This is a genomic window from Labrenzia sp. R5_0 (genome assembly GCF_017743835.1).
Taxonomy (GTDB): Bacteria; Pseudomonadota; Alphaproteobacteria; order Rhizobiales; family Stappiaceae; genus Roseibium; species Roseibium algicola.
Window position 1 is genome coordinate 1 of the sequence record NZ_JAGHRK010000002.1, and the last position, 57,671, is coordinate 57,671.

Below are 57,671 nucleotides of genomic sequence, written 5' to 3' on the forward strand. Positions count from 1 at the left end.
CTCCCCATCCCTACCACGACCGGATCCAGGGAACCGGCCCGCCCCCCGCAGGCCGGTTCCCGCCTTTTCAGGCCCAGCTCAATCGGGATCGGGTCGAAGGGGTCAAGATCAAAGCGGATCAGAGTTCCCGCAGGCCGGCCTTGAAGCGTCGCCAGTTGCGCACATATCCGTCGGCGGAATTCGCAATCCCGTTCGCTGCTTCCAGCGGCAACGTTTTCACGACCTTTCCTGGCACGCCCACCACAAGAGAATTGTCCGGAATTTCTTTGCCTTCGGCAATAAGGGCATTGGCACCAATGATACAGTTGGAGCCGATGACAGCGCCGTTCAGAATTGTCGCGCCCATTCCGACCAGCGAATTGTCCTTGATCGTACAGCCATGCAGGATTGCCTTGTGGCCGATCGTGCAGTTGGCGCCGATGGTCAGCGGGTAACCCATGTCCGTATGAAAGACGCAACCGTCCTGGACGTTGGAGCGCATGCCGACGGTAATCGGCTCGTTATCACCACGCAGGACCGCGTTGAACCAGACGCTTGCAGCTTCCTGCAGAATGATATCGCCAATCAGCGTCGCATTCGGTGCGATCCAGTATTCTCCGTTTTCCGGAAAAACAGGGGTACGTCCATCAAGAGCAAAGACCGGCATGAGACCTCAGGTGTAACCAATCATGATCAGGGCAACGTTGATCACCATAACACCGGAACACATGCTCCACATGCCGGCAATCGTCGAAGACGCGACCAGCCAACCCAACGGCCGCTTTTCGATCCTGCGTCCACGAATGGCATTGCGCATGATGATGAAGGGTCCAGCGAACACGCAGACAAAAACGCCGGCGATAAACGACAGGATGCCCTCTCCGTCAAAGGCGAACTTCGGCGGCTGCTTCGTGATCAGCTGATAAAGGCTGCCCAGCACACCGGACGCAACAAATCCGGCGCATGCGATATATCCAACGATTAGAAGATTGAACAGCACGCCCGTTAACCCCTTGTTAACTCTTTCGCACGGAAAGTGATTAAGAATTCGTAAAGGGTCAAGAGCAAAGACTGTGCCGGAACGGCAAATGAGCGAAATCCCCTCAATTGAGCCACTTCGAGCAGTGTCAACGCCTTCCCCAAGCGGGACACCTGTGCCGTTTCAGGACAACCTGTCCCATATATGTGCACAGCCAATCAAGGGACTGAAGTCGTGATACCTGTCTCCTTGCCAGGCCCGATCAGAACCGATCCCCGCCACTTCACTTGGCTGGCGTTGGCAATGTGTGTATTGGGCACGGCTCATGTTGGCGGGAAGATCTACTCCTGGTCATCCGGCTGGCCGATGGAGGCAGGCATCAGACAGGACCAGCCCGTCCGCTTTGCGGTTGGCACGACCCGCTTTGAGCTTCCCCTGAACCTGATCGCGACGGCTTCGCAGAAACGACAGGCCCTTGGTTCCGAAGCCGCGTTTGAAACACTTCGCCTGAACCTGCATTGGTCTTCCAGCGCCACGAAAAACAGCGATACGGGATGGGACACCCCTGCGACGATCCAGGTTGACCTTGAGAGCAATCCCGGCCGGGAGAGCCTGCGGGCAAGGCTTGATCCGTTCTACAGGCGTCTTGCACGCGGCGGCGAGATGAAGGGGCCTTCTGGACTGAAAGTGCTGAAATTGTCGGCGCGTGGCGCGCCTGCGACGGATCTCATCGTCTACGATCCAACCGTTCAAAACGGCTTCATCGCACGATGCCGCAAAGACAGCACTTCCGGAAAAGCCGGTTGCCACCGCGCCATCGTGTTCGCCTCGGGTCTGGAGCTGCGCTACAGCTTCGATCAATCGCTTCTGCCGGACTGGCGCCGTCTCGACGGCGACATCGTTGCCAGCATCGAAGGTTACCGTATGCAATGACCTGACTTGAGCGGATGGCGGAGAAATGAAAAAGGCGGCTCACCAGAGGAGCCGCCTTTTCACTTTACGATCGAAAAGTCTGAAACTCAGACTTCGTCCAGATCAATTTCAAGGATTGCCATCTGGAAGTTCCAGCTCAGATCTTCATCCTCATCGTCCCGGAAGATGACACCGATGAATTCATCGCCGATGTAAACTTCAGCAGAGTCGTCCTTGCGCGGGCGAGCCTGCACCTTGATGGTCTTGTTCTCGAACTTCGAACGCAGATAGGCTTCGATCTTTCGGATTTCATCGGGTTTCACGGCGCTCTCCTGTTCTTTGCCTTCAGCATCAATCTGGCGCGGACCCTACAGGAGCCAACGGAAATGCCAAAGCCTTTCCGCAAGCTTTCCCCGTCTTCCTGAAACCGGAATTTCAATTCGTCTGGCCGGCGTCTTCACCGAGCAGCTGATTCATGCTGCGTGCCGGTTCTGCGCACCCTGCCTTGCCAACGATCTTGGCCGGAACCCCGGCAACCGTCGTGTTTGCAGGCACGTCCTGAAGCACCACGGACCCCGAGGCAATGCGCGAGCAATGTCCGATTTCCAGGTTGCCGAGCACCTTGGCTCCCGCCCCCAGCAAGACACCGCGGCGGATCTTCGGATGGCGGTCGCCATCTTCCTTGCCGGTGCCGCCAAGGGTGACGCCCTGCAGGATCGAGACATCGTCCTCGATCACCGCGGTTCCGCCAACAACAATGCCGGTACCGTGGTCGATGAAGATACCGCGCCCGACAGGAACTGCCGGATGGATGTCGATCTGAAAAACTTCCGAGCTGCGGCTTTGCAGATAAAGGGCAAAATCCTTCCGGCCACGACGCCACAGCCAGTTTGCCAGCCGGTGCGTCTGCAGGCCATGGAAGCCCTTGAAGTAAAGGACCGGCTCCAGGAAACGGAAGCATGCCGGATCGCGGTCGAAGACGGCAACGATGTCGACCCGGAAAATCTTTGCCAGCTCCGGCTCGTCTGCCAGGGCTTCAAGATAGGTTTGCCGGATCAATGATGCGGAAACAATGTCCCGGCCCAGCCGGTCGCCAAGGCGATGAACGACGGCCTCTTCCAGGCTGTCATGGTTCAGAACCGTTTCGTATACGAAAGACGACAGGGCCGGCTCTGCCGCGACCATCGCTTGTGCTTCATCCCTCAGTTGATGCCAGACCGGATCATGGGTCGGAACTTCTTTCAAACCGGTCTTGCTGATCGGTGCCGACATGGCCTGTCTCCTTTTCAAGCCGTCACGAGTGGTCCTTAAAATAGGACTGTCGTCTGATATTCCCAAATCAAACTTCCTGATATCAGATATGACCGTTTCGAATGAACCCCGATACCTGAAGATTTTCAGCATCTTGCTAACTGAAATCGCAATTTGAGGTTAAATCATGCCAACACAAACGTCCCAATCAGCCCCTTCCGGCAACCCGATGGTGATCCGCAACGGTCAGATTGCAGAACTTGTGTTGAATGCGCCCGACAGAAAAAACGCGCTGCCTCTTGCCGCATGGCAGGCAATTCCCGGTCTTCTGGCAGAGCTCGCACGGGATCCGGATCTGCGCGTCTGCATCGTGCGCGGTGCCGGTGGCAAGAGCTTTTGCGCGGGCGCTGACATATCGGAATTCGAAGCCATCCGCTCGACGCCGGAAGCCGCCAAGAGATACGACGACATAAATGTTGCCGCCTTCAAGGCGCTTAAGGCGCTGCCCGTCCCGGTCATTGCGGCAATTGAAGGCCCCTGCCTTGGCGGCGGCCTGGGCCTGGCGCTCGCCTGCGATCTGCGCATCGCGGCCCGTTCCGCCTTTTTCGCCATTCCTGCAGCAAGGCTCGGTCTTGCCTATCCGCCCGAAGCGCTCGGGGATCTGCTGGAGGCCGTTTCACCATCCAACGCCAAGAGATTGCTGTTTTCGGCCGAGCGCCTGACGGCCGAAAAGGCGCTGGACATGGGCCTTGTCAATGAAGTGGTGGATGACATGGATCTGAACCAGCACATCAACGCGCTGAGCAAGGCACTCTGCGCCAATGCGCCTTTGTCACTGAAGGCAGCCAAGCAAGCCATCAATCGCCTCGCCCAGCCTGGCAGTCAGGCGGACGCGACGGCTGACCTTGCCAATGCGCAGGTCTGTATCGACAGTGCCGACTACCGCGAAGGCTGCAGGGCCTTTCTGGAAAAGAGATCGCCGGTGTTCACCGGCATCTGACAAGATCTCAAGCCAAACCCCGAAGCTGAATCAACCTCTCAACCACTTCTGCCAGCAAGTTGAAACGACTCCCGTTTTCACTTCACAGCGAACACCCGAAAGCGTCGCAACGACTTGTCGGCAAACCTGCCTCAGGCCATTGCGGCATCGGTTTTGAGTGCGATCAGGAAGTCCTCTACCGCTCCGGCAAAAACGTCATTGCGATCACCGGCAACCATGTGTCCGGCATCACGGATATCGGTGAATTTCGCGTGAGGCACCAGCGCCTGGAACTCGCGAACATGGTCCATGGACACCAATTCGGAGTTCTGCCCCCGGATCAGTAGAACAGGCACGGAAAGATTGCCCGCCGCAGCCAGCATGCGCTCTTGCGACTCCACCGCCCTGTCTTCGTCCTGATGATGCTTTGACTTCAGGAAAGCCGGGTCCCAATGCCAGCGGTAGCGGCCATCTGCATGGAGGCGAAGATTCTTTGAGAGGCCCGACAGGTCCTTGGGCCGCGAGCGGTTGGGCAGATATCGGGCGATCGCATCAGCGGCCTCTTCCACATCGGCAAAACCGTCATCGACCCTGTCTCCCATGAAGCCCAGGATCTTGGCGACACCACCCATGTCGATCCGCGGCGTGATGTCCACCAGAACCAGCGCAGAAAGACCGCCCCTGTTTTCCTGTCCCTCCGCCAGCATACCGGCAAAGCCGCCAAGCGACGCACCAACGACAACCGGGTTCGCCTTGTGCAAGGCCTCAACCTGACTGGTGACAGCCACGAGATCCCTGGCGAAATCGTCGAATGCATAGTTTCCCGAGGCAACCCAGTCGCTTTCGCCATGTCCGCGCTGATCCAGTGAATAGACCGGGTGCCCGAGATCCGCGATCCTGCGTGCAGCACCGTCCCAGGAGTGCCGGGTCTGGCCGCCGCCGTGGAGCATGATCACAGGCAAGTCCCCTACCCCGTAGCGATCCGCCACCAGACCGTTCTTTTCCGCGCCCTGGAATTCAACACGCTTCGGACCCATGCAACCTCCCTCGATACCCGATCAGCACACCACAGCGCGGCTTGCGCCTCCGGTGGCGTCAGGCCTTACGCTTCAATGTTGTTCAGGAACGCCAGAACGCCCTGCTTGTGCACCTTGTCGCCCACCGCAACCATGTGATCTCGGCCAGGGATCTCCAGAACTTCCGCATGCGGAATCAAGGCCGCCAGCTTGTGCGGTGACCCGGCGATATCGTCCTTCGTACCGACAGCAATCAACACCGGGCGTTCGATGCGCGCGACGTCTTCCTCGCTGATTTTCTGCCGCGAGGAGCGCATACAGGCCGCCAGCGCCCGGCGATCGGACCCCGTCTGCTCCGCAAAGGCCCTGAAGGCGCGTCCGGTGCGATCGGAAATGTCCTGGATGCGGTCGGTCTCAAGGGCTGTCGCAATCGGCTCCGGATCTCCGATGCCGGAAATCATGCCGTAGCCCAGACCGCTGAAGATCGCACGACGCACCCTGCCCGGGTGATTGAGGGTCAGGAATGCCGAGATTCTTGCGCCCATCGAGTAGCCCATGACATCGGCACGCTCGATATCAAGATGGTCGAGCAGGCGTTTGGCATCCTCTGCCATAACCGGTGCACCATAAGCTGCCGGGTCGTAGAACTTCTGACTGTCGCCGTGGCCGCGATTGTCGATGGTAATCACGCGCCTGCCATCGCCTACCAGCAAATCGACCCAACCGGGATACTGCCAGTTCACCTGCTTGTTGGACGCGAACCCGTGGATCAGCAGGATCGGGTCCCCCTCACCTTTATCCTCATAGGCGATCCTAACACCATCGAACTCGAACTGAGGCATCTAAGACATTAACCCTTACGTAAACGGAAAACACAATTTCACGGTAGAGTAAGGGGTTTGGGCAGCGAAGGTAAAGCCCATTTCCGGCTCCAGGTGGAGCCTTGCTGCGGTTGTGGATCGCAGATTCCGGGTCTACCCATATATTTTACAAATGGATATGGTCCGGAAAATTTGCTATCGGGGTCCAACCCTTTAGAGACAGAGGAATTTCAACATGGCGGATCATGTCGTCCCGCATTTCCAGAACTCCAGCGGACACGATTCGGTGGCGATCGGCGCACGGGAATTCATGTGCATCGGCGCAAATCCTCCGTTTGATCATCCCCATGTCTTCCTCGACATGGGTAGTGAGAACGAAGTGGTCTGCCCCTATTGCTCGACGCTCTACAAGTTCGACAAGACACTGCAGGCAACCGAATCCTCGCCTTCAGACTGCACCTGGACGCCTGTAGCGGCGTAACTTATTGGTCTGTCCATGAGCACGAATGGTGAGACCGGTCTTCCGATCATTATTGCCGGCGCAGGGATTGGCGGTCTAACGGCCGCCCTTTGCCTGCATGCTCAAGGGCATGAAATTGTCCTCATGGACAGGGCTCGGCAACTTTCGGAAGTTGGCGCCGGCCTTCAGCTTTCTCCCAACGCCTGCTCGGTACTCGATCAGCTTGGCTTGCTGGAAGACCTCACCCCACATGCCTACGCCCCGGATTTTGTGAAAATCTGCTCGGCAAAATCCGGCGAAGAGCTCGCCAGGGTGACGATGGGCACTTTCCTGAAGGAGCGACACGGCTATCCTTTCTGGGAAATCCACCGGGCAGATCTCCAGCGCGTGCTTCTGGAGAAGGTCCAGGCCAGTGACGGTATCTCCCTCCGCCTTTCAAGCGAAGTTATCGATCTGGAATCCTCGCCCTACGAGCACCTGACCTGCGTGTTCCAGGACAATGAGATCTCGGGAAAACTTCATTGCAGGGCTCTCATTGGCGCTGATGGAGTCTGGTCCAGGACCAGGCGGCTCATTCCCGGACATGAAGACGCTCATTACAGCGGCCAGGTTGCCTACAGGGCTACGGTTCCGATAGATGCGGTGCCCGAGCGCTGGCGCCGCGATGCCGGCCTCTGGTTCCACAAGAGCGCCCATCTGGTGCATTACCCGGTTCGTGGTGGGCGGGAACTGAACATCGTCGGGCTGGTCGAAGAGGCCTGGGAGGACGAGACCTGGTCTGCAAAGGCCAACAAGGAAACCCTTCTGAAGATTTTCCGGGATTGGCCAACCGAAGTTCGCAATCTTCTCACGATCCCTGACGCCTGGTTGAAATGGGCCCTGTGCAGCGTGGACGCTGGAGGCCCCTGGACCCATGGCAATATTGCGCTGATCGGTGATGCCGCCCATGCGATGCTGCCGTTCATGGCGCAGGGGGCGGCAATGTCCATCGAGGACGCAGCGATCCTGGCTGAGCATATGCCTCAGGATGTCGAAAACATCCCCGCTGCCTTCAGGGCGTTTGAGTGGCAACGCAAACAACGGGTACAGCACATTCAAGGTATTTCTTTCAGAAATGCCCGTACATTCCACTACGGTGGCGCGATGGCCTTCGCCCGCGACACCGTTTTGCGCCTGTCGAAACCAACCAGTCTGGCTGCCAGGTTTGACGATATTTATGGCTGGACTCCCGGGCAATAGACCCGCTTTCGCTTGAGCCCGGCGTCAAGCTGGGATAAAGCCAATCCCCATCCATGTGTCAGGGAGTGTGAAGATGACCGGTCAGAGGGCAGATGACGTTGTAACCGCTGCGTTTCTGGTCATCGGGGATGAGATCCTGTCCGGCCGCACGAAGGACAAGAACATCGGCTTCCTCGCCGACTACCTGACTGCGCTTGGCATTGACCTCAAGGAAGTGCGCATTGTTCCGGACGAAAAGCCGGAAATCATCGGTGCCGTCAATGCGCTGCGGGCGCGCTACGACTACGTGTTCACGTCCGGCGGCATTGGCCCGACACACGACGACATCACGGCCGAAAGCATCGCCGACGCCTTTGGTGTTGCACTGAACCTTGATCCGCGCGCTGTCGCAATCATGGAACCCCACTACCCGCCGGGCCAATTCACCCCGGCTCGCCAGCGGATGGCACGAATCCCCGAAGGCGCGGACCTCATCGAAAACAAGGTTTCGAAGGCACCGGGCTTCCGGATCGAGAACGTCCACGTGATGGCAGGCGTGCCGTCGATCATGCAGGCGATGATGGACGCGCTTGCGCCCTCGCTGAAGACAGGCAAGAAGATGCTGTCGGAAACCGTTGCCGCAGACATGCCTGAAAGCCGCATCGCCGAGCGCCTCGCTGCCATTCAGGACGCGCATCCGCAAACCTTGATTGGCTCTTATCCGAGAGCGACGGACGGCAAGTTCACCACACAAATCGTGATCCGCTCGCGGGACGAGGCGATACTGATGGCCGCGGTCAGGGATGTCGCGGAAGCTGTCGCCGACCTGTCGGGATAATCTGAAGGACTAGAAATGGAAAACCCAGCCCAAGACAAAGCATTCCCCGTTTCCTGGGACATGTTTCACAGAGATTCCCGCGCACTAGCCTGGCGCCTTTCTAGCGAAGGCGAATGGAAGGCGATCGTCTGCATCACCCGTGGCGGACTGGTACCGGCCGGGATCGTTGCGCGTGAGCTTGGCATCCGCACCATCGAAACCGTCTGCATTGCGTCCTATCACGACTACGACAGCCAGGGCTCGCTCAAGGTCATCAAGCCGATCGACCCGAAGGTCATCGACCTGGAAGACGGTGAAGGCAGCGGTGTTCTGGTGATCGACGATCTGGTCGACACCGGCAAGACCCTGAAAGTGGTTCGTGAAATGCTGCCGAAGGCACACTACGCGACTGTTTACGCAAAACCGGTCGGCGTGCCCATGGTCGATACCTTCATCACCGAAGTATCCCAGGACACCTGGATCTATTTTCCCTGGGACATGGGCTGGCAGTTCCAGCCGCCGCTTTCGAAAGAAACCGCGGGCTGATCCAGACTTCGCAGACTTTTGAAGGTCCTGCCACGTTTCGGCTGGAACCCTGTTTGTAAATCGACAATCGACCGGTCAGACATGGCGTTTGGCCGGTCTTTCTGCGTGTGCCTTCAAGTCATTCCGGCCAGATCTCTCGGCTCGCCGAAACAAAAATTCGGCAAATCAGAACTTTGTCGCCTGTCATGCGTTTCCCTTCCGAAAACATGGTCGTTACACGCTACGAAAGCCTATTTCGGAAAACGGAATGCTCAACAGACGTTTGTTCCTCGCCTCCGCTGCTGCCGCTCTTGTGACCGGTTGCGCATCCAGCCAAAGAACCGGACAACTTGCAGGACCTGGTTACCCAGCCGATGGTCTGGGAAGAGCTGTGCGCATCTCGCCCGAGTACCTTCAGATGTACCGGGCAATGCCGGAAGAGCCCTACCCTATACCGGCAGTGGATCTGTCGAAGATCGATCCGGTCTACTACCGCCAACTGGTCACCTATGCCGCTCCCGAACCTGCGGGCACGATCATCGTCGATACGCCCAACCGATTTCTCTACCTGACCATGGAGGGCGGCCAGGCAATGCGGTATGGCGTCGGCATAGGTCGGGAAGGATTCGCCTGGGGTGGCCGTGCACGCATCGCACGCAAGGCGGCCTGGCCCAAGTGGACGCCGCCGGCTGAAATGATCGACCGTCAGCCAGAACTGGAGAAATACAGGAACGGCATGCCGCCGGGTCTCGACAACCCGCTGGGTGCGCGAGCACTTTATATTTTTGAAGGCAATCGCGACACGCTCTACCGCCTGCACGGCACGTCGGAAACCTTGTCCATTGGCAAGGCCGTGTCGTCCGGCTGCGTGCGCCTGCTCCAGCAGGACATTATCGATCTTTATAACCGTGTGCCAAACGGCACGCCGATTGTCGTGCGGCAGGCGTAACAGCTGCCGCCCAATTTGGCTTGACTTGGCTTGGTTTGGCTTGGCTTGGCTTGGCTTCGCTCAGGCGATGATTTCGACCGGCTTGACTGCATCAATGCCGTCCAGCCGGACATCGCAGCCGATTGCAAAGGCTTCCACTCCGGCTCGTCTGGCCTCGGCAAAGGCGGCTGCATAGGCAGGGTCGATGTCGTCCGCAAGGCTCATCCGGCTGCAATCGGGCCGCTGGACCAGAAACACCATTGCCGCGCGGTGACCCTCGGCCACCATATCGCCAAGTTCCACAAGATGCTTGGCGCCGCGGGCAGTGACACTGTCCGGAAATTCAGCAAGTCCTGCTTTACGCATCAGGTGGACGTTCTTCACTTCCACGTAGGTCTTCGCGCCGTCTGCACCTTCCAGCAGAATGTCGATACGTGAGTTCTTGCCGTATTTCACTTCACGGCGCAGCGTCTGGTAGCCTGTAAGTCCGGCAATACGCCCTGCCTCCAGCGCTTCTTCCACCAGCTTGTTGGGGTGTGCCGTGTTGATGCCGACCAGAGCCCCGTCAGCCTCGATCACTTCCCAGGAATACTTGAGCTTGCGTTTCGGGTTGTCCGACGCCGACAGCCAGACACGAGATCCCGGCTCCTTCAAGCCGAGCATCGAGCCCGGGTTGGCGCAATGGGCCGTGATCGCACCGCCATTGTCGTCCAGAAGAACATCGGCAAGGAAACGCTTGTAGCGCTTGACCAGACGGCCACTGACAAGGGGCGCGGAAAACTTCATGGCAGATCTCTCTCGTGCAGATCAGGGCCGGACGGCCCCGTTCGTTCAGGTGAGCTTAAAGGTCACTTTGACCAGAAATCCGGATCAAGAAGAACCAGGATTGTGAACAGCTCAAGGCGGCCAACCAGCATGGCAAAGGACAACAGCCACTTGGCGCCATCCGGCAGCGGAGCAAAATGCCCTGCCGGGCCGATGACCGGCCCCAGGCCCGGACCGACGTTGCCCACGGATGTTGCCGCGGCGGAGATGGCGGTAACCAGATCCAGATCGAAGAAGGACAAGGCAACGGTGATGATGCCCACCGACCCCATGTAGACAACAAGGAAGGCCAGAACCGAGAAGGACAGTTCAGGCGTCAGTCTTGTTCCGCCGTACTCTTCCGACATGATCCGGTGCGGACGCACCATGCGGCGCAGATGCGCGCGGACGGTACCGAAGAAGACCAGGAAGCGGAAAATCTTGATGCCGCCGGTCGTTGAACCGGTACAACCGCCAACGAACATCAGCAGCAGCGCAATCCCGACAACCGGCGCGCCCCATTGCGAATAGTCGCCCAGCGCATAACCGGTTCCTGTCACGATGGAAACCACGTTGAAGGTGGCCCTCAACAGCGCTTCATCGAAGGGAAAGTGCATGTTGAGGCCGAGATAGACGGTCAGCGTCAAAGCCACGACTGCCAGAAACCCAAGCAACGCCCTCACCTGCGGATCTCGCCAGAGCTGCAGCGGATGACCGCGCAAGGCCTGGACGATCAGCACGAACGGCAAGGCACCGATGATCATGAAAACGATCGCAACCCAACCTGAGGCCGGATTGGTGAAATAGCCGAAGGATTGATCATGGGTGGAAAAACCACCCGTCGCGATCGTGGTCAGGGCGTGATTGAAGGCATCGAACAGCTCAATCCCCGTGACCAGATAGGCGACGATGCACAGGAATGTCAGGAACAGGTAGGCAAGGCCGATCAGCCGGATCAGTTCAACCGACCGGCTGACAATCTTCTCGGACCGATCGGAGTTCTCGCTCTGGAAAAGCTGCATACCCCCGATCCTCAGGAACGGCAGCAGCACGATGGCCATAACGATGATACCGACGCCGCCCATCCACTGCATCAGCGACCGCCAGACCAGAAGGCCCGGCGGCAGACTGTCGATGCCGGTCAGAACGGTGGATCCCGTGGTGGTGAAACCGGATACCGCCTCGAACACCGCATCCGCGTAGCCGATGCCAAGCCACAGGAACGGCAGCGCGCCGAAGGCCGGCAACGTCGTCCACGCAAGCGTCGTGAGAACGAAGGTCTGCCGTGTGTCCAGTCCCTCGCGCAGCGATCCGCCGACGGCAAGAGACAACAGCATGCCGATCATGCCGGTCAGAAGTGCGGAAAAGACAAAGGCCTGCCAATCGGCATTTTTCTGGGCAACGTCCACGATAGCGGGAATGAGCATGGCAGTTGCCAGGCCGACATACAGAAATCCGAGAACATTCAAAACTGGTCTGAGAGAAATCAAGTATCAGTCTTCCCGAAAAACGCTGTGTCGGTCGGCCGATCCGCGAATTGCCGCACCAACCACTCGTCCTAACGCCTTTCTGCCGATTTTCCAATGGCTTTGGCGCGCGTTCCCCGGAAGATGACGGGGATGACCATCCGGGTCTCGGTCAACAAAAGGCATGTCTCACACCGCCAATAGAGCTTGTCCTTACATTTTGGAACCGCCTGGCGAAGTTGATTGGCGTCTGTGCACGGGCACGTTACGCAGGAACAGCGCGGGAAACCGCCAATTTTTTTAGCCCTGTTCAGGATTTCGTAGCGAATAAGAATTACTTTTACGTGCTAATTGCCAATCCAGCTTCCTATACGTGAAATTGACAAGGATTTGGTGCAATAGAACGGCTCGGACTACATTCGCTTGTATTCAGGATCAGCCTCACCCTGGTGGTGATGGTGCTTTGCAGCATCGGGCTGGTCTCAGGGCTTGCCTATCTCGATTTGTCCAGAAGCACTCAGGAAAATGCCACCATCAGGCTGGACCGGGCCGCACGTGCCGCTGCTTCTATGCTGCATTACGGCACGAATGAAAGCTTCAATCCGGTTTTCGCTGATAGTGGTGAGCCGATCATCATTCGCGTTTCCGAAGCTTCTGCCAAACAATCGCTCCAGCCGAGCGAAAAGCTGGACGGCTTGATCGAAACCATAGGCAAGACCAATCAGGGCGCGGCGAATTTGTTCAGCTGGTCGAGCGAGACCAGATCCTTCGACCGCTTCGCCACAACCATCAGCCACCCCAAGGGTGAGCGTCCGCCGGCTTTTTCCATCAGTGAAGGACACCCCGCATTTGCCAGTCTTTCTGCAGGCCAGCCATATGCGGGCAATGTTCCGGTTCAGGGCAGGTTCCGCCTCGCCTATCTGACGCCGATTGTCACCGATGGCGGTAAGCTTGTCGGTGCAATCGCAGTTGATGTCGGCTGGGCAGACGACCTGACATTGGCAGAAAACCGACTGAAGACACGCATGGCCTCTGCAGCCATTGTCATCCTGTTTGCTGTCATCCTTGTGGGTGGATTGTTCCTGCGTTTCGAATTGCGGCCATTGCGCCGCCTGGCAAAGACAGCGGATGAACTGGCCACCGGCACCCAGCCAAAACGCATTCCCTTCACGGACCGGCGGGACGAGATCGGTGATCTGGCGCATGGTCTGGAGAGGGTCACCGACCTGCAGGACAAGCTTCACAAGCTTGCCTATACGGACCCGGTGACCACCGCAGGCAACCGTGCCAGATACTTCTCGGACCTGAGCGAAGCCTTGCAACGGGCAAGGTCCGGCACCTATTCGGCCTCACTGATCCATCTGGATTTCAATGGCTTTGCCAAGGTGAACGACACCTTCGGCCAGCAGGCAGGTAACCGGGTCCTGTTACAGGCCTATGCACGTCTTGCAAATATCTTCGGTCCGAGCGCGCAGATTGCTCGAATTTCGGCAGACGATTTCTGCATTCTCCTGCCCTTTGACAGCAAGGGCGCGATTGCAGAAGACTACGCGGTGCAGGCAATCGACATGCTGTCCGTCCCCTTCCAGCTGGAAGAAGGCGAAATCCGTGTAGAACCAAGCATCGGCATAGCCCTTTTGCCGCAAGATGCAGAGGACGCTGAAACGGCTCACCGTATGGCAGGACTTGCCTTGCGGGCAGCAAAGCGGAACGCAGGCGCACGATACGAATTCTTCTCTCCGCCCCTGAACGACCGCGTCCAGAGTGAAATGCTCACGGAGACGCTGCTGCGGGCCGCACTTCAGACCCGCCAGCTTGTCTTGCATTATCAGCCCCAGGTTTGCCCTGCCGACGGCCGTCTCATTGGCCTGGAAGCCCTGCTCCGTTGGCCACACGAAAAACGTGGCCTCATCCCGCCGGGAGAGTTCATTCCGATTGCGGAAAAGACCGGCCTTATCCTGGACCTTGGCCAATACGTGCTGGAATCGGCGTGCAAACAGGCTGCAGAGTGGCGGCAGGCCGGTTTCGAATTCGGCCAGGTTTCCATCAACGTATCACCGCTTCAATTCCGCCAGTCCAATTTTGCCGACACGGTTCGCCAGACCCTGAACGACTATGGCCTGCCTGCAAGCTACCTGTGTCTTGAAGTGACGGAAAACGTCTTTGTCGACACCAGGGAACAGCTGGTTCTGAACATACTTTCAGAACTTCAGCAGATTGGTGTCCAGCTTTCCCTGGACGATTTCGGCTCGGGTTACTCTTCCCTGAATTATCTGCACCGGCTGCCATTCCAGGAGCTGAAGATCGACCGAGCCTTCATTTCCGGGGCGGATACGCACCCGCAACGCGAACAGCTGTTTGAGGCGATCGTTCGGCTTGGACGCAGCCTGGGCTTGCGTGTGATAGCGGAAGGTGCCGAGACTGCAGGAGAATTCGCGCTGACAGTGACCCATCACTGCGACGGCCTTCAGGGTTATTATTGCTCCCCGGCCGTACCGGCAAACCTCATTCAATCTCAGCTGCAGAGCTTTAGGGCAGCCTTGAAAGCATCCGGCATCACAAGCGGCTCCGACCAGTCCTCCAAGAAACGAGCCTGATCTTGCCCGGGTATCTTACCCCGAGAGCTTTCCCGTCATCAGGATAGGCGCCGCATCCAGCTTGTGCGCGTTCATCATTTCGGCAATCTGCTCGATAGAAGAAACGAGGTGCGTCCTGTCCTCGGCATTCAGATCATCGAACTTTCGCACGAACTCTTCATGCAGAAGGCCAGGCAGGTTTGAGGCAACCTCTTTTCCACTTTTCGTCAGCTTGGCATGGACGATTCGCCGGTCCGAGACGGATCTGTACCGCTCGACAAGACCCTTTTCTTCCAGCTTGTCGAGAATGGTTACCACGGTCGCCGAGCTCAGGTCAGCGTTGTCCGAAAGGGCTTTGGTCGTCACCTCACCCAGATCCCGAATCCCTTGTAAAACAACGATTTGCGGGATCGTGAGCCCGGTCAGTCTGGACACTTCTCTGGAGCGCAAGTCAATGGCCCGGACGATCTTCCGGATAGCCTTGACCACTTGCGATGCCTGCATCGCCTGCATTATTACACCTCTATTAATTTGAACTCTAATGATTAGACCTCTATATAGTGCACGTCCAGTTACAAAACGGAGATTTTTTTCAATATGTGCGGCATTTGCGGCGAAGTAGTTTTCAATGGCAGTCAGGCAAATGTTGTCCGGGTCAGCCGGATGGCGGACGCCATGGCGGCGCGCGGCCCCGACGGTATGGGTGTAACGCAGCGCGGCCGGGTCGCCTTTGGCCACAGGCGCCTGAAGATTATTGACCTGAGCGAACGTGGTACGCAGCCAATGACCGACATGGCGCTTGGCCTGTCCCTGGTCTTCAACGGCTGCATCTACAATTATCAGGAGCTGCGATCCGAGCTGATTGGCCGCGGCTATTCGTTCTTCTCCACCAGCGACACCGAGGTTATCCTCAAGGCCTGGGCCGAGTGGGGCAAGGATTGCTTTTCCAGGTTCCACGGCATGTTCGCCATCGCCATTCACGAGCATGACAGCGGCCGCATTCACCTTGCCCGCGACAGGTTCGGCATCAAGCCGCTTTACCTGAGCGAAGCGAACGGGCGTCTTGCCTTCGCCTCCTCCCTGCCTGCACTTCTGGCAGGCGGTGGCATCGACAAGTCGATCGACCGGGTGGCGCTGCATCACTACATGAGCTGGCACGCTGTCGTTCCCGCGCCGCGCACAATCCTGAACGGCGTGCGCAAGCTGCCCGCGGCCACGGTGCGGACGCTTGAAGCTGATGGCACCTCTTCCGAGTACACCTATTGGGAACCGCGTTTTGAAAAGACGGCGGAAGATCTTGCCCGCAGCGCCGACGACTGGCGCGATGAAGTCCTGGAGAGCCTGCGCACAGCCGTTCGCCGCCGCATGGTGGCCGACGTACCTGTCGGCGTTCTCCTGTCCGGCGGTGTCGATTCCAGCCTGATCGTCGGTCTGCTGGCCGAGGAAGGCCAGAAGGGTCTTGCGACCTTCTCCATCGGCTTTGAAGAGGCCCATGGCGAAAAGGGCGACGAATTCCAGTACTCGGACCTGATCGCCGAACACTACGGAACAAATCACCAGCAGATCTTCATCCCCTCCTCCGAGCTTCAGGAAAACCTGCCCGGAGCGATCAAGGCGATGTCCGAGCCGATGGTCTCCTATGACAATATCGGCTTCTATCTGCTGTCGCGTGAGGTCTCCAAGCACATCACCGTGGTCCAGTCCGGCCAGGGTGCCGACGAAGTCTTTGCCGGTTACCACTGGTATCCGAAGCTCAGCGGCTCCAACAGTCCGGTTTCCGATTATGCCACGGCCTTCTTCGACCGGACTGAAGCACAGATGACAGAGGCTGTTTCCCCCGCCTACCACTGTGCGAGGGATGAAAGCCTTGCCTTCGTCGAAGAGCATTTCGCCCGCTCCGGCGCTGCCGATCCGGTCGACAAGGCCCTGCGGCTCGATACCAACGTCATGTTGGTGGATGACCCGGTCAAGCGTGTCGACAACCACTCCATGGCCTGGGGCCTTGAGGCGCGCGTTCCGTTCCTCGATCACGAACTGGTCGAGCTCGCCGGACGCATTCCTGCCGAGTTCAAGCTCGCACAGGAAGGCAAGGGCGTCCTGAAGGAAGCTGCGCGCAAGGTCATTCCGAGTGCCGTCATCGACCGTCCGAAGGGCTATTTCCCGGTGCCCGCCCTGAAATACATCCAGGGTGACTACCTCGACATGGTGCGCGACACGCTTTCCAGTCAGGCCGCCAGGGAACGAGGCCTCTTCAACGAGGTTTACCTGCAGAAACTGTATGCCGACCCGACCAAATACATAACGCCTTTGCGTGGTTCCGAGCTTTGGCAGGTCGCGCTTCTGGAAATGTGGCTGCAGGCACAGGAGGTCTGAACATGGCCGAGAATGAACCTTCGCGACCGAAAGGTGCGTTTGACCACCGCCTGAAGCGCATGCGCCAGCATGGGCTCAAACCGGAATACCGGCTGGACGAGACGGAAGCCCAGAAGAACCGGTTCATCGATTGCGGCTGGGGACGGCTGGTGTTTGCCAACACCTATGGCGAAACCGAGAAATTGGTCGAGGTCCTGCGCAACGAGCGACCGGACAGACGCGACATCGCGTTCTATGTGCGTGATCCGCATGTGCTTGTTGGCTCGGCCCCGCAGGAGCTGTTCCTTGACCCCTCGCACACGTTCCGCCTGGATCTCGCGACCTACCGGCCGGCGCGCAATCGTCGCAAGGGCTTCACGGTTCGGCGCCTGTCTTCCCGCAGTGATGCGGAGGCGATCAACGAACTTTATCTCACCCGCGGCATGGTGCCGGTGCCGCCGGAGTTCTTCTGGTCGCAACTCGATCCGCGTACCATCACGGTACTCGTGGCGGAAGAAGACGAGACCGGTGTCATCGTCGGCACCGCAATGGGCGTCGATCACAGCCGGGCCACCAATGATGCCGATCTCGGCAGTTCGCTCTGGTGCCTTGCGGTTTCCCCGCAGGCCCGGTTTCCGGGCATAGGGGAAGCCCTGGTCCGGCGCATGGCGGAGGTCTTCAAGGGCAAGGGCGCACCACACATGGACCTGTCGGTGCTTCACGACAACGAACTTGCCATTGGCCTTTACGACAAACTCGGCTTCGAGCGGGTTCCCTATTTCACCATCAAACGCAAGAACACCATCAACGAGGCCCTGTTCGCCGGCCCTGCCGTTGAAGACAAGCTCAACCCTTACGCCACAATTGTCGTGAACGAGGCACGGCGGCGCGGTATCCAGGCGGAGATCATCGACGCGGAAGGCGGCTTCTTCCGCCTGTCCTATGGTGGCCGCTCGGTCGCCTGCCGGGAATCCTTGAGCGAATTCACCAGTGCCGTCGCCATGTCCATCTGCGACGACAAGGCCACCACGCGCCGGATCGTCGAAAGGGCCGGTGTAAACGTGCCTGACCAGATCCTGGCAGGATCCGCTGACGAGATCGCCGCGTTTCTGGACCTGCACGGTTCGGTTGTGGTCAAGCCTGCGCGCGGTGAACAGGGCAAGGGCATCGCCATCGGACTGACAACGACCGAAGACGTCATGGCTGCGGTCGAAGTCGCCCGTACCTACTCCAACGATGTTCTGGTGGAGGAATTCGTGACCGGTCAGGATCTGCGGCTTGTCGTGATCGACTACAAGGTGGTTGCGACCGCCCTGCGCAAACCGGCCGAGGTCACCGGAAACGGCAAGGCCACGATAGGAGAACTGATCGAAATCCAGTCCCGCCGCCGGTCTGCGGCAACAGGCGGGGAATCCAGGATCGAAGTGGACGACGAGGTTCTGCGCTGCCTCACAGCCAACGGCTTTCAGCTGGAAGATATCCTGCCAGAAGGCAAGACCTTGCCGGTCCGCCGTACGGCCAACCTTCATACCGGCGGCACCATTCATGATGTGACTGGCGAAACCCATCACACCCTGATCGAAGCCGCGATCAAGGCAGCGCGCGCAATTGAAATTCCGGTGACAGGCATTGACTTGATGGTCAAAGACCCGCGACAACCGGAGTACCGCTTTATCGAGGCGAACGAGCGGCCGGGGCTCGCCAACCACGAACCTCAGCCAACCGCAGAACGCTTCGTGGACTTCCTGTTTCCCCTGTCGGTGCCTCAACCCGTCAGGACGACCTTGAACCGGGCCGGAACATGACCTTGCTGAATATCGATATTTCCTATTTGAGCGATCGACTGAAGGAACTTCTGAAAATCCCCAGCCCGACGGGCTATACGGACGAAATTGTCCGTCACGTTTCCAAGGAACTGGAGGCGCTGGGGGTATTTTACGAAATTACCCGCCGTGGCGGTGTTCGGGCGAGAGTGTCCGGCAAGTCGCGCCGTCCCGCGCGGGCCTTCGTATCGCATCTCGATACGCTTGGGGCTCAGGTAAAATCGCTGAAAGACAACGGTCGGCTGGAGCTTGTGTCTATCGGCCACTGGTCCGCCCGCTTCGCGGAAGGAGCCCGCACGACGATCTTTTCCGAAAGCGGCGCATACACCGGCACCATCTTGCCGCTGAAGGCGTCGGGGCACACCTACAACACAGGCGTGGATGAACTTCCGGTCGGCTGGCCCTACGTCGAACTTCGCGTAGACGCCTATTCCAAGTCGGTAGACGACCTGCACCGGCTTGGTATCGACGTCGGCGATTTTGTTTCCATAGACCCGGCGCCGGAGTTCCTGGAAAACGGCTTCATCGTTTCCCGCCACCTGGACAACAAGGCAGGTGTTGCGGTGATGCTGGCGGCGATCAAGGCGCTGGTGGAATCCGACATCGAACCGACGGTCGACGTGTTCTGGCTGTTCACGATTGCAGAGGAAACCGGCCATGGCGCCCAGTCCATCTTGACGCCAGACATCGCGTCGCTGGTTGCCATCGACAACGGCACCACTGCCCCAGGGCAGAATTCGGACGAATTCGGCGTCACGATCGCCATGGCGGACCAGACCGGACCGTTCGACTATCATCTCACCCGCAAGATGGTCCAACTCTGCCGGGACAACGACATCAAGTTCCAGAAGGATGTCTTCCGCTTCTATCGCTCGGATGCGGCAACCGCCATCGAAGCGGGTGCGGACGTGCGCACGGCGCTGATCACATTTGGCGTTGATGCCAGCCACGGCTATGAGCGCATCCACATGCACGCGCTGCGCTCGCTCGCCGAACTGGCGACCGGCTATGCCCTCAGCCCGGTGGAAATCCAGCGGGACGCCCGCGAATTTGCGGACCTCAAGGGCTTTACCCGTCAGCCGACCGCCGATGCCGACCAGACACTCAATCCGGAGACGGACGAACCGCTGCCGGAACCGGCGGGCGAATAACGCCCGCCGCCGAGACCGGCTCGTTCAGCGGTTGAGTTCCGCGATCATGTGCCAGTGCCACGAGCCGGGCTTCGAGTGCACCTTGTCTTCCAGGTAACTCAGCTCAAACCGGTCGAAAAGCGACACCAGCTCACTCGCATTGCAATAGAAATGCGGGTGATCCTTGTCGTCGTCCCCTTCACGAACCCACGTGTCCGCGGCAATTTCCGTCCCGATCCCGAAGTTCGCGTTGCGCTTTGACAGCATGGTTCCCTGGTAGATTCCGCCAGGCTTCAACACCCGGGCAATCTCCGAAATGGCTGTACGGACGATCGACGGATCACCGTGATAGATCACGTTGAAGGACAGAACATAGTCGAAACTGTCGTCCTCAAAGGGCAGCGACGTCATCGGCGCCAGATGCGTCGCGATCTGCATGCTTTCCAGTGCCGCGCTCTTTTTCAGCTCGGCCAGCCCGGCTTCGGAGAGATCCATCGCGTGGGTCTCGAACCCGGCGCGGGCAAAGGAAAGCGCATGTCGGCCAACCCCGCAGCCCAGATCCAGGGCCTTCACCGGCCCCTGCTTCTGAAGTCTTTCGATCAGACCGGCAACGTCAGCCTCCGGACGCAGCCAATCCGCTCGGCCTTCTTCTGTCTGCCAGCGCTTGTCCCACGCGAGATGGGCGGTATCGGTTTTTTCCAGAGTGTGCGTGTCGCTCATTGAGACGATCCTTCCAGTATCCGGCTGCGGGCGATTGTGCCAAGCCGCTCAACACAAAGAACCAGCACGAAGATCATCAGGATGATGGTCATCGCGAGCTGGTAGTCGAAAAAGTCCATGGCCACCTTGAGTTCGATGCCGATACCCCCTGCCCCGACAAGACCAAGCACGACTGAGGACCGTGTCGCCTTTTCAAGCGCGAACAGCGAGGTGGTGATAAAGGAGGGCATCGCGGCAGGTACCACTGCACAGAAGATCGTGTCGAAACGCCCTGCACCGGCCGCTGTCAGCGCCTCGGTTGGTCCTTTCTCCACATCCTCCATGGCTTCTGCGAAGAAGCGTCCGCAAAAACCGATGGTGTCGACGGCAATCGCAAGCGTGCCCGCGAATGGGCCAAGTCCGACCGAAATGACAAAGACCAATGCCCAGACCAGATCCGGCACCGTCCTGAAGAGGGCAACCAGCAAGCGGGCACAGGTATAGACAGCCCGGGACAACATCGACGGCCGCGTCAGGCCTTTTGCGGCCAAGATCGCCAACGGCAGGCTGAGGACGATGCCGATAAGTGTGCCCGCGAGCGCCATCTGAAACGTTTCCAGCAACGCCTTTGACAGTTGCGGCAACCTTTCCAGCGAAGGCGGCCAGGCCCTCGACAGGAAGTCGACCAGCGCCGGACCGCCAGAAACCAGCGCGGAAAACGACCAGCCTGCCCCCTGAAACGACCAGACTACGAAGGCCAGCAGCGCGACATAGGCGACAAAATGAAATGCACCCGGGCGTTCAAACCGATCCGGCATGCGGGAGCGTTTCAATGTCAGGAGATCAGCCATAATGCTTCCCCAGATCCGCAACACTCAGGTTGCTGCTCTTCTCGTCCAGAACGACTTCCCCCTGCCGGATTGCAAGGACCCGATCGGAGTAGGCGAGCGCCTGCTGCACGTTGTGCGAGGTGAACAGGAGCGTGATCCCCTCCTCTCGGGTGAGTTGGCGGAAAAGGTCCATCACTTCCTGGCCGGCAACCGGATCAAGGCTGGCAACGGGTTCGTCCGCGACGATCATTCTGGGCTGCTGCATCAAGGCTCTGGCGATCGCAACCCGCTGGGACTGACCGCCCGAGAGCTGGTCCGCCCGTTTCAGTGCATGGTCCGCGAGCCCTACCCTTTCGAGGCAAGACATTGCCCGGTCACGCAATGCCGTTTTGGCCAGGAACTGCGACCAGCCGCGCATGCCACCGGTGCGGCCAAGGTTCCCATGGATTACGTTGGTCAACGCCGAAACACGAGGCACCAGGTTGTGCTTTTGAAAGACAAAACCGACCTCGACGCGAACCCGCCTGAGCTGGCGCTGTCGCGCGGAGGAAATGTCTTCACCGAACAACACAACCGAACCGGCTTCCGGCTCGATCAGGCGCAGCGCACAGCGCAATGCGGTCGATTTTCCGGCGCCGTTTGAACCTATCAAGGCAACCGCTTCCTCACGGCCCACGGAGAAGGAAACTTCGCGCAGCACACTCCGGTCCTTGCCGAAAGTCTTGCAAAGGCCTTCGACCTTCAGGTCACACGGCGTCTCCGTCACGGGCTGTCGGGCTGGGACCGCCGGCGCAATTGCGCCGGCGGACTGGAGCAGAGGCTGCGCCATTATTCGCCGATGAACTTGTCGTATTGCGGGAAACCGGCGGTGGTGTACATGGACCGCACCAGGTCATAGGCACCATCTTCGATCGCCACCAGATCCATTCCCGAATACTTGTCGTTTTCCTCGTGCTGCAGGATCGCGGCGATGATCGACTTCTTGTTGTCGAGGATCGCCTGACGCAGGCTTTGCGCTGTCGCAGGATCGACATGGGCTCCGGCCATGATCATGTCGTTCGGCAGATCGCCGGAACGGGCGATCACCCGGAAAAAGCCGTTCGGGACGCTGTCATCCTTGTTGCGGGTGCCAATCCACGAATTGTGATTGATCCCGATGGCGGCAACATCACCCTTCTTCAAGGCTTCATGCGCAATGTTGCGCGAAGTATGCAGCTTCTCGATGTCCTTGACTGGATCGACGCCATAATCGGCCATCAGCTGCATCGGGCACAGCATGTTAGAAGTGGAACCGATATCACCGAAGGCCACCTTCTTGCCCTTGAGATCGGCCGGCCGCGTGAAACCACTGTCGGCTCGTACGACGACGGCACAGAAGTAATCCGGACGGCCAAGACCTATGAGGGGACGGGCTTCGGTCAGTTTGTTGATCACGATGTACTCGGCGGGACCGGTTACGACAAAGTCGACGCGTTTGGCGCGCAAGGCTTCAGCCGCCGCGGTCCGGCTGGTAACCGGGAAAAACTCGAAGGTGTGGTCTGTTGCATTTTCAAGGGCGTTCTTGAACGGCCCCCATTCAACCTGCAGCCGCTCCAGGCCCTCAACATCGGTAACGGCCAGTTTGAACGTGTCGGCCAGGGAAGAAGACAGGGAAACGGCAAGAACGGCAGCCGCGAGTGCGGCGGATTTCAAAAAGCGCATGACAGGAACTCCTCAGACAGCCGAAACAAAGCCGGCAAGGCAACAGGAGCGTAACGACAAGCGCACCGCGGAACGTGACTGTATTATGTAAATTTTACGAAATTTACATCAGAGAAAGATGGATCTACGAAGCAGAAAATTTCTTTAACTTCGAACTTCCAGACAAATCTTGATCTTATTTGTTTTCCGGCAAATTTTCTCGATGCCTCTGTCGTAAAACTTCATAAAAGTATAATCGTATAGACATCTGTTCTCGGCACATGTCTGCTAGTTCGCTCTCCGTTTTTCGGAGGGCCCGATGCTGGTCATTGAGCAATTATCTAAAGTCTTTGGAGACCTGACCGCGGTGGACAGTGTCTCCCTCGCCATTCCCAAGGGACAGATGGTCGGCGTGATCGGCCGGTCCGGTGCCGGCAAGTCCACGTTCCTGCGCATGATCAACCGGCTGGCCGACCCCAGCCGGGGGACGATCCTCAACGAGGGAAAGAACATCACGGCCCTGAAGGGTCGCGATCTGCGCCTTTGGCGCGCGTCCTGCGCCATGATCTTTCAGCAGTTCAATCTCGTCGAGCGCATGGATGTGCTGACCAATGTCATGGTTGGCCGTATCGCCCACACTGGGTTCCTGCGCTCCATGACACGATCCTTCACTGACGAAGACCGCGCCCGCGCCATTGAAGCCCTGGACCGGCTGGACCTTGTACCCCAGGCGCTGCAACGCGCGGGAACCCTTTCCGGCGGACAGCAGCAGCGCGTCGCCATCGCCAAGGCGCTGGTGCAGAACCCGCGCATCATGCTGGCCGACGAACCGATTGCTTCACTTGATCCGGCCAACGCCAGCCGTGTGATGGACGCCTTGCGCGAAATCAACCGGACGGACGGTCTCACGGTGCTGGTCAATCTGCACACGCTCGACACCGCCCGTGCCTACTGCGACCGGATCATCGCAATGAAGGACGGGCGGGTTCAGTTCGACGGCACGCCGGACACCCTGACCAGTGAAAGGGTTCGGCAAATCTACGGATCCGACGATCTTTCCGGTGACATCAACGAAGCAGTCACCTCCACCTCCCTTTCGACAACCACTTCCCGGCCACCGATGAAGGCTGTCGGGGCCTGACCTTCGCGAAGCGGATCATCCGCTCTCGCTCTTGAAGCGGCCTTTGCCGCGCAAATCGCCGGATCTGCCGGCACCAAAGGAGACTTGAGATGAAGGCCATTTTTGCAGCAGCCGTTTCCGCTGCCGTTCTTGCAGCCTCCCCGGCCCTGGCGGACAGCTGGAAGGACCAGTACAAGACAGTCAAGTTCGGCATTCTTTCCGGTGAAAACGAAAAGGACCGGATTGCCCGTTACACGCCTTTCGAAAAGTACCTGGAGAACGAACTCGGCGTTGATGTCGAAATCTTCACCGCCGGATCCTATGACGGCGTGATCCAGGCCATGGCGGCCGACCAGATCGAATTCGCCTTCTTCGGTTCGTCTTCCTATGCCGCTGCCTACACGGAAACCAACGGCGGTGTCGTTCCGCTTGTCTCCCGCCTGCAGAAGGACGGTTCCACCGGTTATTTCTCGGTCGTCGCCGTGCGTTGCGACAGCGGCTACAAGACCCTTGACGACCTGAAGGGCAAGACACTGGCTTTTGCCGATCCGGACAGCACGTCCGGTTACGCCGTGCCTTACTTCAACCTCAGCAAACAGGGCTACGAGCCGAAAACCTATTTCGGTGCCATTCCCTTCTCCGGAGCCCATGAAACCGGTGTGCTTGGTGTCTACAACAAGCAGTACGACGCTGCCGCTACCTACATCACCAACGAGGAAGACGGCATTCCGCAGCGCATGGTCACCAAGGGCATGATCGAGAAGGACTCGATCTGCACCATCTGGAAATCACCGGAAATCACTTCCGGTCCGCTGGCTGCCCGCAGCAACCTGCCTAAGGGCCTGATCGATGCCATGCGCACCGCGGTCATGGAAATCCCGGAAAAGGATACGCTGGCCTTCATCGAAATGACCGGCGGCGAAGACAGCACCCAGGAAGCGTGGATCGAGGTTGATCACGACCGTTACCAGTGGATCGTCGAAATGCGCGACTGGCTGAAGAAACAGCGCCGCGGCGGCTGACTTTTCAGAGCGAGGGAGGAAACCGGCTGATCCGGGTTTCTCCCGACGACCCGACCATCGTCATCCCGGGCGGCACTTCGCGTCTCCCGGGATGACGCCTGGATAAACTTGTGGCGCAGAAAGCTGCGGCGTCAGCGCCTCCTGCCCAAAATCATCGGAACTAGAGGCATGACAGCGCTCTCCCCTGCCATTGACCGGTTCGAAATCGATTATGCTGCCGCCCGCCGGTCAGCCCTCCGGGTAAACCTCGTCTCGACCACGGTCTTCGCACTCTGCTTCTTCGCAACAGCGTGGTTAGGCGGTTTCTTCGACATGACCGACGTCACCCTGCCCGATGGCGACCGTGTGTCCATGTGGAAGATCTGGGCAGGTTTGCCACGGCTTGGAGAGTATCTCTACAAGACCTTGCCGGAGCTTCACCGCGAGACACTCGGGGCGGATCTTGCCGGTTGGTTCTGGCGCTGGAAGGTCTGGCTCTGGCTGCTCCTGGAAACGATCCTGATTGCCTATATGGCAACATTGCTTGGCATCATCGGTGCGTTTCTCCTCAGTTTCCCGGCGTCACGGAACCTCTCCCCCAACAGACTGGTCCTGAATGTCACCCGCCGGTTCCTGGAAATCATCCGGACGGTTCCGGATCTCGTCTGGGCCCTCATTTTCGTTTTCTGTTTTGGCGTCGGCCCGCTGGCCGGTGTTCTCGCCATCGGTCTTCATGCCACCGGCGCTCTCGGCAAGCTCTATTCCGAAGCCAACGAAAATGCCGACATGCGCCCGCTCGAAGGCATCAAGGCGTCGGGCGGCACCTGGTTCGACCAGATCCGCTACGGCATCGTGCCCCAGGTTGTCCCGAACATCATCAGCTACACGCTGCTGCGGTTCGAGATCAACGTACGGTCCTCCTCCATCATCGGCTTCGTCGGCGCAGGTGGCCTGGGCCAAGAGATCCGCGTGGCAATGTCCCTGCAGGAATACACCGATCTTTCGGCGCTGTTCCTGATCGTCTTCCTCACCGTGATCGTCATCGACATGCTGAGCGAAAAGGTGCGTCACCGCATCATCGGCCTGACCGGAAAAGGCATCTGATCATGACCGTACAACGTCCAGATATCGCCCGCGCCAGAACGCTCGTGCCAGGCGCCTTTTCAAAACCGCTCCGGACGCGTCTGATCCGCCTCGCCGGTTGGTCGGCTTTCCTTCTTTTGACCGGCTGGTGCCTGTGGGACTTCGGCTTTGCGCCTGAAAAACTCCTTCACGGAGCGACCCGCTTTGGCGATGTGCTCGCCTTCATGTTTCCACCCCACATCTGGACAAGCTGGGCGGAATGGCAGGAAGTTCTGAAAGGTCTCGGGGAAACTGTCGCCATGGCGTTCATGGGCACGCTTCTGGGAGCCCTGGTTGCGTTTCCACTGGCATTCCTGGGCGCCAAGAACATCCTGCCACTGTCCTGGCTCCGGCTCGGTGTCAGGCGCGGTTTCGACGCCCTGCGGGCAATCGAACAGCTGATCCTCGCACTCGTCTTCATCCGCGCCTTCGGCCTCGGGCCGCTGGCCGGCATTCTGGCCATTGCGGTTTCGGAAGTCGGCACGTTTTCGAAGCTCTTTTCGGAAGCCATAGAGAACACCAGTCAAAAGCCGGTCGAAGGCGTGCGCGCTTCCGGCGGCGGCAGCCTGCAGACAATCCGCTTTGCGGTTCTGCCGCAGGCCCTGCCGGTGATCCTGTCGATCATCCTCTACAATTTTGAATCCAACACCCGCACCGGCACCATCCTTGGCATTGTCGGCGCCGGAGGCATCGGCTTCCTCCTCGCCGATCGAATCCACGCCTACCGCTGGCCGGAAGCCTGGACGATCATTTTCCTGATCATCTTCATGGTCTACCTGATCGACGGCTTCTCCGGTTTCCTGCGGCGGCGGATCATCGGCCTGGAACCGGGGCGAAAGTAATTTACACCTGGGGGAGAGGCAGCGTTTTTCTCCTCCCGCCGAGTTTCCTTTTTCCGCTGCATGCCTCCCAATCAGCAAGACCTCGGAAAATCCTGATCAACGCCTCATGCTCACCTCGGAAACGGCATGGATGCCATGGTCAAGCCATGGCATCCATGCCGTGACCTCACCACACGATCAGTCCCCAAAAAGGCAACGCACATCAAACAGTCGAATGATCAGAGCACCCGCTGTCCGTTCCGCCAGGCCTGCTTGATGAAGGGATGTCCGTTGAGGACGCCGACATGAAGCAGGTCGGCGCGTTTTCCTTCTGCGATCTCGCCTCTGTCTGACAGTCCGGCAACCTCGGCCGGGGTTTTCGAAACCATCCGGATAGCTGCCGGAAGGTCGGCGTGGAACGCATCGTCCAGCCCCACAAGAAACGCACAGTCGAGCAGCGAGCGCGGGACGTAGTCCGAAGCCAGGATGTCGACGAGATCTTCCGCCAACAGTGCGCTGACCGCGATGTTGCCCGACTGGGACCCGCCGCGAATGACGTTGGGCGCACCACCGACGACGTGCATTGCGTGGCTCTTGGCCTTGCGGGCTGCCTCCAGTGTGCACGGAAACTCCGAAACGCTGATACCCTCGCCGAGGGCTTCGTCGATGTGTTCCAGTTCCGTATCGTCGTGACTGAGCAGCGGCAGCTTGTATGCATGCGCCAGCGCGACCACAGCCGGACGAACCTTCGAGCTGATTTCATCGGAGAAGTTCAACAGTTCCTGCGTCTCACGCTCGGCAACGGCACGTGTTTCGCCCGTGTCGGCCATGCGGCGGTGAATATAGGCCTCGACGTCCTTGCTCTGGCGTCGGCCCGGCAGGTGTTCCATCACCGACACCATGCGCACGATGTCCTTGCCGATGTTTTCTTCCGTCAGACGCGTGGTCTCGCCATCTGTAATCTCGCAGCGCAGGTGCACCAGATGCTCCGACTTGAGCATGCCTCCGGACTGAAGCGTTTCCAGGGCGTCGATCATTGGCGCCAGGATTTCGCGGCGCTCCGGGTTCTTGATCGTCGCCCCCACGCAGAGGCTGTCGAACACGGTGGTGATGCCGCTGCCGATGATCTGAGCATCATGGGCCATCGCCGCTCTGAGCGGATCCCAGCGCACATGTGCACGCGGAAAGACATGCTTTTCGAAGTGGTCGGTGTGAATGTCGACCACCCCCGGCAGCAGGTAATCAGCCTCGAGATCGAACCCGGCTTGCGGCGCGCTGCCCTGGTCCACCGAGACAATCCCGCTTTCGGAAAAGGCAATGTGACCACTGACGACTTCATCGGCGAGCACCAGCCGGGCGTTTTTCAGAACTGTCAGGGCACTGCCGGAGGGCACGCGATTGTCGGCATAAGTCATGGAAACTCCTTCCGGCGAGCAGGTCGAACGAATTCGAGGATGGCCCGGTAGCGGACCGCAATGAGATGTGACACCGCGAGAGCGGGAGTGAACTGGGGCCGGAAGCAAACGCGTTTCCGGTTGATCGACCGATGATCTAGCGCTCTTTCGGGCGCAAATTGTGACAGTCGTTCAACGGATCCATGACAATCCGGAAAAATCTGCAGATTGCAGGCGAAGGGATGGATTAGCAGGGTCGGACACAAAATCTGCGCTCAACCGGCTGGAAAGGCAAGAGCACAGGGAAGAATGACAGGTCAGAAAGGGAACCTCGAACCAAGCCGCCGTTCAAGTGGGCCAAAGGCCGGTAGCGCAACAAACCATGGTGCGGGCGACGGGACTCGAACCCGTACAGCCTAGGGCCGAGGGATTTTAAGTCCTAGTTACAGACTTGCAACTTACTGTTTTATATATGTATTTTGTCAAATATTGTGTGTATGTGTAAGATACTGTGTAAGAGTTTTGACACATAAATCAGAAAGTTGCCGCAAAAAGCAGCACCCAAAGGCTCTGCAAAAAAAGCGCCTGCGGTGCGCGCGCCGCCACCAATCCATTTGCCCTTCCCAAGCAAGTCACAGGTCCCGGCAGGCAGGGTCAAGGCCTTGCCGCGCAAGCGGGGCCGAACGGCCGCCTTGACGCTGACAACGGGCCTGTCACTTAAAAATCAGGCAAATGAACCGATGCTGATGAAAACGGACGAACCGCAGACGGCGGTTGGGATTGCTTGCCCAGCCCACGCAGCACACCGGAAGCGGTGTGCAATAGTGAACTTCTGTTGGAGGCGAAAACGCTAATCGACAGAGATACCTTCAGATTGGGCTTTGTCCAAAATTTCAAGCAATATGAAACTCTGCTTTTCTGTTGGAGTCTTGGCAGGCACCTGGGTGGCAATCCGCAGAATTCCAACCTCCTTCTCGTTGAACAGCTTTCGACGATTGCCTTCCTCAAGAATTTCCCCCCACTTCCGGGCAGAAACCTTCAACACAGCAATCTGTGCCTCAATACCGTTGTCTATTTTTTGAGTTTTCTTAGCTTCACGAACTTCGCGTTTTTGCTCATCCTGCGTTTTCAGGCTGTCAAAAAACGCTTCAGGCAGCAAATCCTCAAGCCGGGAAATGTCACCCTGGATCCGTGTCCAGCAGGCATCCTTTTTACACCACTCCGAGATGTTCGATATGCCGCCAGGCGGATTGGAAATGAACTCGTTTACAAACTCACCTGCAATGGCAAGCGCACTGTCCAGGTAAGAAGGAACTGCCTGCAAACGCCAGATGAAGTCGATGTCGAGAGACTTCTCCTTACGTTTACAGCACTCCGCAAGAGCCGCTATTGCATAAGCAACAATATTTGCCCGATATCCACCATTGTACCATGGTTGATCAGAAATAATTCTTTCGGCTCTTCGAAAAATAATTGCTCTTACAACAGCACGTTTGAAATAAAGTTCATTGAAAAAGTCCGGTGATTTTTCCCAGGCTTTGCCGATCCGCATCGCATATTTGGCGAAGTTCTTCTGAGCGCCAAGATTGACCCATTTGGGATGGTCATCCCAGACGTTCTCAAACTTTGCGAGATCCGTTTTGGTGAACATCTGCGATTTCGGAGTCTCAGCGAGGAATTTCTTTTTCTGCGCCGCAGTGAGTTTGGATTGCGCGTCAGCAAACTGGCCTCGGGCGCGCTCGTAAAACCACTTGGTTTCGCGTTGAGACCCTTGCTGGGCCGGTGCCCAGATCCTGCGTGAAAAATCCTCCATACGCACATGAAACGGATGGTTTGAGAAGAAATCCGCAGCATTCACCTTATTCTGCGTATTCGCATACTCGGAAATGCGGGGAACGACCTCTTCACTTTTTTCATCGTCAATAACGGTAAGCTTCATCTGCACAAAGACCTTGCCCAGATCGGCTTTGTCTCCGCGCCTCGTGTGAAACAGAGAGGCCGTGGTCTGACCGCCGTTCACAATCTGGAGGTCTTTGATACCGTCGATGACAAGTCCGTCATCGGTATTCCTTGACGTCACGCTCTCGGCGGTTGCCGTTAAACCGTTGTTGTACGCAAAGAACATCTGGGGTTCTGTCAGTATGGTCGTTCGGATCCCCTTGTTTACCTTTGCTCGTGCCTGAAGAAAGCTGCGAACGTTCCTCTCAAGCAGTCGGGCGCCATACTTTTCATAGAGATCCGCCAGAATGTTTCCCGGAATGACCAGGAGATAGGATTTGTAGATTTCAGATCCCAGATGAGCGGGCAAACAGGCGATCGACTGTCCGAATGTACCCGGGAAATCAATCTCAAGGGCTTCCTTGTGTCCCCGTGAGCTCTGCTGCCGCTGCAGGCGGGAAATATCCCAGATCTGGCGTGTAACGGGAATACCTTCCACAATGACATCATCCAGATCCTGAAATCTGTCGCTGAGTGTCCGCTCGGAAAGCAGATAGCATTCCACGCGCCGGATTGAGCTCCTGCGATCGAAGAGCTGCCTTGCCAGATCATATTCAGGGGTGGTGACATCCAGCTCCTGATAGAGCTTTCCACGGAGGCTGGCGTCTAGAAATCCTGACAACCGTCTAAACGCGGTCTCCACATCCGTCTTGGTGAGAGTGGCCAGTTCTGTTCGGAACTCAAAATCCGCGATGAAAAGACTCAACAGCCCTTCGTCATCAAACCAGAAGCCGTCCACACGCATGCCGCGGCTTCGATAGTGGCACCCGGAAAAATCCTCAATGGTTCCGCCTTCGCGGAGCTCATCCGTCATGAGCGTCATAAACGACGAAAGCTGAAAGTCCTGATTCACCTCGGCATCGACCATCAGCCGCTGGCGAAAATCATGAAAAAATTCTTCGGTTGTCTGATCCATCTCAGGTCCAAACCTCCGTCTCATCACACTTGTGACCTTCAATGACCTCCAGCTGGATATCGTAGTTCAGGCGGGCAAGCCCCGCCGGAATGGCTGATCTGACCAGTCGTGGAAAGTATTCCTCCACCCTATAGAATTGCATGTCCGCCACGATGAATGCCGGCTCGTCGTAGTCCGGCAACTCGAAATAGCCGATGGACGATATCTTTCTGCCGAATTCATTCAAAGCCGCAGGATCTGTGATTTCTCCTTCGACGATCCGAACAAGTTCATTCAGAGAATGAGCATGCGGTCCATGTTCCGGAGCGGTCACTAGACGAACAACCGCCAGGTAAAGACGATCACTTAATGCTTCGAGCTGATCTTCGGAAGTTATCCGTACTGAGTTGCGTTCTCTCCCGCTTATGGCTTTCGTCTCGATCGCCAAATCGCGCAACTGAAAATCCTGATGAACCTTATCCGGTCCGCACCATGCCGACACTGCCTCCGACGGATTGCCGGTAAAAGCCAGAACCTTTCGCAAAATCCAGAGTTCAGCAAACAGGCCGCGCACTTCGCTATCGCTTAGCTTGCGGCTCCTTTTCCCGGACAGGAACGTCCGCCAGCGCATGATCTGACTGCTGGTAATTCCAAAGGCATTGGAAGAGTCTTCCGCAAGTTCAAGAGCGGCGATCACAGAACGGCAGAAACTGTAGAAAAGGTCGGCGTTGACATGTTCTTCCAGCGTAATGACGATGACCTGCACGTTGTCGATCAGCCGAAGATCAACAGCCATCCCCCGCACGGAAAGGTCCAGCCTTTTGAATTCTCTGGCATAGTCGCCATCAAGCTCAATGATCAGCACATTCTGTGACTGAGTGTCCTTGCCCCATGAGACAGGCACGACCGTATCTGCGGACGCGAGGCGTTTGTTAAACCCGGTGGGAGGCCGCTTGATATCAGCCCAAGGCAATTGACTAGTCATCAAAATCCTCTTCATCCTCGGGAAGATCGTTCGGCTCTCCAACCATTTTTTCCAGCCAGACTCGGTTGACCACCACGGAAATCTCTTTTTCAAACAAACCGTCAGGATAACTGAGACCGAATGCCGGGATCTGCCGCCCTGGTTCCAGTCCGGTACCTGTGATTTTCAGCATGTGCAGCATAAGCAGCGGTTTGTTGCGGACGCGCCGGTAATACCGGTCGGAGACGTTGCTGTTTTTGTTCTTCTCGTCCTGCCGAGCGTCCTGTTCCGCCTCGTCAATCTGAGGCTTGGTGAGGCCCAGCATTTCATCGCCACGGCTGGCAACACGGTCCTTGTTCATCCTGACAAGGCCGGGAACAGCAGGGTCGTAAAGAACCTTTCGCTCCTGATATCCAAGCTTGAAATTATCAAGATCCGCGTCATTTCCAGGCGGAGAAATCAGAAGCACATCGCCGGTCTTGAACTGGTCCGCAATGGCGTGGAGATATTCCAGAGCATATCGTTTCTTTTCCAGAAAATCGGAATGGACCTGGAAGCGGCCCAGAAATTCCTCGATCTCTGAGACCTCCACATCACACAGAAACAGCCCCTTTTTCGTCGGCGTGATCGCACCCGAACCTTTTCCGAAACCGGATTGCCAGTATTCGGTGATCAGATCGGTGTTGCTTTGCGTGATTTTTTCATCCAGTGACAGCGCCGTCGATTCAATAAGGCGGCCGCTGTAGTTCTGCTGAATAATATATTCCTTGCCGGCTCTCATCTTGTTGGCGGCAGTAATCAGAAGACTGTCGGGATGAGCCTGAACATAGAGGCCGAAATCGATAGGGCTCAGGTTCTGGAGGCGCATCCGACGAATCTGCTGTCTCAGTTCATCGGCAGCTTCCGCAATATGGGCGTACCAGCGAATGGAATCCTGCGAGAGATAAACACGGCACAGGTCTTCAAACCCGGGTCGGTACCCGAACCATCTCCCCATCTGCATGAGCGTGTCATACATCCTGGTGTTCCGGTACATATAGCTGACAGTGAGCCCTTCAATTGTAAGTCCGCGCGAGAGACTTAATCCGCCTATGGCCACTGCTGTAAGACCGACACCTTCTTTGGCGTACTTTCGGTAATCCAAAGCCTCATCCGACTTACTGTTGACCACAAACAGCTTCAACCCGCTCATCACGTTGTTGAGCTCGGTCTTGACCTGAGGCCAAGTCACTTCAGAACCGGAAAATTCCTCATCAAACACCTCCTTCAGAGCAGCCATGTGAGCATTGGCTGAGGAGACTTTTTCCGGCATGGCGTAGTTTGTGCTTACCGCATCCTTCAACTTCTTCTCGTAAATGCTCAGAAAATTTCGAATGGTTTTCTGAACATCAACAAACCGCGATGTGTTGATAAGCATCGAACAGTGTTTGTTTCTCTGCCCTCTGAGGTTTCGAATTGCACGGGCAACGATGAAAACGCGCAGCGCCCTGTACAGAGAGGGCGGGAGATCTGTTATCTGATCGTCTTTTTTGTGTGTCAGACGAAGATAATCTTCTCCATCCTGAATCGGGCGAAGAATCCGGTCACTGGTCTGTTCGTCGAGGAATACCGTCCGGGGACCGAAGTATGACGTCGGCGCGTCGAGAGAATAAATGAAATCTCTCGGGAAAAGCTCTTCCCGAACGTCGTTGTCGTATGCGTCCGGATCAATGAATATGTTGGCAAATGGCGTCGCTGTGTATCCGACGTAACATTTTTTCGCAAACAACGAGAGAATGTTGCGGATTTCGCGGTTGGTTCTGGTTGGTTTGAGATCCGGCTTGTTCGTATTGATGGAAGCATTGTCAGCTTCGTCATCAATCATAAGCATAGGCACGTCCGTTATCTGTCCGCCACCTTTCGCGTTCATATCGCGGAGCCACCCGTACAACTGGGTTAGCGTGGAAACATTCTTTTTGATGACAAAGACGATCGGTTTGCTGAAATCGTTCAGCTGCCACCCGCTCTGATTTGCAGTTTTTTTGCTGAAGTCATCGTGTATGGTTGTTACAGTCACCGGGTGCGGGTAATCAGGATTGTTCAATCCCACACCGACCGGAATACGATCCAGCGGATCGCTGGATTTTCCGACAAACCCCTCGTCGATCCGTTCCTGGGTCTGGCTGCGCAGGTTGTTGTGAATGCCTGCGATTACAATAATAAACTTGTATCCCGCATCTGCTGCTCTGGCGATGAGAGCCAGATAGTTGGCGGTTTTTCCTGATTGAACGTGCCCGATGACCAGACCGCGCCGGTCCCATGCTCCCTCACTTCTGGGGTCCTGCAGATGTCCAAGGATCCTGAGTGAAACATCGCTGAGTGACTGGACAACATCGGGGGCCCAGCCTTCTGAACGCAGGTGCTTTTCATAGGCATCCGCATAGTCCCATGAAACGTCGTCGCGTTTTTCAATCCACTTTTCATCATGTTCTGCAGTGGTATCAACCAGTGAAATGCCGGAACCCATCCGTGTGTCGACAGCAAACATTGCCTCAACAACCACGCTTCCTATGTCTCCGGTAAAATTGAATACAGACGCCAGTGCAACGGCTTTCTGCTCCACGACTTCCTTCGTTGGCGGTTCGTCAAGGAGCGACAGCGCACTGATCAGTGCTGAAGTAAAATTTTTCTGATCAAATGCGTTGCTGATTTTCATAAAAACTCTTTCTTCATAAAAATTTCGACCAGTTTCTCATTTCTGTCAAACATTCCAGAGGTTCGGACGATTTCAAGAAACTTTTCCGGATCAATTTTTGCATTCTGTTCAAGAACATGCTTCAGAGCGTACAGCTTTTCTGAAACCTCATCTTCAGCAAGCATGTATGCGTCCATCATGCGCGGATGCGTTGAATAATCAGAGTAAATCATTTCCAGATTCAGCGAGGAGGCGATCATCTCCGTTATGAGAAGAAACGATCGCTGCTGTTCAGCGGTGAGATTCTCTCTGAATTCGGACAGCACCGGGTGTCCCTGGTTCACCGTATACCGAACCGAATGCTCATCGGCATACCGCTCCCAGAGTGGCGCCTGAGCTTCCTGATAGAGTTTCACGCCGCGTTTCCGGTGAACGTTTGTGCTTCTGCCTGAAATCCGTGAAATGATCTGTCTCAGCCGTTCTCGAACCTGACGGGGCGGGCTGGCCCGTGATTTCTTGATATCAATCGTCCAGAGCTCGTCCAGACTGTTGGGAAAATCAATCTGCACACGGGCAAGTTTGGTTGCTTCCCCTTTGGGGATGAGTCGAAACCAATCCCCCCACGCCATCAGGCGGCCGTTGCGATAGACATACGCACCCTGGTTCGAGATGAAATCACTTCGGTTCTGATAATAGTCGTATTCCGAAGCGGACAGGTTGCTGTGGTGAGGCAGGATATACGGTTGAATCTTTACGGGTGTCTCACCCACATACACAACTTCCTCTGCCAGTGTCTGCGTTTTCCGGTTGAAACGACAAAACGGATCGAAAGACGCAACAGGGTGACCGTTCAATGTGATGCTGAGTTTTTTGAAGCCGGCTATTTCACCGGCAAGAAAACGATGAAAGACCAGTGCGAGATGCCGTTCAACCAGAGTAAGCTTCGCTGACACGATCTCATCACGGGTATGCCCCGTTTCACTTTCGAACAATCGATCAAGCTGCTGCCAGACGACGAGTGTTCCTGAAGGTCCCAGAAGTTCCCTGTAGGGCGTTTCTTCTATCTCTTCATCATCGAGAACACCGAGCAGCCAGTCATTTTCCCTGTCAACGACCCCGAGATCCCATTCGGCTCCTGCACGAACTCCGTTTTTCGAAGCAATCACCGAAAGTTTTCGGCACTGTGAAAATGAAGCTGTCTTCAGACCGAGCCCGAACCGCCCGAGGTCCTTTGCAGATCTCGACTGCCTCGGATCGAGCGCGCCGTGACGCATGGCTTCGATCAGTTCCTCTGACGTCATCCCGCAGCCATTATCCGCAATTGCAAGAACCGGCGTATCCGTGCTCAGGTCACAGATGATTTCAATTCGATCCGCTCCTGCGGTTATGCTGTTGTCGATAATGTCGGCAATCGCCGTTTCCAGCGAATAACCCAGATCACGCATCGAAGAAGTAAGTGACGATGCTCGCGGCGGGAGCGCCCGGAGTTTGGGCATTACCGTCCTCCTTCCAGCTTTTCGGAAATCTCGGAAAGGACCCCGTCCGGATCTTTCTCCAGCTCACATTCCCAGACAGTGAGAGGCTCCCAGCCTGCTTTCTTTATCTCGGATATGTTTTTTTGATCACGGGCAACCGTGGCTTCAAACTTCTCCGTCCAGAAGTCCGTGTTTGACGATGGCATAGTCGCCTTCGGACAACCCGGATGGCGGTGCCAGTAGCAGCCGTGCACAAAGATGGCTGTCTTGTATTTCGGGAGAACGATATCGGGGCGACCGCTGAGATCTTTGCGATGAAGTCTGAAGCGATATCCCGCGCGATGCAGCATTGAACGAAGCTTAAGCTCGGGCTTGGTATTTTTCCCCCCAATTCTGGACATATTCCAGCTTCGGCGTTCTTTGCTGAGCCTGTCAGCCATGATCAGCATCAATCTGATCCAGGATTTCCGCGACAATTTCAGCGATCTGCCCCGCAAGGAAGGGTGGGACTGCATTCCCGATCTGATGGAACTGGGCCGTGCGCGGTCCTTCGAATTTGTAGTTGTCGGGAAAGGTCTGCAACCTTGCGGCTTCCCGAGGAGTCAGGCTGCGACATTGAGCCGGATCGTAATGAATGAAGTAGTGACCATCCTTGGAAATGTGAGACGTGATTGTCGTTGAGACATTATCAGCCATTTGAACCCTGAACCGATCAGAGAACATTTCTCCGGACTGGCCCTTGGCGACATTCCTGTGTTTCGGAAGCAGAAAGTCCGGAAAATCTGAAAGCTTTGAACTTCGCTTCGCCTGAGCTGCGAAAGCGGCGCAGAACAGATAACGGTGAATGTCCGATGGCATGTGCCCTCTTGCCTCGTGCCCTGTCAGCACCGACAGCCTGTCGTCATGAAGAGATTTGATCACTTTATGAGGCAGATTGGATCGCCCGGGACGAACCGTGTTTTTTCTTTCTGTCGGACCGGAGCCCAGGTTGTTAAGCACATTGCTGATTTCAGACTTCACGGCGGTGGCCAGTTTATGGCCGTTGAGATGGCGGGAAAGCGCCTTCTCATCAAACTCAGAGAGAACTGATCGCCAGGATTCCAGACTGTCTTTTTTCGAGAGGCCGCTGCGAAGCTGCGGCAGAGATCCGATGGTTTCAGAAACACTCGGCGGCTGAGACTTTTCAAGCTGGCGCGGAACGACTTTGAAATCGCGACGGACCCCTACAATGAACATGCGGTGGCGGGCCTGCGGTACACCGTATTCTTCAGCTTTCACAAGGAACTGCCGCGGATCAGCGTCCCGAGTCATTTCTCCTTCGTGGGAGAGTGAATACAGGCGATAGCCTGTACCGTTGCCCGTTCCTCCCAAAGCCTCTTCAGGATCCATCAGATCGGTCAGGATGCGATTGATGACCGGCTCACCCTGCACTTTGGCGGACAGGAGACCTTTGACGTTCTCCATCACAAAGACCGGGGGACGGTGATCCGCGATGATCTTCAGGTATTCTCTGTATAGGAAATGTCGCTCATCCTTTTCGAACTCCGGGTTGTTCATCATCCGGGAACGACCGACCAGTGAATAAGCCTGGCAGGGCGGACCGCCGATCAGTGCCCACTTGTCTTTTCCTGCCAGTTCGCGGTCGATAATGCCGCGAACACGCTCGTGTTCCTGAACTCCCAGAGAGATTCGCAGAGCGCTTTTTTCCGCGTGCAGTGCCTGTTCAGGATAGCGGGCGAACAGCTCAGCGCGGGAAATGTCACCGGAGAGATAGGAATAGTAGTCATCCGGGAAGCCATCTGGACCAAATGCACGCAAAAAGTGACGCAACTGGAGGGTCTGGTGGGAGAATTCATCCCTTTCGATGGACACTGCGTCCTGGAAACGGGCTTGCCCATTCGCGTCCGAGGTTGAAAGAAAACCTTCACCAAGACCGCCAGGCCCGGCAAACAGATCGACTACGGGATAGGTTTTTCGTGATTTCTTCATGCGTCGATCGAGATTGTATTACTTGGCATTGCTGAGATAATTGGCGAATAATCCACCAAGTGCCATATTTTTCCAGGCAATAATATTATTACTGATGAATATTGCATCGCCATCACCAACAGAGCAGCACATTCGTCGTTGAAATTAATCTATTACTTGAATTCGAACGGCTCTTTCCAGATTCAAATCAAGATAGGAAAGTACGTCCTCCTCCTCCGGAATCAATTCTTACTTCCGACATATTTCAACCACAAGTGCGATCGCATAAATTATCGCTCCCTCTCCGGCTCCCGCCAGAACCTGTCCGTCTCCCGATCACGTTCGTTAGAGCTACGCTCGCGAGACTTCTCCAAAACACGTTCCAGATCCCATTCCTGCGTCACCAAACCGTAGTGTTCGCGCATGGCATCGGGCAGCTGCTGCAGGTGTTCCAGCGCCTTCTTGCGATTTCCCTCGGCCAGTAGCCCTCCCCGCATCCAGCCATAATGCCAATGCCGTCCGAAAAAGGCGTCTTCCTGTTGAAGGGTTTGTATTGCGGCTTCGATGCCACGCCTGCTGACAAGATTGCCGTATGACCTGAGCGCCCGGTCTCCATCCTCAAACGTTTCCCGGAACAGCCGCACAAGCCGTTCCGTGGCGACTTCCCGCTTCGCCCGGATGGCTTCGAGCTTCTGCTCAAGGTGAGAAAGTGAAGTTTGTTTGCCGACATGCCAAATCTCCCGCAAAATATTGGCATGATCCGCTGGATTGCCAAACTGAAAAACCTTCCGGTTCTCCGGAAGGTCTTCCAGCATGACCAGGAACCGGAACTCCCGATCTCAGAATTCCTCCGCCAGAGCGTCCTGACCGCCGCAAAGCGTTTCCCAAACGACAAGGTCCATCAGGAAATCATGGCCGAGAACGAGCTGTTCATGCGCGACGTTCTCGGTAAGCGCAAACACGACGCGTAAGACTGAAAAGAAACTGGTTTGGCAAAAACTTAACGATCCAACTTTGAATGGTCTCAACAGTGATGCGTCAGATGAACGCACAAGCTATTTGTTCTGCCAAATAGCTTGATAAATTGATCGCGACTTCGCCCTATCAAACGAACGCAACACGTCAGAAAAAATCAACTCATCTCCGACACACTATTTCACCAAATGAAATATCATATCACCATTTACTATGTAGATCTTATCTAGCACTTGCAGTTTTCTTTTCCGCCTGAGGCCAAATTCCGTCTTTAGATTTGTGTATTAGAGAACTGAGAAACTCGCGAATGAGTTTTGTTTCTTGCGGTTTTCTTGCTGTGTGAGGTAATCCGCGTATTATTTTCAACCTACCGGTAGACTTCAAGTTTGCCTTCAGTGCATGCAACGCTTCAGGCGGGCAGGTCGTATCTAAATCTCCACCGGCAAGATATGTTGGAACATTAATTAAGATTTCATCTTTCAAAAAGTCGTATTTTAGAACGTCATCAACGAAGTACTGACCAATTTCTCCCTCGTTGTTCGTTACTTCATCAAATTTTACGAAACTACCTATTGCTTGAAGCCGCTCATAACTTCCTGGCTTACTAATTCGGAAATTATGCAACCAAATTTCTCCAGAAACTATAGGAGCAAAAGCAATAATAGAATTAATTAATTTGCGATTTCGGCTCTGCACCACGAATGCAGCAGAAGCACCCATGCTAAAGCCGCAAACTATTACCTTCCCATCAAACTTCAATTCTTTGCGGCACCAGGAAATCACATCTTCTAAATCGTTTGCATGGCGAGTGAGTGAAGCATATTTTAAATTCCCTCCACTGTTCCCAAAAGAGTTGGTAGCGTCGTAAGTCAACACATTGCAACGATAGTCAGCAAATGTGGCGGCAGCTTCTTGTATCTGCGCCTGCCTGGAGGAGCCACCGAGACCATGAACAACTATCACCAATCTATTTTCCAAAGGTCCTGTCGTTCGCAAAGTTCCAAAAATTGGAAGATTATCGCGGTTCAGCAGTTGGAAAGATTCCCCGCTACTGTTTTTCTTCTGTAAGGAAATTACATTCTTTGAAATCATGTCGATCAAGCTCCTGCCGAATAAAAATCAGGTTTGATGATCGTATTAGCTGGAAGAAAGCCTTTTCTTACACACACACCTGGATAAACGACTGAATCTTTAGCAAGAAGCGTGCCCGGAGATAACACGCTATTCGATCCTGTTTTCACGTTATCACCAATTATCGCACCAATTTTACTCAACCCAGTATCCACTTTCACGCCGTTTATCTTAATGCCTATATTGTGCGGCAGCCCTTTTTTTGCAGAAAATTCAAAATTAGAGATGATGGTTCCGCCACCTATATTTACGTAAGAACCAATTATACTATCCCCTATAAAATTAAAATGACCCGCACTTGACCGTGGAAACATAACACTATCCTTGATTTCTGAACAATGCCCTACGACACATTCTGCCCCAATGATAGTATTGGACCTTACCAAAGCGCCGTGTCCGACGACCGATTTCCGAGAGATGATACAAGGGCCTTGCACAACTGCGCCGTGGTCAACATAAGCACCTTCCTCAATAACTATTCCATTCCCAGACAGCTTCGCAGAATCGGCAACCCTGCCTTGAATTGAATTATGAACACCGTTGATATCTAGCAAATATCGAGGAAGCTTTTTCAAAGCATCGAACAAACTATCGCCAGAAAATAACGTCTCATGAAATTCCGTTTCGGAGAAAAAATCAGAATAGACAATTGTCATTTTACTGAAAACCCCCCCGAGAGGCAGTCATTGATGACTTGATATTGGTTTTTCATCAGATTATCGGGAAGATTATTTACCTTAAACCACCTAACTTCTAAGCTGTCGTCAGAATTCGATTGCTCGAAACCTGATATCTTTCTGCATTCAACACCGACAACATACGAATGAACTTCATTTCCATCACGATATTTGAAAATAAAATCGGTCGGCGAACTGTAAATTCCAAATACCCTATCTATCGCAATCTCTAATCCGACTTCCTCAAAAGCCTCTCTTTTTACAAGTTCCTCTAAACTCTCGCCGAATTCCGCACTTCCGCCAGGAACACTCCATAAATCCGCATCATCGCGCAGGTGCAACAAAATAGACTCTCGATCTTCAGAGAAGATGCAGATCATTGCCCCGGGTACGATTTTTTTCATTTAGTTTGTTCTCCACCGGTAGACTACGAGAGGTTGAATATCCATCGTTTCTTTTCATACAAAATTCGTCAGTAATTCAACATAGAAATTATGATCTTGACCTAAATATGCGGCAGGGGCGTTGCGGGTCCTCCCGCAGAAGGGGTGGCGTAAAACCGCGCCAGCGGGTTGAAGACAGGGGAAGGCCTTCCCCTCCCAAATTCCCCACACGCTCAAACACGTTCTCAAAACCTTTCACGGCACCACGCCGCCGCTGGCCCGCCACGCGGAGCGCAGCATCATTCCTGCCTGCCTGCATCCGGTGAGCCTCCCTTAGGCGGACGGCACCCAAAGACCTGCCGCAAACGGCGTTCTGCAAGCCTGTGCTCGGGAGACCGCGCAGCGGCGGCACACGGCTTGCAGGTTGCCGGAGGCAGGTCAACGTGCCGATATCCCGCCGTGGGGCTCACCTTTCCTGCAGGCAGAACCCCATGAGGCGCGAAGCAACAGCGAGACAATGTCGGACATCCCATGTCCGACCGTGCGGCGGCACGCGGGCCGTCACTCGCCGACCTGTCGGGGAGTGACGGCCCCGCCCAACCCAAGGCAATCCGCCACATTCCCGCAAACGTTGCCACACGACACACAAATGACAACCCTTCCAACAGCTTACAGACACTGTCATTTTCTGCACGACCTGCTGGCACTTCCTGCTCCCCCGCGTTCACAATCCCCTCAGATCACGCAACCGCCTGATCCATCTGCCCCACCGTTTCACCACAGAAAGGAGAGCACCATGCTCGTTCTCGACATTCGCGCCCCGCCGCGGCGAGGCACATTTCCCGTCACCGGTCCCCCGGTGCCGGATGCCCAACAGGGCACACCATATCGACCGGTCACCCGACCGGTTCGGGAGGCTCTAACCGCCAAAGGAGACTGATCACCATTCCGGCCCTGCCGCGAATGACCTTCGCGGGATGCCCTGATCTACGGACAGGACGTCGCCATCAACACTCAGCAACCTCGTAACAAGGATTGAGCAAGATGGACGACCTGACCATGGACCTGGTGCGGCTGTGCCACCGCAACCGGGACGGCTCATTCGGCACACAGACCAACAGACGTCGCGGCCTGACCGCGATGGCCAATGAACTCCGGGACCTCGGCTACCGCCTGCCAACCGCCGCATCCCTTAAACCCAAACACATCGACGCCCTGGTCGAACGCTGGCTCGACGCAGACAAGTCGGATGCGAGCATCCGCAATCGCCTCACCTGGCTGCGCTGGTGGGCCGAGAAGATCGGCAAACCCAACGTCGTCCACCGCGACAACACCCACTATGGGGTCGCCGAACGCGGTGAAGCCCAGCGCAACCGCGCCCAGATATTCAACCCTTCAAAATTCCGGAGCGTGGAATGCCCCTATGTCCGCGCCGCGATCTTGCTGCAGGTCGCTTTCGGCCTGCGCCGCGAAGAGGCTATGAAGTTTCAGCCGCACAGGGCCATACACGGCGATCACATTTTTCTGCAGGCCAGCTGGTGTAAAGGCGGCCGCTCCAGGACTATCCCGCTGGCCACCCGCCAGCAGCGCGAGACCCTCTACAAGATCGCGACCTTTATTCAGGGACGTGGTTCCCTTATTCCGCCGAACCTCAGCTACGTCGAGCACATGAAGCGCTACGAGTACCAGACCCACAAGGCGGGGTTCCGCAACATGCACGGATTCCGGCACGCCTACGCCCAGCAACGCTATCTCACGCTCACCGGCCTGCCGTGCCCGCTTGCCGGCGGCAAGCGCTGGCAGGACATGACTGCCGCCGAACGCGAAGCCGACCGATCTGCCCGTCGCCAGATTTCAGCGGAACTGGGCCACGCGCGCCTCAAGATCACGGACACCTATCTCGGGAGGGCCTTCCAATGAAACGCGCTGAAAGCTCGTACCTGATGGCCGCTGATCACCGTGACGATCTTGCCAAAATACTGTTCGAACCCGCCAACGTCGCCCGCGCCATCCACGAAGCGGCTTCACTCGGGTTCCGGAACTACCGCATCACGCAGGACGAACCGTTCGATCTCTCAGACACAGAGGCCGCCAAAGCCCTCGAAGAATGGCTGGACAGGGAACAATTCCACTACCTGTGGCGCCCGACCTTCCTCGATCAGGATCCGTTCCGCCCTTCCATCGTCACCGAATACCCCGAACTGGTCATCACCTGGTGATGCCCCTCCTGTTCCTGATCTGGATCTGCATCCTCCAGGCCCTCACCGCCAAAACCTGCCTCATGAGGCGGGTTTGGTTGGGCGTGGCTGGTGTCTTGCTTTTGTCTGCTTGGTGACATTCACGCCTTTGCGAGCATCAGTTTTGTGTCAACCGACGACGAATTCTGGAAAGGGGTGAGTTTTCGGGGCCCTGAGCCACTGATCAATAAGGCACAACTAAAGAGAGCGACTAACCTTTGCTCCACCGAACCCCGAGTGCTATTGTAAGTTGAATCAAATATATTAAAGCGCTTCGGCGAGCAAAAAATTGCGTTAGAGACATGCATATCGAGCAGATTAAAATTGAAAATTTCCGGTTGCTGCAGGATTGCTGCATTGATTTGCGAGAAAAAACCACTTTGCTCGTAGGCAAAAACAATACTGGAAAGACATCGTTCGCAGTATTGCTGGAAAAATTTCTCGAAAGACCGGACACGTTTTCATTCACAGACTTCCCGCTTAGCCTGCGCGAAGCTATTTTCAAGATAGACGCCGAGACGAACGTCGAAGAACTCGCAATAAGGATGGTTCTTCGCATTGCCTATACCGAGACAGATGATCTGGGAATTCTCTCCGAGTTTATGCTGGACCTCGATCCAGACAGGCGACACGCGAACATTCTTTTCGAATGCACCATTGAAAAGAAAAAGCTTCTTCGCGTTCTCCCGGCAGACGAAACAGAGCGCAAGAAGTTCATCGAAAACAACCTTTCCGGAAAATTCCTCGACGTAAAAGTCTATGCATTTGACGATGACGGACATGAGGGTGAACAAGCGTACTATTTGTCTCACCGCAATCAGCTTGAGGAGAAGGAGCGCACCAGCCTTCGCGCCCTCTTAAATTTCCAAGTCATCCACGCCCGTCGGAACGTTGCAAGCTCAGAAGATGCCGGGCGTGGTTCAAAGCCGCTTTCTGCCATATCGACCAAATTCTTCCGCAAGCGAGATATTGAGGCAGATGCAGACGATGAGGCCGAAGAGGACGCCAGCGCAGACAAGCCCGAAGCTGGAAGTATAGAAAAACTTAGATCAATTTTAGCTGATATCGACACGCAACTGGGCAAGCAGTATGAGGAGGTTTTCGGCAGTTTTCTAAAGAATTCACGCGATTTTCTAGACCTCGGCGACTTGAAAGTGGTCTCCAATATCCAGTCGCAATCTCTTATCGAGAGTTCATCGCAGGTCATCTACGGCGACACAGACAATTTTCTTCCGGAGCACTATAGCGGCCTTGGTTATCTGAATATCCTGTATCTGCTCCTGCAAATCGAGCTTTGCCGCGACGACTTTGCAAGGCGTAATGCGCCGTTGAACCTTTTGTTGATTGAGGAACCCGAGGCTCATACGCACCCGCAGATGCAATATGTGTTTGCGGATAAAATCCATGGCCTCGTATCAGTCATACCCAGCTTACAGGCTCTCGTAACCACGCACTCCTCACATATTGTATCGAAATCCGACTTTGAGGACATTCGCTATTTATCAAGATCGCCCGTCACAGGGCCGGTCTCTATCAAAAACTTTCACACTGATCTCAGCAAGGAATACGATAAGCTTGGGGCAGATGGAAAAGCATTATTCAAGTTCTTGAAGCAATATCTTACGATTAACTCAGCAGAGCTGTTTTTTGCGAACAAGGCAATTTTTATCGAAGGTACAACCGAACGCATCCTCCTCCCATTGTTTATTGAGAAGCACGATCAAGAGAATGAAGAGGCTGCCGAGACAGGTGGACTGTCCTCTCAAAATATATCCGTGCTGGAGGTCGGCGCGAACGCAAGAGCATTTGCGCCATTTCTTGAGTTCATCGGTGTCCGACTCTTATTATTACGGATATCGATACGACCAAAGCCACACCTAGTGAAAAGACTGGAAAGCTGAGCTATCCAGCCCATAAGGTCGACGGCTCCACGCACACCTCAAATGAGACGCTCAAACACTTTCTTTCAGCTCCGGCGATTGACAAGGCCGATGAATACCAAGAATGGCACAAGCGTCTGCTGAGTGGCGAAGCCGTACCTAATGACGGGAAAATCAAACTTGCCTACCAAATGGAAGAGAACGGCTATCACGCAAGAAGCTTCGAAGACGCTTTCATCGCAAAAAACTTTGAGAAAATAAAAAATAAAAAAGACGACTTGGGAGGTCTCAAAAACGTCCAGGAAATAGATGATTTTGATGGCGGAGATTATTACGCCCTTACTGAAAGAATTCTTGATAAAAAGTCTGATTTTGCGGGATCTCTTCTGTACGCAGCGTTGGTTGAAGGCGAAACCTGGGAAACGCCAAAATATATAATGGATGGTCTGGAATGGATTCACAAAAATTGAGTCCGGTAGATCGAATTGCCGAACTCGTTTTCGGTGGTGAGAACTTTCTCCTTCAGGGCGGCGCGGGAAGCGGTAAAACCGAAAGCCTTAAAAGAGTCGTCCAAAAGGTGCTCTCTGTCGATCAGAAGCTCAAAATCGCATGTATAACGCATACGAATAAAGCTGCCGACGAGATCGCCGAGCGTATTTCAGCTGACATAAAGGTCTCAACCATCCACTCATTTCTGGGCGGAATAATCTCGCCATACAAGCGGAACATTCAGCATGTTTTTTCGGCCCTGTTCGAGCTTCCTGTTTTTGTAGGCTTAGGGGACGAACACTATGGCGGAGACGAAAAGCTCAGAAAGTCCGAGGAGCATAAGCGCTACAAGAAGGCTTACGAGAAATTGGACAGCCGCCGACAAACTGTCCTAAGCGAACTAACTCCGAAGGTAACAGGGAAGCGGGATTACGATAAGGATCCGGAGACGTACATCGCACAGATGAACGCATTGATCGCTAAGCTGAACCAAGAAATCCGCGCAAAAGTCGCAGCCCGAAAACCCGATGATTTCTTCTACAACGAGACAAAATTTAACAATTTCAACGAGCCATCATTCGGGCACGACGGTTTAATCGCTATTGCCTGCAAGATGTTTGATGAGTTCCCAATACTGGGAAAGATTGTGTCGGATCGGTATGATTGCGTCTTCATTGATGAATATCAGGATACGAACGCAGACGTTATTCGCGTGTTGCTACGTTGCCTACCCAAAGAAAAAAGAACAATTATTGGCTTGTTTGGAGATTCCGAACAGGCAATTTACTCAGACGGCATAGGGAGTGCTCAAGAGCACATCGACGCAGAGGAAGTCGTTCTTGTGGAGAAGGACGACAATTACCGTTGCGCCCCGCAAGTCATAACCTTCGCTAATCAGTTTCGCACAGATGGATTAAAGCAAGAAGTAGCGCTCAAAACGCTCGATGACGGCACGATTGAAACTCCTGAGAGTCGAGCGGGTAGCGTAACGCTGCTGTATGATTTCGCTCCAGAAAAAATCGACACGGGCGATAAGGTACAAGATAAAGCGACCAATGCCGCGTTGTTTCGTGAAGCGCTCGATGAGCTCGTTGCACGAGTCAGCCAAGATTATCTGGGCTACGTCCAGCTAAAGCTCACGAACAAATCGATTGCCAACGATGTGGGATTTGGACGGCTCTATCAGATATTTGACGATCGGTACTCCGAGCCCCGAGACCAAATGCACAAAACGCTTGATAGACTGCAGTTCGACGAAATAGTTAATCTAACGACACTTCATCAGAGCCTGCCTGGGGACAGGCGCGCATACAATCGCTTGATCACCGGTCTACGAAAGCGGGGTTTTTCGATTTCCTCGGTCTCTGACAAAACCAAGCTTAACGAGATGCTACGTACATTCACTGCCAAGAACCTTTCCGCATACAAAGCAGTGGAATTTGCAGCGGAAGCTGGGCTGATCAGAGTCTCCGAAAGCCATACAGCTTTTTTAACGCGCCGTGACGAGCTGTTAGCGCGTCTTAAGGCCGATCCTGTATTCGCGGATTTTGAAGCGCTACACGCTAGCGGTCATCGAACTAAACCACAGATGCTCAAGGAAATTGAGGCTGCGCCCAAAAAGAACCTCGATGCGGATCTAATCGAATCCGAATACGACGACCGAGCCACCGAACTTAAGCAAAAGACATTCTTCACTGCATTGTTTTCAGACGAACTTCGCTTTGATGAAGTCTTGTCCTTCTATGACTATGAGGAAAATGACGGCGGCTTCGCCACGATGCATAAGACGAAAGGGACCGGTATAGAGAACGTACTGCTCGTAATAGACGAGTACGGATGGACGACGGAATACGATTTTGTAAATTGTTTTACGGATGAGGCCCCATCAACGAAAAGAGATATTGCGTCGAGGAAGCTTCTATATGTGGCAGCTTCCCGAACGAAAAAGTACCTTGTTTGCGTCAGATTGATGAATGATAAAGCAGAGTTAGACCGAATATCTCCATATTTTCCAAAGGCAGTTCAGGTGAAACGCGCTTCTGATTAGGCGGAACAGTTTCCGCTTAAGTTGGACTTAGCCCCCCGAACTGGTCATCGCCTGGTAATGCCCACCCTGTTCCCGATTCGGATCTACATCCTCCAGGCCCTTATGCCAAAACCCGCCTTATGAGGTGGGTTTGGTTGGGTGCTTCGTTCGCATTAGCACTAGCGGGTTGACAATTTATCGGCTTAGAAATCTGACTTTTGGCTTGGACAAAAATCCTTCCACAACCTATCGTTTTAGAAACGGACTTTGGTCTGGCTAATTGATATTGGGAAATAACTGAATTTATATGCGTGTCCTCATTTCAGCCGACATTCATCTCGGATCACCGATCCGCTCGGTTGCGATGCGCAATCCGGAATTCGGCGATCAACTGAAACAGGCAAGCCGGGATACGTTCATCCGCATTGTCGATCTGGCCATCTCGGAAAACGTCGACGCACTGGTCCTTGCTGGCGATATCTTTGACAATGACCAGCCTGACTTAAAATCCAGAGCCTTCTTGATCTCGCAACTGTCACGGGCTGCGGATGCCGGTATCCCTACGGTGCTGATCCGTGGAAACCATGATGCGCTTCTCGATCACCGTGCCCACGGAGACCTGGGCCCGAATATCCATCTCCTGCACAAAGACACGCCCAGCGTGGAAATCGCTGGCGTTTGGTTCCACGGGCTGTCGTTCGACAAAGCCCACGTGTCCAAGAGCTTCCTGCCCGACTACCCCACACCTGTAGTAGGGAAGAAAAACGTCGGGCTGATGCACACATCTCTCGATGGTTCACCCGGACACGACCCTTACGCCCCCTGCTCCGAGCAGGATCTGTTGGCCCACGGCTATGATCTTTGGTGCCTCGGGCATATCCATGCACCATTCGAGCGGTCGTCTGGTTCGGTTCTCGCTGTTATGCCGGGTATCCCGCAGCCACGCCATTTCGGGGAACGCACGGGTGGCACTGTCGCGATTGTCGAGCTTGTTGATAGCACACCCGACATCGAGAGGCATCAAGTCGGACATCTGAGGTTCGTGGAATGCCCGTTGGATCTGACCGATTGTTCCGATGCCCCGGAAATCCTGAGATTACTTAGGAGCGAACTCGAAGGCCTTCGGAATCCCGAACACCATACGGCGGTCCGCCTGCGGGTGACCACAGCTCATCACACGGCTGACATGCTGATGGCCCTTGCCGACGAAGTGCTCGACAACATCGATCGCGTGTTTGTCGATAAAATCAAAGTGACAGCCCCGAAGCAGCTGGTCGATGCAAAGGCGGATGACCTGGTGCGCCTGATGCAGCAAGAGCTTACCGAACCGGGCTTCCAGCTCGCCAGCAAAGATATCCTCGAAGAACTCAGGAATGCACTGCCTCGCGAAATCACCGACGAATTGGCAGAAGACGCTTTGGATGACCTTCTGCAGGAAGCCATAGGCGAAGTCACGCTGTCTCTGCACGCGGGAGCCGCGAAATGAGACTGAACCGACTTGATCTCATCCGCTACGGCCGCTTTGACGGTGCGGAGATTTTGCTCCCTCGTCCGGCTGACGGCACCCCGGACGTGACGGTCATCTACGGGCCGAATGAATCGGGAAAATCCACGGCCTTCAACGGCTTTCTGGAACTTCTCTTTGGCATGAAGTCTGGAACCCACCGCTACGCTTTCAAATTTGACCGCAGTGATCTTCTCGTCGGTGCAGAACTGGAAATACCCGGACGTGGAGCAACAGTCCTGCGCCGCAACAGCAAGCGCACCCAGTCCCTGCTTGATCATCAGGACCGCCCTGTCGAAGAAACCATCCTCTCGAGTGCGCTCCACGGGCTGGGCGAGGATGACTATGTCGAACGTTTCTCACTGAACGACAAAGGTCTTCGTGAAGGTGGTGAGCGGATCGCTGGTGCCAAGGGAGACCTGGGGCAGCTGTTGCACGCAGGTGTGTCGGGACTGACCAATATGGCAGAGACGCTGGAAGCCATGACGGCACGTGCCGAGCAATTTCACAAGAAAGGCGGGCGGAGTACCGCGCTCAAAACCGGCAAAGACCGGTTGAAAGAAATCAGTGATGCGCTGAAAGAGGCTCGTTTAACTCCGGACAAAGAAAAAAGTCTTCGCAAAGACCGAGATGACGCCCGAAAAACATTCGAGGAGGCGGATGCCGAACTTGTCCGTGCCCGAAATCGCCAGGCAGCTGGTAAAGCTGCTCAGACATGGTGCGAGCAGACTGAAAAAATTCGCAAAATCGACGAAGCTCTTGCTGATTATCCCGCAGGCCCGGATCTGAAAAAGGGCATGGTTGGGAACGTTGCCACACTCGTGACAACCCTGTCGGAGAAAGCAGAGAGTATCGCAAGCGCCGATGACAGAATTGCTCGCCATGAAGCGGTCATTTCCGAAAACGAGGCTGACCCGGCTGCTGGACATCTTGTGGCGGAACTCGCAGAGCTGGACCAAATCAGGATCGACGGGGCTTCCCTCACCTCGCGGGCGGACACGGCCAGATCGGATCTGGAAAAGCGCACGGGTGAGCGCGATGATGCGGCAAGCCAGATAAAACAGATTCTGACGGCGTTGGCGGTCTCTGACGACCCTGCAGAAGTCTTGGTCCTAACGACCGAAGAACTGGAGACACTCGCAGATACGGTACAGGCGTGTCAGACCACTGAAGGCGAACTGCGAGCGGCATCAAACGTGTTGAAGACCGCACGCGATCAGTTGGGGGATGCTCCAGCCGAACCGAAGGACCTGTCTCGCCTGCAGATCGCGTTTGACGCATGGCAGAAAGTGTCAGACGCATCAGGCCTTGAACATAACCTCGCATCGGAACGAGTCCGGCTTGCTAAAGCGGTGTCTGGCCTGCCTGCCTCCTGGCAGACACTTATCGAGAACGGCCTGCCTGCCCGTGAAAGTCTCGATGAGGCCCTCAGGGAATGGAACGCCCTGACTGCCAACATCGCGTCCGCCACCGAAGATTTGGAAGGTCGCGAAGCGGAATACAAAACAGCGCGCGCGAAACGCGAAGCAGACGAAAGCGCACCGGATTCGATTGACGCGGCAGCAACAGAAGAAACCCGCCGTCAACGTGACACAGCCTGGCAATCCCATCGCGGCAGTCTTTCCGACGAAACCGCGGAGCGTTTTGAGGAGGCCATGTATGCCGATGATGGCGCCCGAACGAATTATCTGATGGGCACGGAGGTGCGAAAACAGCTTGCCAACTCGCGCGAGCTGGAAAGCACCGCAAAAGCCGCACGTGAGACGGCAAAAGACAAGCTCGAAGCCCTGACCGAGAAACGCGACGCCTTGACGAAGCGAGTTGGATCACTTGCAACGGCCCTGGGCTTTCCCGCCGATACGGGGCCGGCTGCGTTCGCCGCAAGACTTACCAGCCTGACGGCAGCGGCTGAGATCGCAACTGAGGTCACGATTGCGGAGAATGCCTTTGAGGACCACGCCAAGCGCCGCAAAGCAGCCTTTGACGATCTGCTGGCAGCAGCCCGCCTTGTCGACATTGAAGGTGAAGAAAGTGACCTTCCTGCGCGGGTTGGCAAGGCTCTCACACTTCAGGAAAGTGTCCGTAAGACTTGGGAGAACTGGCGTCGCGGGGAACGTAACATTGCCGACCACGAGAAAGCCGTAGCTCAAGCCGAGACAGATCACAAGTCAGCCTTGAACCGACTGGAAACGCTGACCTCGGCACTGCCTCTTCCTGATCGTTCGCCCACCGGCGTGAAGGCAGCGCTGCCGCAGCTGCGCGCGCTGCAACAGCTTCACAGCAATCACGGGAGCCTAGCGGGACGTGTTGAAGCCCTCGAACGTGCCGTTGCCACCCTGGCAAGGAGTGCCGCACGATTGGCGGAGATTCTGGGGGAGTCTTTCAATCCAAAAGACGATCCCCTCCCCGTGATCAATCGCGCTCGTGGGCGTGTAACCACCTCCGCTGAAGCGGATCGTTTGAGAAAACGAGAACAGGAGCTTCTCGACAAGGAAGTGACAGGCCGGAAACGTGCACTCACCGCGCGTGACGAAGCGCAGACCCAGTTGGAGAACCTGTTTGAAGGGCAAGGCGGTGACGATCTCCCACCAGCGGAGCGGGCCGCACGATTGGCAGAACGCGACGAATTGCGACAACAGCGCGCGAATGCGGATCAGCTTCGCAATGACGCACACAGCGGCGTGGACCATACGCTCTTCGACGAAGAGTTAGCGCGTTTGCCGAATGCAACGCGAGAGGCAGAACTGCAACAGGAACTCGACGATGCGCAAACAGTACGAGATGCCGCTCGCGATCAGTCCAATGAAAAGAAACGCCTCTATGAAGAGGCCTACAACGCCGCTGACAACAGCGCACTGATTACGGAACAAGCCACGATCTTCGAAGAGTTGCGAAGCAGTGCCCGCCAGGCCGCTGTCGCAAAGCTCGGGGTTCTGGCAGCACGTGGCGCACTGAGGAGCCTTGCCGCCGAACGTCGCAGCACAATGCTCAAGGATGTGGAAGACGCCTTCGTCACCATAACAGCCAACGAATGGGAGAAAGTCGTGGTCTGGAGTGAAACCGAAGGCGAGAAACTTGTCGGCATCAAGCCAGGCACGGATCCTGTACCGGTTGAGAAAATGTCCACCGGGACCATGGGTCAGTTGTATTTTGCCCTGCGCCTGGCCGGTTACCGCAGCTTCGCGCGCGATCCGGGACCCCTCCCCATGGTTCTCGACGATATTATGGAAACCTTCGATAACGCCCGTGCGTCTGCCACATTGAACCTCTGCGCGGAAATCGGTCGCAGCGGGCAAGCCATCATATTCACGCACCACGAACATCTGGTGGAGCTGGCGCGTAAGAGCATTGCGGGGGTTTCCGTCGTAGAGATGCCACATTAGCATCCCGCTGTTCACTCTTTCACCTGAAGTCTGATGACCATGAAACAGCTCTTGAAAAAGTATTCCTCCTAATTCCAGAAATCAAAAAGAAGCTTGATTTTCCATGCATTCGTTGTTGCGACCAGCGTTGATGTTTACAGAAAATTTGTCTCGCCATTGGCAACGCGTGCCACTCTCCATCCTCGGGCTTTCAAAGTACCGATCTCACCTTGTGACCAACTGTCAGCACGCATCGCCAGACAAAGAAGCCGCTGTGGCCGCGTCATGGCAACGTAATGCAACTTGAGACGCCGATGCATGGCCGCATTCTGGCCCGCACCACCATTTCTCGATCCAAGTAGCCAACGTTTCAGTGCATGAAGATGGTGCGTTCTGTTATACGACTCCAAAACCAATGTTGCTGTATGGGTCTCGCCTTTGACTGAGTGAATCGACCCAAGCCGGACGGTAATAGGCGGCTCTTGCGTCCGGTCATACACAACATTGATGGGACTTGGCTCGTCTCCCGGATTATCTCCGGCTTCCATCCATTCAAGGAACCTGGTTGCTTGCGGCATTTCGCGAGCAGCCCCTGATATCGCTATCGCCAAATCGGAAAGGGAAGCCGAAATTCCGCCTTCCCACTCTGCTTGTGTCGGCTCATTTCCGTCAATCACGAGTCGGGTTACTAGTTCTTGGTATAGATCAATTCGTGCTTTGTCTCCGTCAAGCAGTTCTATCACATAACGATGCTTAAACCTTCGAATTGTAATCGTTGCATCATCATTCATAAACCGCGCGAGTTTCAAAATACCTTTTGCAAACGCGTCCACAGCCTCAGTGTGCTCTCCGGTAGCTTTGGTAATTCTCTGCGCCGCACGAATGAATTGAACCATCTTTTTTGGTTGAGGGTCGCTTCTTGCAATATCTGGATCGTAGCTTGTCCAGTAGTGGCGCACAGATCGCGGCACATGATCTGCAGCGTCTGTTGCGTGGACAGCTGCCACCGCGGTGAAATCGCCAGCAGCGAGCTCCTCTGGAGCAAATGTCTCGCGGAGTACATGCGCATATCCCGGTAGAATTTGTTCGATATCAGCTTCTTCAAAAAGAAGCATGACGTGCTGTCCTGCCAACTCCTCTTCACCATTTAGGCCAAGTCCTCCTTGGCCAACCAGACCTTGGGGGACAATGGCAAGAGGGTTTGCAAGATCAGCAATACTTTGGCCAAACCTATGGCTATTCGGGATTGTCCGAGCGATAGGCCCGTGAGGAAATGTATCTGTTACCGCGCCCTCTTCTCCTGAATAGTCATATATCGATTGGTTTTGATCTCCAAAGCGTTGTCTAATTACCGGGACATCGCCTTCTATGAAAACCTTATGAAGTAGTTGGGTTTGTAACTCGCTGTTGTCCTGAACTTCATCAATAAACAAAATCGGAAAACGGCACCGAATGCTGGCTGCAACTTCGGGATGAACAGCCAAAAATTCTGATGCCCAGACAAACATTTCTTCATGGCAAAACAGTCCCGCCTCGGTGGACGCCGCACAGGCGTCACGAACCTGTTGGTAAGTTGCTGTGTTTTCGCGAAAACCAAAGTCCTTAGGCGTATGGTTTGCGTCGATGTACCGAGCAACGTTGGCTCCCATTCTTCTTTGTTCAATTGCATATCGGCTGCCGTGGGGAATCCTATTCCATCGCCAATCGAGAGAAAGCTCGTCGTCAATGGCCTTTACTTTAACCCCCTTAGACCGAAGCCAAGGCAGCGCGAGATACTCATTTACAAAGCCGTGAATCGTACCGACAAAATGCGGATACGACAGAAGACGCTGTCCTTCAGATGTTCTGCCAAGCTTCTTCTCAATTTCGCGACGCGCCGCGTTTGTATGAGAAAGCACACAAATCCCCTGGTCCCGCGAACTCCAGTATCTAGCCAAGATAGCGAGCTTCGCGACAAGCAGAGTCGTTTTGCCACTACCGGGACAGGCTTCCACGTCCAGCGTCGTATTGTTGCGCAGAATTGTCAGACGAGGATCGGCCCCGTCTGCACCGGAAAATGCATACGGAGGCAACGAGAGAACTGAACATGCCCAGGCAACGTCATTCTCAGTGATGTCCGGAAGGTCAACCAGCTGGGGCCTCCACTGCAGCTGCCATTACTTCTTCGGCAATTTGGGCTTCGGGACCACCGGTGACGTACTCAATGGCATCGATGATATAACTTGGAAGTTTCTCTCGAATCTGTTCGGTGTTTAACCGCTTCATGCGTGATAGTTTCTCAAGAATATCCGCTAGATACTGCGCTGAAATAGCCTTGGAAGCTTTCGTAGCGACTGCAAATTGCTTGTAAATTTTCGAACAAAGCTCTTCGTTATTAATTTCTTCAGGTGACATGGCATCGTATTCTGCCTTTGCCGCCTTCCATACTTCAAGAAACGTCTTTGTCCCTTTATTGATTGAGTCATCGGCCTTCGCTAGGCAACTAGCAATCCAAACTGCTTTGGCTAGTCCAGCGTGCGCAAGATCGTATTCTAGCGTCCACTCATCAGCAACGAATGTGCTAACTTTTTGCCCATCCGCGCGCGCTTTGATGTTCTCTCGCCTAGCCTCTAGCCCACCATCCTCGAAATCACTTTTCTTCTTCCATTTTCTCCCCTGAGTGTCCTCTTTTCCGAGTATTGCGGGCGCACAATCAGGCATGACATCCATATCCGCAACGCAGGCAACAGGCACAGAGATTTCCCCATCCGCAACTGGATCGGCCCTCTGAAAAATTCTGGCAAACCTGCCGAGACCTGTTGTGCCCACATTCACAATGGAAACACCATGCTCTGCGAAGTTCCTGCCGATGAGTTTCGCGATGGTTGGCAATAGAATATTTTCGGCGTCACCTTCCACGATGACAACGCCTCTTGCGAAGAAAAGATTAGATTTTGTCACGTCCAGGAACCGCTCGAGAAAGCGATAGTCAGACTTTTCCAACTTGGTCATTCCCTTAGCCAACGAAAAGGCTTTTCCTCTTTGCAGAAGCACGAGGTTGTCCAATGGAATGGCGGAAGCAAGATTAGGGCTGTGCGTCGTGATCAGCACCTGAATCTCTTCACCGCCATCGGCTTTTGCAGCAGCTTTCTCGGCGAGAAACTTCATTAAACGCAGCTGGCGCTGCGGATGGAGATGAGCTTCCGGCTCTTCGATGAGCAATAGAGGAAGCCCCACTTCCTCGTTCCCCAAAAGGAGAAGCTCGCATGCAATGAAAAGCAAGTTGTTCGAGCCCAGGCCTCGGTTAGGAGAGTCCGGCTGTGTTGAATTCCTGAGCTCCAACTCAAAGCGTTCGAGCAACTGGCGAAGCCTCATATCATCATCGCCACCGTGCCCTACTTCGATCTGGCCTTCGAGTGCGTCTCCGGCAAATGACAAATGTTTAAGATAATCCTTGTTTAGCTTGTCCTTTGCCTTCTTGATGCCTGCCCGTTCACGCAAGAGCGCGCTGGCATAGTCACCAACGCCAAGGACACTAAGGGTATCGACATCAGGCGCAGCTCCGCTCACCGGATCAAACGCAACACCCTCGTTTTTGATCTCTTCGGTATTGCGTAAAATTTCTGCAAGACGCGATCCACGTCCTCCGGCCAATACGCGTTCTGCGTCCCTTAAAGGGCGTAGATAGGTAGCCCTTAAGAGCTCCCGTGCTTCCGGATCGAGAGCCGGACCGTCTCCGTCCTTCCCTGTCCTCAGCTCAGCAAAAACGGAACGCCTGCCATTTCGTGCATTGCTCCGGTCTTTTGCGATCCAGTGAATATACAAAACTGCATTACGCACGCCGTTTCGCTCAACATAAGTGAGAAATTCTGCAAATGCTCCTTTTTGGCGATCCGTCAGTCCTTCAATACTGCAGCGAATACGAATTTCCTTGCGTCTCTCAGCTGCGCCGTTGGGCCAATGAAAATCTTCGTCCTGCACACGGTAATATTCTTGATCTCTCGTTCCAAACACAAATCGAAGAGAATCAATTAGAGCGGTCTTTCCGGCATCATTTTCACCAATAATCGCGGTTAGGCCGGACCGAAGAGGAAGCGTAAAAGATTCTTCCCCCTCGCCAAAAATACGGAAGTTTTCTAATTTTATTTCACTAATATACATGGCGCCCCCATAAATTAACTATATCACAACTACCGTTATTCAGTAAAATACAGCCTCCAAGACACTAGTGCTATCTCTTCTATATTTATTCTGTGATCTGCTGAACTTTTCCCCGCACGGTCACCCACACGACTGAACCGCGCGAATGAATTCTTCTTGGGTCAACTGGCAGTATGCAAAATAGCCCTTC

Annotated in this window: 50 protein-coding genes (1 of these 50 running past the window's edge); 22 read left to right on the forward strand and 28 right to left on the reverse strand. The window is 55.3% G+C overall.

The genetic code is table 11. The features are described from left to right. Positions 1 to 118: 118 nt before the first annotated feature. Both J7447_RS08825 and J7447_RS08830 read right to left on the reverse strand, forming a co-directional pair. The gene (locus tag J7447_RS08825; RefSeq protein ID WP_023001077.1) at positions 119 to 646 is read right to left on the reverse strand and encodes a gamma carbonic anhydrase family protein; all 528 of its coding nucleotides are present in this window, start codon (positions 644 to 646) and stop codon (positions 119 to 121) included. Positions 647 to 652: 6 nt separating this feature from the next. Next, positions 653 to 979, reverse strand: coding sequence for a hypothetical protein (locus tag J7447_RS08830; protein WP_023001076.1), 327 nt, complete (start codon positions 977 to 979; stop codon positions 653 to 655). A gap of 282 nt (positions 980 to 1,261) precedes the next feature. On the opposite strand from J7447_RS08830, the gene J7447_RS08835 reads away from it, so the two are divergent. Further along, the gene (locus J7447_RS08835; protein WP_145903469.1) at positions 1,262 to 1,891 is read left to right on the forward strand and encodes a hypothetical protein; all 630 of its coding nucleotides are present in this window, start codon (positions 1,262 to 1,264) and stop codon (positions 1,889 to 1,891) included. Between the two features lie 86 nt (positions 1,892 to 1,977). Here J7447_RS08835 and J7447_RS08840 read toward each other — a convergent pair whose 3' ends face one another. Continuing rightward, complete coding sequence (locus J7447_RS08840; protein WP_006940479.1) at positions 1,978 to 2,193, reverse strand: DUF3126 family protein; 216 nt, start codon at positions 2,191 to 2,193, stop codon at positions 1,978 to 1,980. Between the two features lie 112 nt (positions 2,194 to 2,305). Beyond that, positions 2,306 to 3,142 carry a serine O-acetyltransferase gene (gene cysE, locus J7447_RS08845; protein WP_023001074.1) on the reverse strand — a complete coding sequence of 279 codons (837 nt, stop codon included), beginning with the start codon at positions 3,140 to 3,142 and terminating at the stop codon, positions 2,306 to 2,308. 166 nt (positions 3,143 to 3,308) lie between these two features. Here cysE and J7447_RS08850 point away from each other — a divergent pair, with 166 nt between their 5' ends. Continuing rightward, the gene (locus J7447_RS08850) at positions 3,309 to 4,121 is read left to right on the forward strand and encodes an enoyl-CoA hydratase (RefSeq protein ID WP_209169401.1); all 813 of its coding nucleotides are present in this window, start codon (positions 3,309 to 3,311) and stop codon (positions 4,119 to 4,121) included. A 131-nt stretch (positions 4,122 to 4,252) separates the two neighbouring features. Here J7447_RS08850 and J7447_RS08855 read toward each other — a convergent pair whose 3' ends face one another. Further along, positions 4,253 to 5,137, reverse strand: a complete 885-nt coding sequence (locus J7447_RS08855) for an alpha/beta hydrolase (protein WP_209169402.1) — start codon at positions 5,135 to 5,137, stop codon at positions 4,253 to 4,255. A 65-nt stretch (positions 5,138 to 5,202) separates the two neighbouring features. Further along, positions 5,203 to 5,958, reverse strand: a complete 756-nt coding sequence (locus J7447_RS08860) for an alpha/beta hydrolase (RefSeq protein ID WP_055654839.1) — start codon at positions 5,956 to 5,958, stop codon at positions 5,203 to 5,205. Between the two features lie 214 nt (positions 5,959 to 6,172). Between J7447_RS08860 and J7447_RS08865 the strand changes: the two genes are divergently transcribed. From J7447_RS08865 to J7447_RS08885, 5 genes are all read left to right on the forward strand, one after another. Beyond that, positions 6,173 to 6,418, forward strand: coding sequence for a zinc-finger domain-containing protein (locus tag J7447_RS08865; protein WP_023001070.1), 246 nt, complete (start codon positions 6,173 to 6,175; stop codon positions 6,416 to 6,418). A 15-nt stretch (positions 6,419 to 6,433) separates the two neighbouring features. Next, positions 6,434 to 7,636, forward strand: coding sequence for an FAD-dependent monooxygenase (locus J7447_RS08870; RefSeq protein ID WP_209169403.1), 1,203 nt, complete (start codon positions 6,434 to 6,436; stop codon positions 7,634 to 7,636). Positions 7,637 to 7,709: 73 nt separating this feature from the next. Further along, positions 7,710 to 8,453 carry a molybdopterin-binding protein gene (locus J7447_RS08875; protein WP_023001068.1) on the forward strand — a complete coding sequence of 248 codons (744 nt, stop codon included), beginning with the start codon at positions 7,710 to 7,712 and terminating at the stop codon, positions 8,451 to 8,453. 15 nt (positions 8,454 to 8,468) lie between these two features. Further along, positions 8,469 to 8,978: a xanthine phosphoribosyltransferase gene (gene gpt / locus J7447_RS08880; RefSeq protein ID WP_023001067.1), complete on the forward strand. Its 510-nt coding sequence runs from the start codon at positions 8,469 to 8,471 to the stop codon at positions 8,976 to 8,978. A gap of 247 nt (positions 8,979 to 9,225) precedes the next feature. Further along, the gene (locus J7447_RS08885) at positions 9,226 to 9,906 is read left to right on the forward strand and encodes a L,D-transpeptidase (protein ID WP_075282450.1); all 681 of its coding nucleotides are present in this window, start codon (positions 9,226 to 9,228) and stop codon (positions 9,904 to 9,906) included. 60 nt (positions 9,907 to 9,966) lie between these two features. Here the strand turns inward: J7447_RS08885 and sfsA are convergent, their stop codons facing one another. Together sfsA and J7447_RS08895 are read right to left on the reverse strand one after the other, a co-directional pair. Continuing rightward, on the reverse strand, positions 9,967 to 10,671 hold the full coding sequence (gene sfsA, locus J7447_RS08890; protein WP_023001065.1) for a DNA/RNA nuclease SfsA: 705 nt from the start codon (positions 10,669 to 10,671) through the stop codon (positions 9,967 to 9,969). A 62-nt stretch (positions 10,672 to 10,733) separates the two neighbouring features. Further along, positions 10,734 to 12,158 (reverse strand): TrkH family potassium uptake protein, encoded by a 1,425-nt coding sequence (locus tag J7447_RS08895; RefSeq protein WP_023001064.1) that lies wholly within the window; start codon positions 12,156 to 12,158, stop codon positions 10,734 to 10,736. Positions 12,159 to 12,610: 452 nt separating this feature from the next. Here J7447_RS08895 and J7447_RS08900 point away from each other — a divergent pair, with 452 nt between their 5' ends. Further along, a complete protein-coding gene (locus tag J7447_RS08900) occupies positions 12,611 to 14,752 on the forward strand; it encodes an EAL domain-containing protein (protein ID WP_286189148.1) in 2,142 nt (713 codons plus the stop codon). Between the two features lie 15 nt (positions 14,753 to 14,767). Here J7447_RS08900 and J7447_RS08905 read toward each other — a convergent pair whose 3' ends face one another. Further along, complete coding sequence (locus J7447_RS08905) at positions 14,768 to 15,244, reverse strand: MarR family transcriptional regulator (protein ID WP_023001062.1); 477 nt, start codon at positions 15,242 to 15,244, stop codon at positions 14,768 to 14,770. Positions 15,245 to 15,328: 84 nt separating this feature from the next. Here J7447_RS08905 and J7447_RS08910 point away from each other — a divergent pair, with 84 nt between their 5' ends. The 3 genes from J7447_RS08910 to J7447_RS08920 are packed head-to-tail and all read left to right on the forward strand — an operon-like array spanning position 15,329 to position 20,057. Beyond that, positions 15,329 to 17,104: an N-acetylglutaminylglutamine amidotransferase gene (locus J7447_RS08910; RefSeq protein ID WP_209169405.1), complete on the forward strand. Its 1,776-nt coding sequence runs from the start codon at positions 15,329 to 15,331 to the stop codon at positions 17,102 to 17,104. A 2-nt stretch (positions 17,105 to 17,106) separates the two neighbouring features. Further along, complete coding sequence (ngg, locus tag J7447_RS08915) at positions 17,107 to 18,888, forward strand: N-acetylglutaminylglutamine synthetase (protein WP_209169406.1); 1,782 nt, start codon at positions 17,107 to 17,109, stop codon at positions 18,886 to 18,888. Continuing rightward, a complete protein-coding gene (locus tag J7447_RS08920) occupies positions 18,885 to 20,057 on the forward strand; it encodes an osmoprotectant NAGGN system M42 family peptidase (protein WP_209169407.1) in 1,173 nt (390 codons plus the stop codon). Before ngg ends, J7447_RS08920 begins: the two co-directional genes overlap by 4 nt. Positions 20,058 to 20,081: 24 nt before the next feature. Here J7447_RS08920 and J7447_RS08925 read toward each other — a convergent pair whose 3' ends face one another. The 4 genes from J7447_RS08925 to J7447_RS08940 all read right to left on the reverse strand — a co-directional run bounded on the left by J7447_RS08925 (position 20,082) and on the right by J7447_RS08940 (position 23,266). After that, positions 20,082 to 20,756, reverse strand: a complete 675-nt coding sequence (locus tag J7447_RS08925) for a class I SAM-dependent methyltransferase (protein ID WP_023001058.1) — start codon at positions 20,754 to 20,756, stop codon at positions 20,082 to 20,084. Continuing rightward, positions 20,753 to 21,586: a phosphonate ABC transporter, permease protein PhnE gene (gene phnE / locus J7447_RS08930; protein ID WP_286189102.1), complete on the reverse strand. Its 834-nt coding sequence runs from the start codon at positions 21,584 to 21,586 to the stop codon at positions 20,753 to 20,755. The genes J7447_RS08925 and phnE (J7447_RS08930) overlap by 4 nt, the downstream gene beginning before the upstream one ends. Further along, the gene (phnC, locus tag J7447_RS08935; protein WP_209169408.1) at positions 21,579 to 22,331 is read right to left on the reverse strand and encodes a phosphonate ABC transporter ATP-binding protein; all 753 of its coding nucleotides are present in this window, start codon (positions 22,329 to 22,331) and stop codon (positions 21,579 to 21,581) included. The genes phnE (J7447_RS08930) and phnC (J7447_RS08935) overlap by 8 nt, the downstream gene beginning before the upstream one ends. A gap of 62 nt (positions 22,332 to 22,393) precedes the next feature. Next, positions 22,394 to 23,266, reverse strand: coding sequence for a PhnD/SsuA/transferrin family substrate-binding protein (locus J7447_RS08940; protein ID WP_152506341.1), 873 nt, complete (start codon positions 23,264 to 23,266; stop codon positions 22,394 to 22,396). A gap of 298 nt (positions 23,267 to 23,564) precedes the next feature. Between J7447_RS08940 and phnC (J7447_RS08945) the strand changes: the two genes are divergently transcribed. The 4 genes from phnC (J7447_RS08945) to phnE (J7447_RS08960) all read left to right on the forward strand — a co-directional run bounded on the left by phnC (J7447_RS08945) (position 23,565) and on the right by phnE (J7447_RS08960) (position 27,330). Continuing rightward, entirely contained in the window at positions 23,565 to 24,386 is an 822-nt protein-coding gene (gene phnC / locus J7447_RS08945; RefSeq protein WP_209169409.1) for a phosphonate ABC transporter ATP-binding protein, read from the forward strand. A gap of 89 nt (positions 24,387 to 24,475) precedes the next feature. After that, complete coding sequence (phnD, locus tag J7447_RS08950) at positions 24,476 to 25,387, forward strand: phosphonate ABC transporter substrate-binding protein (protein ID WP_209169410.1); 912 nt, start codon at positions 24,476 to 24,478, stop codon at positions 25,385 to 25,387. Positions 25,388 to 25,555: 168 nt separating this feature from the next. After that, positions 25,556 to 26,470, forward strand: coding sequence for a phosphonate ABC transporter, permease protein PhnE (phnE, locus tag J7447_RS08955; protein WP_209169411.1), 915 nt, complete (start codon positions 25,556 to 25,558; stop codon positions 26,468 to 26,470). Between the two features lie 2 nt (positions 26,471 to 26,472). After that, positions 26,473 to 27,330, forward strand: a complete 858-nt coding sequence (gene phnE, locus J7447_RS08960) for a phosphonate ABC transporter, permease protein PhnE (RefSeq protein WP_209169412.1) — start codon at positions 26,473 to 26,475, stop codon at positions 27,328 to 27,330. A 218-nt stretch (positions 27,331 to 27,548) separates the two neighbouring features. Here phnE (J7447_RS08960) and J7447_RS08965 read toward each other — a convergent pair whose 3' ends face one another. The 12 genes from J7447_RS08965 to J7447_RS09015 form a co-directional block, all read right to left on the reverse strand. Continuing rightward, a complete protein-coding gene (locus J7447_RS08965) occupies positions 27,549 to 28,724 on the reverse strand; it encodes an alpha-D-ribose 1-methylphosphonate 5-triphosphate diphosphatase (RefSeq protein WP_209169413.1) in 1,176 nt (391 codons plus the stop codon). An 829-nt stretch (positions 28,725 to 29,553) separates the two neighbouring features. Continuing rightward, positions 29,554 to 31,617, reverse strand: coding sequence for an AIPR family protein (locus tag J7447_RS08970; RefSeq protein ID WP_209169414.1), 2,064 nt, complete (start codon positions 31,615 to 31,617; stop codon positions 29,554 to 29,556). Position 31,618: 1 nt separating this feature from the next. Beyond that, complete coding sequence (locus tag J7447_RS08975) at positions 31,619 to 32,581, reverse strand: PD-(D/E)XK motif protein (RefSeq protein WP_209169415.1); 963 nt, start codon at positions 32,579 to 32,581, stop codon at positions 31,619 to 31,621. Continuing rightward, positions 32,574 to 35,255 carry a Z1 domain-containing protein gene (locus J7447_RS08980; RefSeq protein ID WP_209169416.1) on the reverse strand — a complete coding sequence of 894 codons (2,682 nt, stop codon included), beginning with the start codon at positions 35,253 to 35,255 and terminating at the stop codon, positions 32,574 to 32,576. Before J7447_RS08980 ends, J7447_RS08975 begins: the two co-directional genes overlap by 8 nt. Further along, complete coding sequence (locus J7447_RS08985; protein ID WP_209169417.1) at positions 35,252 to 36,730, reverse strand: ATP-binding protein; 1,479 nt, start codon at positions 36,728 to 36,730, stop codon at positions 35,252 to 35,254. The genes J7447_RS08980 and J7447_RS08985 overlap by 4 nt, the downstream gene beginning before the upstream one ends. Next, complete coding sequence (locus tag J7447_RS08990; RefSeq protein WP_353653762.1) at positions 36,730 to 37,158, reverse strand: very short patch repair endonuclease; 429 nt, start codon at positions 37,156 to 37,158, stop codon at positions 36,730 to 36,732. Before J7447_RS08990 ends, J7447_RS08985 begins: the two co-directional genes overlap by 1 nt. Further along, positions 37,142 to 38,698 carry a DNA cytosine methyltransferase gene (locus J7447_RS08995; protein WP_209169418.1) on the reverse strand — a complete coding sequence of 519 codons (1,557 nt, stop codon included), beginning with the start codon at positions 38,696 to 38,698 and terminating at the stop codon, positions 37,142 to 37,144. The genes J7447_RS08990 and J7447_RS08995 overlap by 17 nt, the downstream gene beginning before the upstream one ends. Positions 38,699 to 38,967: 269 nt before the next feature. Further along, positions 38,968 to 39,492 (reverse strand): hypothetical protein, encoded by a 525-nt coding sequence (locus tag J7447_RS09000; protein ID WP_209169419.1) that lies wholly within the window; start codon positions 39,490 to 39,492, stop codon positions 38,968 to 38,970. A gap of 24 nt (positions 39,493 to 39,516) precedes the next feature. Beyond that, on the reverse strand, positions 39,517 to 39,639 hold the full coding sequence (locus J7447_RS31270; RefSeq protein ID WP_286189104.1) for a hypothetical protein: 123 nt from the start codon (positions 39,637 to 39,639) through the stop codon (positions 39,517 to 39,519). A 235-nt stretch (positions 39,640 to 39,874) separates the two neighbouring features. After that, positions 39,875 to 40,744: an alpha/beta hydrolase gene (locus tag J7447_RS09005; protein WP_209169420.1), complete on the reverse strand. Its 870-nt coding sequence runs from the start codon at positions 40,742 to 40,744 to the stop codon at positions 39,875 to 39,877. Positions 40,745 to 40,749: 5 nt separating this feature from the next. Continuing rightward, a complete protein-coding gene (locus tag J7447_RS09010) occupies positions 40,750 to 41,439 on the reverse strand; it encodes a hypothetical protein (protein WP_209169421.1) in 690 nt (229 codons plus the stop codon). Then, on the reverse strand, positions 41,436 to 41,864 hold the full coding sequence (locus J7447_RS09015) for an NUDIX domain-containing protein (protein WP_209169422.1): 429 nt from the start codon (positions 41,862 to 41,864) through the stop codon (positions 41,436 to 41,438). Before J7447_RS09015 ends, J7447_RS09010 begins: the two co-directional genes overlap by 4 nt. A 1,023-nt stretch (positions 41,865 to 42,887) precedes the next feature. Here J7447_RS09015 and J7447_RS09020 point away from each other — a divergent pair. The 7 genes from J7447_RS09020 to J7447_RS09050 all read left to right on the forward strand — a co-directional run bounded on the left by J7447_RS09020 (position 42,888) and on the right by J7447_RS09050 (position 53,362). Beyond that, positions 42,888 to 43,763, forward strand: a complete 876-nt coding sequence (locus tag J7447_RS09020; RefSeq protein ID WP_209169423.1) for a phage integrase N-terminal domain-containing protein — start codon at positions 42,888 to 42,890, stop codon at positions 43,761 to 43,763. After that, entirely contained in the window at positions 43,760 to 44,062 is a 303-nt protein-coding gene (locus J7447_RS09025; protein ID WP_209169424.1) for a hypothetical protein, read from the forward strand. Before J7447_RS09020 ends, J7447_RS09025 begins: the two co-directional genes overlap by 4 nt. A gap of 320 nt (positions 44,063 to 44,382) precedes the next feature. Further along, positions 44,383 to 45,981 carry an ATP-dependent endonuclease gene (locus tag J7447_RS09030; RefSeq protein WP_209169425.1) on the forward strand — a complete coding sequence of 533 codons (1,599 nt, stop codon included), beginning with the start codon at positions 44,383 to 44,385 and terminating at the stop codon, positions 45,979 to 45,981. 170 nt (positions 45,982 to 46,151) lie between these two features. Then, on the forward strand, positions 46,152 to 46,430 hold the full coding sequence (locus tag J7447_RS09035; protein WP_209169426.1) for a hypothetical protein: 279 nt from the start codon (positions 46,152 to 46,154) through the stop codon (positions 46,428 to 46,430). Then, entirely contained in the window at positions 46,412 to 48,496 is a 2,085-nt protein-coding gene (locus J7447_RS09040) for an ATP-dependent helicase (protein ID WP_209169427.1), read from the forward strand. Before J7447_RS09035 ends, J7447_RS09040 begins: the two co-directional genes overlap by 19 nt. 286 nt (positions 48,497 to 48,782) lie before the next feature. Continuing rightward, positions 48,783 to 49,961 (forward strand): DNA repair exonuclease, encoded by a 1,179-nt coding sequence (locus J7447_RS09045; protein ID WP_209169428.1) that lies wholly within the window; start codon positions 48,783 to 48,785, stop codon positions 49,959 to 49,961. After that, the gene (locus J7447_RS09050) at positions 49,958 to 53,362 is read left to right on the forward strand and encodes an AAA family ATPase (protein WP_209169429.1); all 3,405 of its coding nucleotides are present in this window, start codon (positions 49,958 to 49,960) and stop codon (positions 53,360 to 53,362) included. The genes J7447_RS09045 and J7447_RS09050 overlap by 4 nt, the downstream gene beginning before the upstream one ends. 134 nt (positions 53,363 to 53,496) lie before the next feature. Here the strand turns inward: J7447_RS09050 and J7447_RS09055 are convergent, their stop codons facing one another. The 3 genes from J7447_RS09055 to J7447_RS09065 all read right to left on the reverse strand — a co-directional run. Continuing rightward, positions 53,497 to 55,413, reverse strand: a complete 1,917-nt coding sequence (locus tag J7447_RS09055; RefSeq protein ID WP_209169430.1) for a UvrD-helicase domain-containing protein — start codon at positions 55,411 to 55,413, stop codon at positions 53,497 to 53,499. 52 nt (positions 55,414 to 55,465) lie between these two features. After that, positions 55,466 to 57,481 carry an AAA family ATPase gene (locus tag J7447_RS09060; RefSeq protein ID WP_209169431.1) on the reverse strand — a complete coding sequence of 672 codons (2,016 nt, stop codon included), beginning with the start codon at positions 57,479 to 57,481 and terminating at the stop codon, positions 55,466 to 55,468. 120 nt (positions 57,482 to 57,601) lie between these two features. Next, on the reverse strand, positions 57,602 to 57,671 hold the 3' portion of the coding sequence (locus tag J7447_RS09065) for a hypothetical protein (protein WP_209169432.1). Its footprint extends 629 nt past the window's final position; only the last 70 of its 699 coding nucleotides appear in the window; its start codon lies off the right edge, out of view; the stop codon is at positions 57,602 to 57,604.

Excerpts from the sequence above, each read along its gene's own strand:
- J7447_RS08825 (WP_023001077.1), bottom strand. The coding sequence starts at position 646 with ATGCCGGTCTTTGCTCTTGATGGACGTACCCCTGTTTTTCCGGAAAAC.
- J7447_RS08835 (WP_145903469.1), top strand. The coding sequence starts at position 1,262 with ATGTGTGTATTGGGCACGGCTCATGTTGGCGGGAAGATCTACTCCTGG.
- cysE (WP_023001074.1), bottom strand. The coding sequence starts at position 3,142 with ATGTCGGCACCGATCAGCAAGACCGGTTTGAAAGAAGTTCCGACCCAT.
- J7447_RS08850 (WP_209169401.1), top strand. The coding sequence starts at position 3,309 with ATGCCAACACAAACGTCCCAATCAGCCCCTTCCGGCAACCCGATGGTG.
- J7447_RS08855 (WP_209169402.1), bottom strand. The coding sequence starts at position 5,137 with ATGGGTCCGAAGCGTGTTGAATTCCAGGGCGCGGAAAAGAACGGTCTG.
- J7447_RS08860 (WP_055654839.1), bottom strand. The coding sequence starts at position 5,958 with ATGCCTCAGTTCGAGTTCGATGGTGTTAGGATCGCCTATGAGGATAAA.
- J7447_RS08865 (WP_023001070.1), top strand. The coding sequence starts at position 6,173 with ATGGCGGATCATGTCGTCCCGCATTTCCAGAACTCCAGCGGACACGAT.
- J7447_RS08870 (WP_209169403.1), top strand. The coding sequence starts at position 6,434 with ATGAGCACGAATGGTGAGACCGGTCTTCCGATCATTATTGCCGGCGCA.
- J7447_RS08875 (WP_023001068.1), top strand. The coding sequence starts at position 7,710 with ATGACCGGTCAGAGGGCAGATGACGTTGTAACCGCTGCGTTTCTGGTC.
- gpt (WP_023001067.1), top strand. The coding sequence starts at position 8,469 with ATGGAAAACCCAGCCCAAGACAAAGCATTCCCCGTTTCCTGGGACATG.
- J7447_RS08885 (WP_075282450.1), top strand. The coding sequence starts at position 9,226 with ATGCTCAACAGACGTTTGTTCCTCGCCTCCGCTGCTGCCGCTCTTGTG.
- sfsA (WP_023001065.1), bottom strand. The coding sequence starts at position 10,671 with ATGAAGTTTTCCGCGCCCCTTGTCAGTGGCCGTCTGGTCAAGCGCTAC.
- J7447_RS08900 (WP_286189148.1), top strand. The coding sequence starts at position 12,611 with ATGGTGCTTTGCAGCATCGGGCTGGTCTCAGGGCTTGCCTATCTCGAT.
- J7447_RS08905 (WP_023001062.1), bottom strand. The coding sequence starts at position 15,244 with ATGCAGGCGATGCAGGCATCGCAAGTGGTCAAGGCTATCCGGAAGATC.
- J7447_RS08910 (WP_209169405.1), top strand. The coding sequence starts at position 15,329 with ATGTGCGGCATTTGCGGCGAAGTAGTTTTCAATGGCAGTCAGGCAAAT.
- ngg (WP_209169406.1), top strand. The coding sequence starts at position 17,107 with ATGGCCGAGAATGAACCTTCGCGACCGAAAGGTGCGTTTGACCACCGC.
- J7447_RS08920 (WP_209169407.1), top strand. The coding sequence starts at position 18,885 with ATGACCTTGCTGAATATCGATATTTCCTATTTGAGCGATCGACTGAAG.
- J7447_RS08925 (WP_023001058.1), bottom strand. The coding sequence starts at position 20,756 with ATGAGCGACACGCACACTCTGGAAAAAACCGATACCGCCCATCTCGCG.
- phnE (WP_286189102.1), bottom strand. The coding sequence starts at position 21,586 with ATGGCTGATCTCCTGACATTGAAACGCTCCCGCATGCCGGATCGGTTT.
- J7447_RS08940 (WP_152506341.1), bottom strand. The coding sequence starts at position 23,266 with ATGCGCTTTTTGAAATCCGCCGCACTCGCGGCTGCCGTTCTTGCCGTT.
- phnC (WP_209169409.1), top strand. The coding sequence starts at position 23,565 with ATGCTGGTCATTGAGCAATTATCTAAAGTCTTTGGAGACCTGACCGCG.
- phnD (WP_209169410.1), top strand. The coding sequence starts at position 24,476 with ATGAAGGCCATTTTTGCAGCAGCCGTTTCCGCTGCCGTTCTTGCAGCC.
- phnE (WP_209169411.1), top strand. The coding sequence starts at position 25,556 with ATGACAGCGCTCTCCCCTGCCATTGACCGGTTCGAAATCGATTATGCT.
- phnE (WP_209169412.1), top strand. The coding sequence starts at position 26,473 with ATGACCGTACAACGTCCAGATATCGCCCGCGCCAGAACGCTCGTGCCA.
- J7447_RS08965 (WP_209169413.1), bottom strand. The coding sequence starts at position 28,724 with ATGACTTATGCCGACAATCGCGTGCCCTCCGGCAGTGCCCTGACAGTT.
- J7447_RS08970 (WP_209169414.1), bottom strand. The coding sequence starts at position 31,617 with ATGGATCAGACAACCGAAGAATTTTTTCATGATTTTCGCCAGCGGCTG.
- J7447_RS08975 (WP_209169415.1), bottom strand. The coding sequence starts at position 32,581 with ATGACTAGTCAATTGCCTTGGGCTGATATCAAGCGGCCTCCCACCGGG.
- J7447_RS08980 (WP_209169416.1), bottom strand. The coding sequence starts at position 35,255 with ATGAAAATCAGCAACGCATTTGATCAGAAAAATTTTACTTCAGCACTG.
- J7447_RS08985 (WP_209169417.1), bottom strand. The coding sequence starts at position 36,730 with ATGCCCAAACTCCGGGCGCTCCCGCCGCGAGCATCGTCACTTACTTCT.
- J7447_RS08990 (WP_353653762.1), bottom strand. The coding sequence starts at position 37,158 with ATGCTGATCATGGCTGACAGGCTCAGCAAAGAACGCCGAAGCTGGAAT.
- J7447_RS08995 (WP_209169418.1), bottom strand. The coding sequence starts at position 38,698 with ATGAAGAAATCACGAAAAACCTATCCCGTAGTCGATCTGTTTGCCGGG.
- J7447_RS09000 (WP_209169419.1), bottom strand. The coding sequence starts at position 39,492 with ATGCTGGAAGACCTTCCGGAGAACCGGAAGGTTTTTCAGTTTGGCAAT.
- J7447_RS09005 (WP_209169420.1), bottom strand. The coding sequence starts at position 40,744 with ATGATTTCAAAGAATGTAATTTCCTTACAGAAGAAAAACAGTAGCGGG.
- J7447_RS09010 (WP_209169421.1), bottom strand. The coding sequence starts at position 41,439 with ATGACAATTGTCTATTCTGATTTTTTCTCCGAAACGGAATTTCATGAG.
- J7447_RS09015 (WP_209169422.1), bottom strand. The coding sequence starts at position 41,864 with ATGAAAAAAATCGTACCCGGGGCAATGATCTGCATCTTCTCTGAAGAT.
- J7447_RS09020 (WP_209169423.1), top strand. The coding sequence starts at position 42,888 with ATGGACGACCTGACCATGGACCTGGTGCGGCTGTGCCACCGCAACCGG.
- J7447_RS09025 (WP_209169424.1), top strand. The coding sequence starts at position 43,760 with ATGAAACGCGCTGAAAGCTCGTACCTGATGGCCGCTGATCACCGTGAC.
- J7447_RS09030 (WP_209169425.1), top strand. The coding sequence starts at position 44,383 with ATGCATATCGAGCAGATTAAAATTGAAAATTTCCGGTTGCTGCAGGAT.
- J7447_RS09035 (WP_209169426.1), top strand. The coding sequence starts at position 46,152 with ATGGAAGAGAACGGCTATCACGCAAGAAGCTTCGAAGACGCTTTCATC.
- J7447_RS09040 (WP_209169427.1), top strand. The coding sequence starts at position 46,412 with ATGGATTCACAAAAATTGAGTCCGGTAGATCGAATTGCCGAACTCGTT.
- J7447_RS09045 (WP_209169428.1), top strand. The coding sequence starts at position 48,783 with ATGCGTGTCCTCATTTCAGCCGACATTCATCTCGGATCACCGATCCGC.
- J7447_RS09050 (WP_209169429.1), top strand. The coding sequence starts at position 49,958 with ATGAGACTGAACCGACTTGATCTCATCCGCTACGGCCGCTTTGACGGT.
- J7447_RS09060 (WP_209169431.1), bottom strand. The coding sequence starts at position 57,481 with ATGTATATTAGTGAAATAAAATTAGAAAACTTCCGTATTTTTGGCGAG.